The 57671-nt window shown below is 62.2% G+C and carries 52 protein-coding genes (1 of these 52 running past the window's edge); 51 read left to right on the forward strand and 1 reads right to left on the reverse strand.

Annotation, left to right across the window (positions count from 1 at the left end; translation table 11 throughout):
• Positions 1-94 precede the first annotated feature (94 nt).
• The 9 genes from ACQKPZ_RS17295 (at position 95) to ACQKPZ_RS17335 (ending at position 10011) form a co-directional block, all read left to right on the forward strand.
• Complete coding sequence (locus ACQKPZ_RS17295; RefSeq protein ID WP_427540346.1) at positions 95-277, forward strand: hypothetical protein; 183 nt, start codon at positions 95-97, stop codon at positions 275-277.
• Positions 278-437: 160 nt separating this feature from the next.
• Entirely contained in the window at positions 438-1178 is a 741-nt protein-coding gene (locus ACQKPZ_RS17300; protein WP_403198539.1) for a flagellar basal body rod protein FlgF, read from the forward strand.
• A 47-nt stretch (positions 1179-1225) separates the two neighbouring features.
• Entirely contained in the window at positions 1226-2011 is a 786-nt protein-coding gene (flgG, locus tag ACQKPZ_RS17305) for a flagellar basal-body rod protein FlgG (protein WP_264360280.1), read from the forward strand.
• 36 nt (positions 2012-2047) lie between these two features.
• Complete coding sequence (gene flgH / locus ACQKPZ_RS17310; RefSeq protein ID WP_427540349.1) at positions 2048-2743, forward strand: flagellar basal body L-ring protein FlgH; 696 nt, start codon at positions 2048-2050, stop codon at positions 2741-2743.
• A gap of 12 nt (positions 2744-2755) precedes the next feature.
• Entirely contained in the window at positions 2756-3865 is a 1110-nt protein-coding gene (locus tag ACQKPZ_RS17315) for a flagellar basal body P-ring protein FlgI (RefSeq protein WP_403198830.1), read from the forward strand.
• Positions 3866-3876: 11 nt separating this feature from the next.
• Positions 3877-5031, forward strand: a complete 1155-nt coding sequence (gene flgJ / locus ACQKPZ_RS17320) for a flagellar assembly peptidoglycan hydrolase FlgJ (protein ID WP_427540352.1) — start codon at positions 3877-3879, stop codon at positions 5029-5031.
• A gap of 12 nt (positions 5032-5043) precedes the next feature.
• Positions 5044-7086: a flagellar hook-associated protein FlgK gene (gene flgK / locus ACQKPZ_RS17325; RefSeq protein ID WP_427540355.1), complete on the forward strand. Its 2043-nt coding sequence runs from the start codon at positions 5044-5046 to the stop codon at positions 7084-7086.
• 13 nt (positions 7087-7099) lie between these two features.
• Positions 7100-8662: a flagellar hook-associated protein 3 gene (locus ACQKPZ_RS17330; RefSeq protein WP_427540358.1), complete on the forward strand. Its 1563-nt coding sequence runs from the start codon at positions 7100-7102 to the stop codon at positions 8660-8662.
• Between the two features lie 419 nt (positions 8663-9081).
• Positions 9082-10011 carry a ketoacyl-ACP synthase III gene (locus ACQKPZ_RS17335; protein WP_427540361.1) on the forward strand — a complete coding sequence of 310 codons (930 nt, stop codon included), beginning with the start codon at positions 9082-9084 and terminating at the stop codon, positions 10009-10011.
• Here the strand turns inward: ACQKPZ_RS17335 and ACQKPZ_RS17340 are convergent.
• Positions 9999-10385, reverse strand: a complete 387-nt coding sequence (locus ACQKPZ_RS17340; RefSeq protein ID WP_427540364.1) for a hypothetical protein — start codon at positions 10383-10385, stop codon at positions 9999-10001. The genes ACQKPZ_RS17335 and ACQKPZ_RS17340 overlap by 13 nt on opposite strands.
• 17 nt (positions 10386-10402) lie before the next feature.
• Here ACQKPZ_RS17340 and ACQKPZ_RS17345 point away from each other — a divergent pair, with 17 nt between their 5' ends.
• The 42 genes from ACQKPZ_RS17345 to flhA all read left to right on the forward strand — a co-directional run.
• Positions 10403-11845: a flagellin gene (locus ACQKPZ_RS17345; RefSeq protein WP_427540367.1), complete on the forward strand. Its 1443-nt coding sequence runs from the start codon at positions 10403-10405 to the stop codon at positions 11843-11845.
• A gap of 76 nt (positions 11846-11921) precedes the next feature.
• Complete coding sequence (locus tag ACQKPZ_RS17350; protein ID WP_427540370.1) at positions 11922-12278, forward strand: flagellar protein FlaG; 357 nt, start codon at positions 11922-11924, stop codon at positions 12276-12278.
• 82 nt (positions 12279-12360) lie between these two features.
• On the forward strand, positions 12361-13749 hold the full coding sequence (fliD, locus tag ACQKPZ_RS17355; protein WP_427540373.1) for a flagellar filament capping protein FliD: 1389 nt from the start codon (positions 12361-12363) through the stop codon (positions 13747-13749).
• Positions 13750-13876: 127 nt separating this feature from the next.
• On the forward strand, positions 13877-14278 hold the full coding sequence (gene fliS, locus ACQKPZ_RS17360; protein ID WP_427540376.1) for a flagellar export chaperone FliS: 402 nt from the start codon (positions 13877-13879) through the stop codon (positions 14276-14278).
• A gap of 10 nt (positions 14279-14288) precedes the next feature.
• On the forward strand, positions 14289-14588 hold the full coding sequence (locus ACQKPZ_RS17365; RefSeq protein WP_403198522.1) for a flagellar protein FliT: 300 nt from the start codon (positions 14289-14291) through the stop codon (positions 14586-14588).
• A gap of 168 nt (positions 14589-14756) precedes the next feature.
• Positions 14757-16232: a transcriptional regulator FleQ gene (gene fleQ / locus ACQKPZ_RS17370; RefSeq protein WP_427540379.1), complete on the forward strand. Its 1476-nt coding sequence runs from the start codon at positions 14757-14759 to the stop codon at positions 16230-16232.
• A gap of 395 nt (positions 16233-16627) precedes the next feature.
• Positions 16628-17398, forward strand: coding sequence for a glucose-1-phosphate cytidylyltransferase (gene rfbF, locus ACQKPZ_RS17375; protein ID WP_427540382.1), 771 nt, complete (start codon positions 16628-16630; stop codon positions 17396-17398).
• Positions 17389-18456, forward strand: coding sequence for a CDP-glucose 4,6-dehydratase (rfbG, locus tag ACQKPZ_RS17380; protein WP_427540498.1), 1068 nt, complete (start codon positions 17389-17391; stop codon positions 18454-18456). Before rfbF ends, rfbG begins: the two co-directional genes overlap by 10 nt.
• A complete protein-coding gene (gene rfbH / locus ACQKPZ_RS17385; protein WP_427540385.1) occupies positions 18449-19771 on the forward strand; it encodes a lipopolysaccharide biosynthesis protein RfbH in 1323 nt (440 codons plus the stop codon). Before rfbG ends, rfbH begins: the two co-directional genes overlap by 8 nt.
• On the forward strand, positions 19771-20463 hold the full coding sequence (locus ACQKPZ_RS17390) for a sugar phosphate nucleotidyltransferase (protein WP_427540388.1): 693 nt from the start codon (positions 19771-19773) through the stop codon (positions 20461-20463). The genes rfbH and ACQKPZ_RS17390 overlap by 1 nt, the downstream gene beginning before the upstream one ends.
• Complete coding sequence (locus ACQKPZ_RS17395) at positions 20460-21824, forward strand: CBS domain-containing protein (protein ID WP_427540391.1); 1365 nt, start codon at positions 20460-20462, stop codon at positions 21822-21824. Before ACQKPZ_RS17390 ends, ACQKPZ_RS17395 begins: the two co-directional genes overlap by 4 nt.
• The gene (locus tag ACQKPZ_RS17400; protein WP_427540394.1) at positions 21821-23716 is read left to right on the forward strand and encodes an N-acetylneuraminate synthase family protein; all 1896 of its coding nucleotides are present in this window, start codon (positions 21821-21823) and stop codon (positions 23714-23716) included. Before ACQKPZ_RS17395 ends, ACQKPZ_RS17400 begins: the two co-directional genes overlap by 4 nt.
• Positions 23717-23727: 11 nt before the next feature.
• Positions 23728-24930, forward strand: coding sequence for an FkbM family methyltransferase (locus ACQKPZ_RS17405; RefSeq protein WP_427540397.1), 1203 nt, complete (start codon positions 23728-23730; stop codon positions 24928-24930).
• Between the two features lie 7 nt (positions 24931-24937).
• The gene (locus tag ACQKPZ_RS17410) at positions 24938-26728 is read left to right on the forward strand and encodes a thiamine pyrophosphate-binding protein (protein WP_427540399.1); all 1791 of its coding nucleotides are present in this window, start codon (positions 24938-24940) and stop codon (positions 26726-26728) included.
• Position 26729: 1 nt separating this feature from the next.
• Entirely contained in the window at positions 26730-27611 is an 882-nt protein-coding gene (locus ACQKPZ_RS17415; protein ID WP_427540401.1) for a sugar phosphate isomerase/epimerase family protein, read from the forward strand.
• Positions 27608-28663, forward strand: coding sequence for a Gfo/Idh/MocA family protein (locus ACQKPZ_RS17420; protein ID WP_427540404.1), 1056 nt, complete (start codon positions 27608-27610; stop codon positions 28661-28663). Before ACQKPZ_RS17415 ends, ACQKPZ_RS17420 begins: the two co-directional genes overlap by 4 nt.
• Complete coding sequence (locus ACQKPZ_RS17425; RefSeq protein WP_427540407.1) at positions 28656-29486, forward strand: SDR family oxidoreductase; 831 nt, start codon at positions 28656-28658, stop codon at positions 29484-29486. The genes ACQKPZ_RS17420 and ACQKPZ_RS17425 overlap by 8 nt, the downstream gene beginning before the upstream one ends.
• Before the next feature lie 72 nt (positions 29487-29558).
• On the forward strand, positions 29559-30215 hold the full coding sequence (locus tag ACQKPZ_RS17430; protein WP_427540410.1) for a class I SAM-dependent methyltransferase: 657 nt from the start codon (positions 29559-29561) through the stop codon (positions 30213-30215).
• Positions 30216-30250: 35 nt separating this feature from the next.
• On the forward strand, positions 30251-31168 hold the full coding sequence (locus tag ACQKPZ_RS17435) for a LicD family protein (RefSeq protein WP_427540413.1): 918 nt from the start codon (positions 30251-30253) through the stop codon (positions 31166-31168).
• Positions 31169-31174: 6 nt separating this feature from the next.
• Positions 31175-32224 (forward strand): NAD-dependent epimerase/dehydratase family protein, encoded by a 1050-nt coding sequence (locus tag ACQKPZ_RS17440; RefSeq protein ID WP_427540417.1) that lies wholly within the window; start codon positions 31175-31177, stop codon positions 32222-32224.
• Between the two features lie 49 nt (positions 32225-32273).
• The gene (locus ACQKPZ_RS17445; protein WP_427540420.1) at positions 32274-37430 is read left to right on the forward strand and encodes a glycosyltransferase; all 5157 of its coding nucleotides are present in this window, start codon (positions 32274-32276) and stop codon (positions 37428-37430) included.
• A gap of 212 nt (positions 37431-37642) precedes the next feature.
• Positions 37643-38860, forward strand: a complete 1218-nt coding sequence (locus ACQKPZ_RS17450; RefSeq protein WP_427540423.1) for a sensor histidine kinase — start codon at positions 37643-37645, stop codon at positions 38858-38860.
• The gene (locus ACQKPZ_RS17455; RefSeq protein WP_427540426.1) at positions 38860-40212 is read left to right on the forward strand and encodes a sigma-54-dependent transcriptional regulator; all 1353 of its coding nucleotides are present in this window, start codon (positions 38860-38862) and stop codon (positions 40210-40212) included. The genes ACQKPZ_RS17450 and ACQKPZ_RS17455 overlap by 1 nt, the downstream gene beginning before the upstream one ends.
• Before the next feature lie 257 nt (positions 40213-40469).
• On the forward strand, positions 40470-40802 hold the full coding sequence (gene fliE / locus ACQKPZ_RS17460) for a flagellar hook-basal body complex protein FliE (protein ID WP_003254438.1): 333 nt from the start codon (positions 40470-40472) through the stop codon (positions 40800-40802).
• Positions 40803-40817: 15 nt separating this feature from the next.
• Complete coding sequence (gene fliF, locus ACQKPZ_RS17465) at positions 40818-42596, forward strand: flagellar basal-body MS-ring/collar protein FliF (protein WP_427540429.1); 1779 nt, start codon at positions 40818-40820, stop codon at positions 42594-42596.
• Positions 42589-43608, forward strand: a complete 1020-nt coding sequence (gene fliG, locus ACQKPZ_RS17470) for a flagellar motor switch protein FliG (RefSeq protein ID WP_391132690.1) — start codon at positions 42589-42591, stop codon at positions 43606-43608. The genes fliF and fliG overlap by 8 nt, the downstream gene beginning before the upstream one ends.
• A gap of 181 nt (positions 43609-43789) precedes the next feature.
• Entirely contained in the window at positions 43790-44569 is a 780-nt protein-coding gene (fliH, locus tag ACQKPZ_RS17475) for a flagellar assembly protein FliH (RefSeq protein WP_427540432.1), read from the forward strand.
• Positions 44559-45914 carry a flagellar protein export ATPase FliI gene (fliI, locus tag ACQKPZ_RS17480; RefSeq protein ID WP_391132686.1) on the forward strand — a complete coding sequence of 452 codons (1356 nt, stop codon included), beginning with the start codon at positions 44559-44561 and terminating at the stop codon, positions 45912-45914. The genes fliH and fliI overlap by 11 nt, the downstream gene beginning before the upstream one ends.
• Positions 45915-45920: 6 nt before the next feature.
• Entirely contained in the window at positions 45921-46373 is a 453-nt protein-coding gene (fliJ, locus tag ACQKPZ_RS17485) for a flagellar export protein FliJ (protein WP_427540435.1), read from the forward strand.
• Between the two features lie 216 nt (positions 46374-46589).
• Positions 46590-46895, forward strand: coding sequence for an STAS domain-containing protein (locus tag ACQKPZ_RS17490; RefSeq protein WP_086975532.1), 306 nt, complete (start codon positions 46590-46592; stop codon positions 46893-46895).
• A gap of 8 nt (positions 46896-46903) precedes the next feature.
• Complete coding sequence (locus ACQKPZ_RS17495; RefSeq protein WP_427540438.1) at positions 46904-48595, forward strand: SpoIIE family protein phosphatase; 1692 nt, start codon at positions 46904-46906, stop codon at positions 48593-48595.
• A gap of 48 nt (positions 48596-48643) precedes the next feature.
• Positions 48644-48991, forward strand: a complete 348-nt coding sequence (locus ACQKPZ_RS17500; RefSeq protein ID WP_427540441.1) for an Hpt domain-containing protein — start codon at positions 48644-48646, stop codon at positions 48989-48991.
• Between the two features lie 72 nt (positions 48992-49063).
• The gene (locus ACQKPZ_RS17505; RefSeq protein ID WP_427540444.1) at positions 49064-50326 is read left to right on the forward strand and encodes a flagellar hook-length control protein FliK; all 1263 of its coding nucleotides are present in this window, start codon (positions 49064-49066) and stop codon (positions 50324-50326) included.
• Between the two features lie 219 nt (positions 50327-50545).
• Positions 50546-51043 carry a flagellar basal body-associated protein FliL gene (gene fliL / locus ACQKPZ_RS17510; RefSeq protein WP_427540447.1) on the forward strand — a complete coding sequence of 166 codons (498 nt, stop codon included), beginning with the start codon at positions 50546-50548 and terminating at the stop codon, positions 51041-51043.
• A 9-nt stretch (positions 51044-51052) separates the two neighbouring features.
• Positions 51053-52021 (forward strand): flagellar motor switch protein FliM, encoded by a 969-nt coding sequence (gene fliM / locus ACQKPZ_RS17515; RefSeq protein ID WP_012273501.1) that lies wholly within the window; start codon positions 51053-51055, stop codon positions 52019-52021.
• A 47-nt stretch (positions 52022-52068) separates the two neighbouring features.
• Positions 52069-52536: a flagellar motor switch protein FliN gene (gene fliN / locus ACQKPZ_RS17520; protein WP_391132671.1), complete on the forward strand. Its 468-nt coding sequence runs from the start codon at positions 52069-52071 to the stop codon at positions 52534-52536.
• 12 nt (positions 52537-52548) lie between these two features.
• Positions 52549-52983, forward strand: coding sequence for a flagellar biosynthetic protein FliO (gene fliO / locus ACQKPZ_RS17525; protein WP_427540501.1), 435 nt, complete (start codon positions 52549-52551; stop codon positions 52981-52983).
• On the forward strand, positions 52983-53738 hold the full coding sequence (gene fliP / locus ACQKPZ_RS17530) for a flagellar type III secretion system pore protein FliP (protein ID WP_391132667.1): 756 nt from the start codon (positions 52983-52985) through the stop codon (positions 53736-53738). The genes fliO and fliP overlap by 1 nt, the downstream gene beginning before the upstream one ends.
• 21 nt (positions 53739-53759) lie before the next feature.
• Positions 53760-54029, forward strand: a complete 270-nt coding sequence (gene fliQ, locus ACQKPZ_RS17535) for a flagellar biosynthesis protein FliQ (protein ID WP_012273497.1) — start codon at positions 53760-53762, stop codon at positions 54027-54029.
• 7 nt (positions 54030-54036) lie between these two features.
• Positions 54037-54813, forward strand: a complete 777-nt coding sequence (fliR, locus tag ACQKPZ_RS17540) for a flagellar biosynthetic protein FliR (protein WP_427540450.1) — start codon at positions 54037-54039, stop codon at positions 54811-54813.
• Positions 54814-54815: 2 nt separating this feature from the next.
• Complete coding sequence (flhB, locus tag ACQKPZ_RS17545) at positions 54816-55958, forward strand: flagellar biosynthesis protein FlhB (RefSeq protein ID WP_427540453.1); 1143 nt, start codon at positions 54816-54818, stop codon at positions 55956-55958.
• A gap of 218 nt (positions 55959-56176) precedes the next feature.
• A protein-coding gene (gene flhA / locus ACQKPZ_RS17550; RefSeq protein ID WP_403203435.1) for a flagellar biosynthesis protein FlhA crosses the window boundary here: on the forward strand, positions 56177-57671 show its 5' portion. Its footprint extends 635 nt past the window's final position; only the first 1495 of its 2130 coding nucleotides appear in the window; it begins with the start codon at positions 56177-56179; its stop codon lies off the right edge, out of view.

The raw sequence follows: 57671 nt of genomic DNA on the forward strand, positions 1-57671 counted from the left end.
GGCCGCTCCTACAGGAGATCGCGTTCCCCTGTAGGAGCGGCCTTGCGTCGCGATGGGCCGCAAAGCGGCCCCAAATTCTGAAAGGTACACGCTCATGAACAGGCTGATACTCGTAGCCCTCCTGGCCATGGCCCTGCCGCTCTCGGCCGCCCCCGCACCGTTCTACCAATGGCAAAGCCTGGCCACCGGTCGTTACATGTGCTCGGCCAGCAATCCCGGCGAAGGCTGGGTACGCCATTCCGGCCCCTACAACAACGCCGCGTGCCGCGCCTTCTGAACCCACCATTGCCGCAGGCGGCAAACATCCGCCGACAAACTGACGTTTGTTGCCCATCGCTGCCCTGAAGCCCCCGTAAACAGGCGCTTTCAGACTTGGTTCGATTATTGCTTCGAACCTGCCTAGTGACAGCGCGGCAGCGACGCGCAGAGGAGATACTGTGGACAAGTTGCTTTATGTGGCCATGACCGGCGCCAGCCAGAACGCGCTGGCGCAAAAGGCCCACGCCAACAACCTGGCGAACATTTCCACCAATGGTTTTCAGCGTGATCTGGAGCAGGCCCGCTCGATGCCGGTGTTCGGCGACAGCTTTCCGGCGCGTGCCTTTGCCATGACCGAGCGCCCGGCCACCGACTTCAGTGAAGGCCCGTTGGTCGAGACCGGTCGTGACCTGGATGTTGCCGTGACCGGCAAAGGGTTCATTGCCGTACAGGCACCGGACGGCAGCGAAGCCTATGTACGCACTGGCAGCCTGAACATCGACGCCCTTGGCGTGCTGCGTGCCGGCAACGGCATGCCGGTGATCGGCAACGGTGGCCCGATCGCCATCCCGCCGGAGCAGAAGGTGGAAGTGGGCGCTGACGGCACCCTGAGCATCCGCTCCATGGGTGAAGGCCCGCGGGTAATGGCCGAGGTCGACCGTATCAAGCTGGTCAACCCGGATACCAAAGGCCTGACCAAGGGCCTGGACGGCCTGATCCATACCACCACTGGCCAGCCGGCCGATGCCGACGTCAACGTGCGCGTGGTGTCGGGCTTCCTGGAGGGCAGCAACGTCAACGCTGTCGAGGAAATGACCTCGGTGCTGGCGTTGTCCCGCCAGTTCGAACTGCACGTCAAGATGATGAACACGGCCAAGGAAGGCGACGAAGCCATGGCTCGGGTTTTGCAAATCGGCTAATCACTTTTGAACGGGTGCCGTAAAACAGGCGCACGAGGAGAACTTACATGCTTCCGGCTCTTTGGGTCGCTAAAACCGGCCTGTCCGCCCAGGACACCAACCTGACGGTCATTTCCAACAACCTGGCCAACGTCTCCACCACCGGCTTCAAGCGTGATCGCGCCGAGTTTGCGGACCTGCTCTACCAGATCAAGCGTCAGCCTGGCGCCCAGTCGACCCAGGACAGCGAGCTGCCTTCGGGCCTGCAGGTCGGTACCGGTGTGCGCATTATCGGTACCCAGAAAAGCTTCGTTGCCGGCAGCCTGCAAACCACCGAAAACCCGCTGGACATGGCGGTCAACGGCCGTGGCTTCTTCCAGATCCTGCAGCCGGACGGCACTGTGTCGTACACCCGTGACGGTACCTTCCACCTGAACTCCGACGGCCAGATCGTTACCGCCAACGGCTATGCACTGGAGCCTGCCGTGGTCGTGCCGAACGACGCGCAAACCTTCACCGTTGGCCAGGACGGCACGGTGTCGATCACTACCGCCGGCAACCCGGCTGCGCAGGTGATCGGCAACATCCAGACCGCCGACTTCATCAACCCGGCCGGCCTGCAGGCCATCGGTGACAACCTGTTCCTGGAAACTGCCGCCAGTGGCGCGCCGCAAGTCGGCACCCCGGGCCTGAACGGTTTCGGCACCACCCAGCAGCAGACCCTGGAAAACTCCAACGTCAGCACGGTGGAGGAGTTGGTGAACATGATCACCACCCAGCGCGCCTACGAGATGAACTCCAAGGTCATCTCCACCGCCGACCAGATGCTGTCGTTCGTGACCCAGCAGCTCTAAGCCCTGTCGCTTCGTTACACCCGTGAGGTATGCACCATGAATCGTCTGTTGTCCGTATTCGCCCTGGGGGGGGCGGTGTTGCTGGCAGGTTGCGTCGGCCCGACGCCCAAGCCCAACGACCCGTACTACGCGCCGGTACTGCCGCGCACCCCGTTGCCGGCAGCGGCCAACAACGGTTCTATCTACCAGGCCGGTTTCGAGCAGAACCTGTACAGCGACCGCAAGGCGTTCCGGGTGGGTGACATCATCACCATCACCCTCAACGAGAAAACCTCGGCCAGCAAGAACGCCGGGTCGCAAATCCAGAAAAACAGCAACGCCAACATTGGCCTGACCTCGCTGTTCGGCAGCACGCCCAACACCAACAACCCGTTTGGCGGTGGTGACCTGTCGCTGGAAGCCGGCTACAACGGCGAGCGCGCCACCAAGGGCGACAGCAAGGCCACCCAGGGCAACACCCTGACGGGCTCCATTACCGTGACCGTGGCCGAAGTGCTGCCCAACGGCATCATTGCCGTGCGCGGTGAAAAGTGGCTGACCCTGAACACTGGCGAAGAGCTGGTGCGCATTGCCGGCATGATTCGCGCCGACGACATCGCCACCGACAACACCGTGCCGTCCACTCGTGTGGCCGATGCGCGCATCACTTATTCCGGTACCGGCTCGTTTGCCGATGCCAGCCAGCCCGGTTGGCTGGACCGCTTCTTCATCAGCCCGCTTTGGCCTTTCTGAGTACGGATGACCATGTTCAACGTGAGGCAGCTGATTGCCGCAACCCTGCTCCTGTCCTGTGCCTTCGGTGCGCAGGCCGAGCGCCTGAAGGACATTGCCAGCATTTCTGGCGTGCGTTCCAACCAGTTGATCGGTTACGGCCTGGTGGTGGGGCTGAACGGCACGGGTGACCAGACCACCCAGACGCCGTTTACCCTGCAAACCTTCAACAACATGCTGTCGCAGTTCGGCATCAAGGTGCCCGCCGGGTCCGGCAACGTGCAGCTCAAGAACGTTGCGGCGGTATCGGTGCATGCCGACCTGCCGGCGTTCGCCAAGCCCGGCCAGGTGGTGGACATTACCGTGTCGTCGATCGGTAACTCCAAGAGCCTGCGCGGCGGCAGCCTGTTGATGACCCCGCTCAAGGGTATCGACGGCAACGTCTACGCCATTGCCCAGGGTAACCTGGTGGTGGGGGGCTTTGATGCGGAGGGGCGTGACGGCTCGAAGATCACCGTCAACGTTCCGTCGGCCGGTCGCATCCCCGGTGGTGCCAGCGTAGAACGGGCCGTGCCGAGCGGCTTCAACCAGGGCAATACCCTGACCCTGAACCTGAACCGCCCCGACTTCACCACTGCCAAGCGCGTTGTCGACAAGGTCAACGAACTGCTTGGCCCGGGCGTGGCCCAGGCGGTAGATGGTGGTTCGGTGCGGGTCAGTGCACCGATGGACCCGAGCCAGCGCGTGGACTACCTGTCGATCCTCGAAAACCTCGAGATCGACCCGGGCCAGGCAGTAGCCAAGGTGATCATCAACTCGCGTACCGGCACCATCGTCATCGGCCAGAACGTCAAGGTGTCGCCGGCCGCGGTGACCCACGGCAGCCTGACCGTGACCATTACCGAAGACCCGATTGTCAGCCAGCCGGGCGCCTTCTCCAATGGCCAGACGGCCGTGGTGCCGCGCTCGCGGGTGAACGCCGAGCAGGAAGCCAAGCCGATGTTCAAGTTCGGCCCGGGCACCACCCTGGATGAGATCGTCCGGGCGGTGAACCAGGTGGGCGCAGCGCCCGGCGACCTGATGGCCATCCTCGAAGCCCTGAAACAGGCCGGCGCCTTGCAGGCCGACCTGATCGTGATCTGAGGACGGCGCGGATGAATATCAAAAGCCAGGTCTCCGGCAGTGCCGACAGCGGTGCCTATACCGACCTCAACCGCCTGAGCGCCCTCAAGCACGGTGACCGCGACAGCGAGGCCAATGTGCGCAAGGTGGCCCAGGAGTTCGAATCGCTGTTCATCAGCGAAATGCTCAAGGCTTCGCGCAAGGCCAGCGACGTGCTGGCCGATGACAACCCGATGAACACCGAAACGGTCAAGCAGTACCGCGACATGTACGACCAGCAGCTGGCCGTGAGCATGTCCCGCGAGGGTGGCGGTATTGGCCTGCAGGACGTGCTGGTGCGCCAGTTGACCAAGGGCCGCAGTGCGTCGATAAACACCAGCCCGTTCCCGCGTGCCGATGGCAGTGGCCCGGCGCTATGGGGCAACAAGGTAGCGGACCCGGTGCATGCCACGCAGTCGTCCGCCACTCGCAACGACGTCGCTGCGCTCAACTCGCGGCGCCTGGCTTTGCCGAGCAAGCTCACCGACCGCCTGCTGGCCGGCATCGTGCCGTCGGCGGACACCGCCAATACAGCAGCCGTGCCTGCCCGTGACGGGCAGCAGGTGGCCAAGGCCTTCGCCGTACCGGACAACGGCCTGCGCATTGTCGGCCGTGCCGTGGCCCAGCCGCCGCTGGCACCAAACAAGGCATTTGCCGACAGTGACGAGTTCGTTGCGACCATGCTGCCGATGGCCGAGCAGGCCGCCAAGCGCATTGGTATCGATCCACGTTACCTGGTGGCCCAGGCCGCACTGGAAACCGGCTGGGGCAAGTCGGTAATGCGTAATACCGATGGCAGCAGCAGCCACAACCTGTTTGGCATCAAGGCCAGCAGTAACTGGCAGGGCGAGCAGGCGCGGGCGATTACCAGCGAATTCCGCGATGGCCAGTTCGTCAAGGAAACGGCTGCATTCCGCAGTTACGACTCGTACCAGGACAGCTTCCACGACCTGGTCAGCCTGCTACAGAGCAATTCCCGCTATCAAGATGCGCTGGACTCGGCCGATAACCCGGAACAGTTTGCAAGAGAGCTGCAAAAGGCAGGTTATGCGACCGACCCGGGCTATGCGAAGAAGATCATCAGCATCGCCCAGCAAATGCAGTCAACCCCGCAATACGCCATGGCTGGCAGAACCACGAATCTATAAAAGGACTAAATCATGTCGAGCCTGATTTCGATCGGCCTGAGTGGCCTGAGTGCCAGCCAGGCGGCATTGTCGGTAACCAGTAACAACATCGCCAACGCCGCGACCAGTGGCTATTCGCGCCAGCAGACGATTCAGGCTGCGGGGCCTTCGCACAATATCGGCGCGGGGTTCCTGGGTACCGGTACCACGCTGGCGGACGTGCGCCGCATCTACAGCTCGTACCTGGACAACCAGCTGCAGACTGCCACCTCGTTGCAGGCAGACTCGGCCACCTTCCAGGACCAGATCACCAGCATCGACAAGCTGCTGGCCGATCGCGACACCGGTATCAGCTCGGTGCTTACCGCGTTCTTCTCGGCCCTGCAGACCGCAGCGGCCAAGCCGGGCGATGTCGCCTCGCGGCAACTGCTGCTGACCCAGGCGCAAACCTTGAGCAACCGTTTCAACGCGGTAAGCACGCAGCTGTCGCAGCAGAACGACACGATCAACTCGCAGCTCGACACCATGGCGGGGCAGGTCAACAAGCTCACCGCCAACATTGCCGAGTACAACAAGCAGATCGCCGCGGCTTCGGGCACTGGCAATACCCCCAACAGCCTGCTGGATGCGCGCAGCGAAGCGGTGCGCCAGCTCAACGAGCTGGTTGGCGTGACCGTGCAGGAGCGCGACGGCAACTACGACGTGTACCTGGGCAGTGGCCAGTCGCTGGTCACCGGCAACAAGGCCAACACCCTGTCGGTGCAGCCGGGTACGGCCGACAAGAGCCAGGCCAGCTTGCGTATCAACTACGAGTCGTTCAGCTCCGATGTGACCTCGGTGGTGACCGGTGGCTCGATCGGCGGCCTGCTGCGCTACCGCCAGGATGTGCTGACGCCGTCCATGAACGAGCTGGGCCGTGTGGCCCTGGTGGTGGCCGACAGCATCAACAGCCAGCTGGGGCAGGGCCTGGATGCCAATGGCCAGTTCGGCAGCTCGCTGTTCTCCAGCATCAACAGCGCCACCGCCGTTGCCCAGCGCAGCCTGGCCTCATCGAACAACAGCTCAGGCTCCGGCAACCTGGATGTAACCATCGCCAACAGTGGCGCGCTGACCACCTACGACTACGAGGTGAAGTTCACCAGCGCCAACCAGTACAGCGTGCGCCGTTCCGACGGTACCGACATGGGCAGCTTCGACCTCAGCGCCGACCCGGCTCCGGTGATCGACGGCTTCAGCCTGTCGCTGAACGGTGGCGGCCTGTCGGCAGGCGACAGCTTCAAGGTGATCCCCACCCGTGCAGCAGCTGGCAGCATCACCACCACCCTGACCGATGCCAACAAACTGGCCTTTGCCGGGCCGATCAGCGCGACCTCGGGCAGTGGCAACAGCGGCACTGGCACCATCACCCAGCCTACCTTGAGCGAATCGCTGGATATCTACGGCGGTGCCGACACCGCGCTGATCCAGCAGTCGATTCGCGACTCGATGCCGGTGCGCGTGGTGTTCGATGCGGCCAGTGGTGGCTCGCAGGGTTACAAGCTGTATGACTCCAAAGGCACGCAGATTGGTACCGGCAGCGTGGTGCCCGGCCAGGACAACAAACTGTCCATTTCCGTGCCGATGCGCGACAGCAGTGGCAACCCGATCCTCGATGGCAGCGGCAACCCGCGTACCTTTGCGGTCGAGACCACCATTGCCGGCAGCCCGGCCACCAACGACAGCTTCACCCTGGCGTTCAATGCCGACGGCAAGGCCGACAACCGCAACGCCACGGCGCTGCTGGGCCTGCAGACCAAGTCGACGGTGAACACCGGCTCCGGTGGTGGTACCAGCTTCACTTCGGCCTATGCCTCGCTGGTCGAGCGCGTGGGTGCCAAGGCCAACCAGGCGTCCATCGACACCACGGCAACCGAGGCGGTGCTCAAGTCCGCCAGCGAAAGCCGTAGCGCGGTGTCGGGCGTCAACCTCGATGACGAGGCGGCCAGCCTGGTGAAGTTCCAGCACTACTACACGGCGTCGTCGCAGATCATCAAGGCGGCGCAAGAAACCTTCAGCACCCTGATCAATGCCTTGTAAGGAGTAGACGATCGTGCGTATTTCCACTGCCCAGTTCTATGAGGCCAGCGCCAGTAGCTACTCCAAGAACTTCTCCAGCATGAACAAGACCAACGATCAGGTCACGTCGGGCATTCGCATCCAGACTGCCGCCGACGACCCGGTCGGCGCGGCGCGCCTGTTGCTGCTGCAACAGCAGCAGTCGCTGCTGGACCAGTACAGCGGCAACATCAACACCGTCAGCAACGCCCTGCTGCAGCAGGAGAGTGTGCTCTCCACCATCAACGATGCCATGCAGCGCGCCAGCGAACTGGCGATCCGTGCCGGTGGCGCCGGGGTTACCGACTCTGACCGCGTGGCCATCAGTACCGAGTTGAAGGAGATCGAGGCGAACATCTTCGGCCTGCTCAACTCGCGTGATGCCAACGGCGACTACATGTTCGGCGGCTCCAAGAGCACGACGCAGCCCTATGTGCGCAACTCCGATGGTACCTACAGCTATCAGGGCGACCAGACCCAGTTGAGCCTGCAGGTCTCTGATACCCTGAACCTGGCCACCAACGACAGCGGCTTCAGTATTTTCGACTCGGCCAGCAACAAGAGCCGTACCCAGTCGACCCTGCTGGTGCCGGCCACTGACGATGGCGTGGTAGGTGTGTCGCCAGGGCTGATGACCTCCAGCACCAGCTACAACAACAGCTTCACTGCAGGCCAGCCCTACAAGCTGACCTTCACCAGCGCGACCCAGTACACCATCACCGACGCCAACGGCAACGACGTCACCTCTGAAACGGCCACCAACGGTACCTTCGACAGCAAGACCGAGGGTGCCAACCGCATTGCCCTGCGTGGGGTGGAGTTCGAGATCACCGTCACCCTGGAAGAGGGCGCCGATGCCGACGCCGCAGTGGCCGGTCGCGCATTTTCCCTGGAGGCGCGCCCGGACTCGTTCAATACCACCCGCAACGGCGCCAACACGTCCACTGCCCAGGTCACCAGCAGCACCGTGACCGACGAAGCGGCCTATCGCAGCACCTTCCCCAGCAATGGCGGGGTGATCAAGTTCACCGGCCCGGGCGCGTATGAGTTCTACGCCCAGCCGCTGACGGCAGACAGCAAGCCGGTGGCCAGTGGTACCTTTACTGCGCCGTCGTTGACGGTGGCTGGCGTGACCTACCAGGTATCCGGTTCGCCAGAGGCGGGTGACCAGTTTGCGGTTACCGCCAACACCCACCAGAACCAGAATGTGCTGGAAACCATCAGCCAGCTGCGCGCAGCACTGGATACGCCAGTGACCGGTGCCGGCGCGGCCAATGCGATGAAGGATGCGGCGGCTTCGGCAATTGCCAACCTGGCCAGTGCCCGTGAGCAGGTCGACATTACCCGTGGCTCGATCGGTGCCCGTGGCAACTCGCTGGAGATCCAGCGCCAGGAGAACACTAGCCTGGGCCTGGCCAACAAGACCACCCAGAACGCCATCGGCAACACCGACATGTCGCAGGCGGCCATCACCCTGACCTTGCAGCAGGCGATGCTTGAGGCCTCGCAGTTGGCCTTCTCGCGCATTTCGCAGCTGAGCCTGTTCAACAAGCTCTGATCCAGCCGTTACATCCTGGGGCTGCTGCGCAGCCCGATCGCGACACAAGGCCGCTCCTACAGATACTGCGCTTTCCTGAGCATTGCGCAGTCCTGTAGGAGCGGCCTTGTGTCGCGATCGGGCCGCAAAGCGGCCCCGGCAATATCGGTTACGAAGTTGACAATCCGGGCGTCGTGTCCGCCTGGTCATTTCCCGAATTCCCCGCTCCCCACACCCTCTGCAAGGCTTTCGCAGCATTTCAATGTGACCAATGAGTCAAAACGGTCATCTTCCCTGTATTCTATGCAGCAGCTGTTGCAGCATTTTGTTACCGGTGCGCAGGTGAGCGCTGCCTTCAACCCCTGGCAGTCATGCCCCGGTATTTGGCGCCCTCAATTCATCGAGTGGTGGTCTTTGGCTGTTTTCATTGGGAAGCCAGAATGATTGGCATCAAAAGCATCGCGAGTTACGTGCCCACCGCTGGCCTGGACAACTACGTCCAGGGTGCGAAGTTTGGCAAGGACGAAGAGTTCATGTTCGGCAAGATCGGCGCGTCGTTCCTGCCGCGCAAGGCCGAAGAACAGGAAACCTCCGACCTGTGCGTAGAAGCCGCCCAGGCCCTGTTCGCCAGCAACCCGGACCTCGACCCGCAGTCGATCGATGCGTTGATCGTGGTCACCCAGAACGGTGACGAGGAAGGGCTGCCACACACTGCCGCCATCGTCCAGAGCAAGCTCGGCCTGTCTACCCGCGTGGCGGCGTTCGACGTGTCGCTGGGTTGCTCCGGCTACGTGTATGGCCTGTACGCGATCAAGGGCTTCATGGAGGCGGCAGGGCTGAAGAACGGCCTGCTGATCACTGCCGACCCGTATTCGAAGATCGTCGACCCGGAAGACCGCAACACCACCATGCTGTTCGGCGACGCCGCCACGGCGACCTGGATGGGTGAAAACGCGGTATGGAACCTGGGTCAGGCGCGTTTCGGTACTGACGGTTCCGGTGCCGAGCACCTGAAGGTCACGGACGGCAAGTTCTTCATGAACGGCCGCCAGGTGTTCAACTTTGCCTTGGTCAAGGTGCCGGCGCACCTGCACGAGTTGCTGGATGCCAGCGGCCTGAAATCTTCAGACATCGACGCCTTCTGCATCCACCAGGGCAGCGCGGCGATTGTTGACGCCGTGGCCCGTCGCTTTGAAGAAGAGCACCCCGAGAAGTTCGTGAAGGACATGCTGGAAACCGGTAATACCGTGTCTTCCAGCGTGCCGCTGCTGTTGCAGAAGCACATGCTTGACGGTAGCTGGAAGCGCGTGGCTATCAGCGGCTTTGGCGTGGGCCTGTCGTGGGGCTCGGCCATCCTCTATCGCGACTGATCTTCAGCAGCTTCATAAAAAAGCGCCCGGCGGCCACCGCCCGGCGCTTTTTTAATGCCTGTAAAAATATTCGCAGATCCGTGTGCGATCCCTGTGGGAGCGGGCTTGCCCGCGAACACCGGCAAAGCCGGTGCCATCCACTGAGTCGCCTTCTTCGCGGGCATGCCCGCTCCCACAAGGGTGACGGCGGAGTCTGGAGTTGGTTTTTGACGCCAATAAACCGCCCTTAACCCCTTGATTTCTCGAGGCTGGCCCGCTGCCAGCATTTTTTTTTCGAAAAAGCCCTCAAGCAACCCGCGCACCCGACGATAACTATTACGAAGGTTCTCTAGGCCAGTCCGGCGGTTGCCAAGGCCGGAAGCCGCAGTACCCATCCAACGAGGATTTCGTCATGGCTTTAACTGTAAACACCAACATTGCGTCGATCACCACTCAGGGCAACCTGACCAAGGCTAGCAACGCTCAGACCACTTCGATGCAGCGTCTGTCCTCGGGTCTGCGTATCAACAGCGCTAAAGACGACGCTGCAGGCCTGCAGATCGCCAACCGTCTGACCAGCCAGATCAACGGCCTGGGCCAGGCAGTGAAGAACGCCAACGACGGTATCTCCATTGCCCAGACCGCTGAAGGTGCAATGCAGGCTTCGACCGACATCCTGCAGAAAATGCGTACCCTGGCCCTGTCCTCGGCTACTGGCTCCCTGAGCGCCGACGACCGTAAGTCGAACAACGACGAATACCAGGCTCTGACCGCTGAACTGAACCGTATTTCGGAAACCACCACCTTCGGTGGCCAGAAGCTGCTGGACGGCTCGTACGGCACCAAGGCCATCCAGGTCGGCGCCAACGCCAACGAAACCATCAACCTGGCACTGGACAACGTTTCGGCCAAGAGCATTGGTTCGCAGCAGGTCAAGTCGCAGACTATCGCACCTAGCGCTAGCGGCCTGGCGGCAGCCAACCTGACTGTAACCGGCAACGGCCAGACCAAGACCGTCGCATACGGCGCTGGTGCTTCGGCCAAAGACATCGCTGCCCAGCTCAATGGCGCAATTGGTGGCTTGACTGCTGCAGCCAGCACTGAAGTCAAGCTGGCCGTTGCCAGCGGTGCTGCAGCCACCCCAGCCAACTTCGACCTGACCGTAGGTAGCAGCACTGTTAGCTTCATCGGTGTTACCGACACTGCAAGCCTGGCTGATCAGTTGAAATCCAACGCTGCCAAGCTGGGTATCAGCGTCAACTACGACGAGTCGACCCAGAGCCTGGAGGTCAAGTCCGACACCGGCGAAAACCTTAAATTTACCTCGCAGGCCGGCGCAGCTGCCATTTCTGTCGGTGCCAAGAACGGTGACGGTGACTACCCAGGTACCCTGACCGCTCTGTCTGGTACTGCTGCCGCTACCTCGGTGGTAACGGGTCAGATTTCCTTGGACTCCGCCAAAGGTTACTCGGTTGCCAACGGCGGTACCGGTACTGGTGCTACCACTCTGTTCGGTGCTGCTTCGGTCTCTTCTACCAAGACCACCATCGCCGACACCGACGTTACCGATGCCGTCAACGCCCAGAACGCCCTGGCCGTTATCGACAAGGCCATCGGTTCGATCGACAGCGTTCGTTCGGGCCTGGGTGCTACCCAGAACCGTCTGCAAACCACCGTCGACAACCTGCAGAACATCCAGAAGAACTCCACCGCTGCCCGCTCCACCGTGCAGGACGTGGACTTTGCTTCGGAAACTGCCGAGCTGACCAAGCAGCAGACTCTGCAACAGGCTTCCACCGCGATCCTGTCGCAGGCTAACCAGCTGCCTTCCTCGGTCCTGAAACTGCTCCAGTAATTCAGGCGCCTGAGTAAAGGGTGAAAGGGCGCGTTTACGTGCCCTTTCGCCCTTTTTGACATGAGGAGTTCGAAGCATGGACATGAGTGTCAAGCTGAGCCAGGTGTATCCGTCTGCGTTACCCCAGGCGCCAGTCGCTGACCGGGATCGCGACCCGGCAGTGCCTGCCAAGGTGCAGGAGGCTGCGGCTCCCGCCAACCAGCCGCACACGCGTGAAGACCTGGAAAAGGCAGTTGGCGAGATTCGTGATTTCGTCCAGTCGAGCCAGCGTCAGCTGGACTTTTCCATTGATGATTCCACTGGTCGGGTTGTGGTCAAGGTGATTGCCACCCAATCAGGCGAGGTGATCCGCCAGCTCCCGTCGGAAACGGCGCTGAAGCTCGCGCAAAGCCTCAGTGAAGCCAGCAGCCTGCTGTTCGATGATCAGGCATAGGCTGGCATGATTTTTGTTGCTGTCGCCCCTTGATGGATTTATCCGCCAAGGATCCGGCAGCTACTGAACAAGGAGAGCAATGATGGCAGGTACAACAGTCAGCGGTATTGGCTCGGGCATCGATACCCAGGCGATCGTCGAATCCCTGGTGGCCGCGCAGAAGGCGCCGAAGCAGGCGCAGATCAATACCCAAACGCTGAAGGCAACCACCACGTTGTCCTCTATCGGCAAGATCCAGTCGGCCCTGGACGCCTTCCGCGGCGCCTTGACCAACATGACCGACACCAACAGTTTTGGTGGCCTGAGCCTGAAGTCTTCGGATGAAAAGGTCGCGACCGTGACCATGGGCACCGGCGCTGCCAACGGTTCGTTCAAGTTGATTGTCGACAAGCTGGCCACGGCATCCAAGGTTTCGACCAAGGTATACGCCAATGGCGCGGGCACGGTAGTCAATAGCGGCACCAGCCCGACCACCTTGACCATGAGCCAGAATGGCAAGAGTTACGATCTGAGCGTTCCTGCCGGTGCAACCTTGCAGCAGGTGCGCGATAGCATCAACAGCCAGTTCGGTGTGGCCGGCCTCAGTGCCAACGTGCTGACCGACGCCAATGGCTCGCGCTTGATCATTACCTCGACCACCATGGGCGAAGGCTCCGACATCACCCTGTCGGGCAATTCGGGCATCGACACGGGGTATACCGTTGTGGATGAGCCGACGGATGCCGAGTACACGCTGGACGGCATTGCCATGAAGTCCAAGACCAACGACATCACCGATGCCGTCAGCGGTCTGAACATCAAGTTGGTGGGTACTTCGCCGAAAAACGCTACCAGTGGCGAGGTTACGGCGACGGTGCTGTCGCTGACGACCAGTTCCGCTACATTGAAGTCGGGTTTGAAGGGTTTCATCGATACCTACAACGCCTTGCTCACTGTAATGAACGCTGAAACCAAGGTCACCAAGAATGCCGACGGCACCATGACCGCTGCGGCGCTGACCGGTGATGCCACGATGCGGACGTTGATGTCCTCGATTCGGGAGGAACTCAATGCGGTCGCGGGCAACGGTACCCTGAAGTCGCTGGCTGCCTTTGGTGTAACTTCCGCGCAAGATGGCGGTGCGTTGAGCCTGGACGACAAGAAGTGGGACAAGGCTGCCTCCACCAACGCGGCGGACCTTACCAGCATCTTCAATGGCAAGGACGGCCTGCTGGCGCGCCTGCAAAAGGTGACCGAGCCGTTCGCCAAGGCCAGTACCGGTACTCTCGCCGAGCGCTCCAAGGTCCTGAGCGAAAGCCTGACCAAGCTCAAGACCGAGCAGGACACCCTGGACGCCCGCATGGAAGCCCTGCAGAAAAGCCTGCAGGACAAGTACAACAACATGGATACCCTGGTCACCCAGCTGCGTCAGCAGCAGAGCTCCGTGCTCAGTACGCTCAATGCGCTGAACAAATCGAGCAGTGACGATTAATCCGTGAACATTGCATGAAGTCCGGGCATGATGCCGGGCTTCATGTCATCGGCCGGTAAAGTTTTTCGCCGCCTGCCCGATACAAGGAATATCTCCCCTTTAAGCCTGCCCGTCACGAGGTCGCAAGATGAATCCCATGAGAGCCCTTCGTCAGTACCAGAAGGTCAATTCCCATGCCCAGATTTCCGAAGCCACGCCCCATCGCCTGGTGCAGATGCTGATGGAAGGCGGCCTCGATCGCATGGCTCAGGCCAAAGGCGCCATGGCACGCGGGGACATCGCGGAAAAGGGCCTGATGCTCGGCAAGGCGATCGACATCATCATCGGTCTGCGCGACGGCCTGCAGCCGGAAAAAAGCGAAAACCCTGAGTCTGTCGAGAAACTCGACTCTCTTTACGTCTACATGACCAACCGCTTGATGCAGGCCAATATCGACAACGATGCCGGCATTATCGACGAAGTTGCCCAGCTGCTGATTACCGTGAAAAGCGGTTGGGACGGCATTGCCGACGCCCAGCCCGCCAGCTGATGGCAAGGAGATGACCGTGACCGCACTGCAACGCCTCGATGACACCTGTGATGCCCTGATCGGGGCGCTGGGTGAGCGTGACTGGGATGCCATTGCCAAGCTGGATGTGGCGTGCCGCGTGTGCATCGACGAGGTGCTGGAAACCCACGCGATGGACCAGGCGTTGCTGCGCGAGAAGCTGGAAGGGGTGCTGCGGGTCTACCGCAACCTGATCGACGTGACAACCGGCGAACGCCAGGCAATTGCTGAAGAAATGATGCAGATCAACCAAGCGAAAAATGCTTCGAAGGTTTACCATTTGTTCAGTTAAGATGCGCACAACTTAACAAAAGGCGCCATAAATTTGACTGTGTGGGCCTTTTTGACTTTACTAGTGGCTGTTTTCGAATTTCAGACGTCCGAACACTGACCATTCAGTCGGAATGATGTCGAGCTTGCCCTTGCAGGGCGCCGATATGACTAGGGAAGTTGCTATTGCATGTGGCGTGAAACCAAGATTCTGCTGATCGATGACGACAGCGCACGCCGCCGCGACCTTGCGGTGGTGCTGAACTTCCTGGGCGAAGAAAACCTCGCTTGCTCAAGCCATGACTGGCAGCAGGCGGTCGAGCCGTTGGCGTCGAGCCGCGAAATATTGTGCGTGCTTATCGGCAGCGTGAATGCTCCGGGCAATCTCCTTGGGCTCGTTAAGACAGTGGCCGGGTGGGATGAGTTCCTTCCGGTCATGCTTTTAGGTGAAATTTCTTCTGCGGACTTCCCGGAAGACCTTCGCCGCCGAGTGCTTTCCAACCTGGAAATGCCGCCAAGCTACAGCCAGCTGCTGGATTCGCTGCACCGTGCCCAGGTCTACCGCGAGATGTACGACCAGGCGCGCGAGCGTGGCCGCCAGCGCGAACCCAACCTGTTCCGCAGCCTGGTCGGCACCAGTCGTGCCATTCAGCATGTGCGGCAGATGATGCAGCAAGTGGCCGATACCGACGCCAGCGTGCTGATCCTGGGTGAGTCGGGCACCGGCAAGGAAGTGGTGGCGCGTAACCTGCACTACCACTCCAAGCGCCGCGAAGCGCCGTTTGTGCCGGTCAACTGTGGTGCCATCCCGGCCGAGTTGCTGGAAAGCGAGCTGTTCGGCCATGAGAAGGGCGCCTTCACGGGGGCAATCACCAGCCGTGCCGGGCGTTTCGAGCTGGCCAATGGCGGTACCCTGTTCCTCGACGAAATCGGCGACATGCCGTTGCCAATGCAGGTCAAGCTGTTGCGTGTGTTGCAGGAGCGCACCTTCGAACGCGTGGGTAGCAACAAGACCCAAAGCATCGACGTGCGCATCATTGCCGCGACGCACAAGAACCTCGAAACCATGATCGAGGACGGCAGCTTCCGCGAAGATTTGTACTACCGGCTGAACGTGTTCCCTATCGAGATGGCGCCGCTGCGTGAGCGGGTGGAAGACATCCCGTTGCTGATGAACGAGCTGATCTCGCGCATGGAGCACGAGAAGCGCGGTTCCATCCGCTTCAACTCCGCCTCGATCATGTCGCTGTGCCGCCATGGCTGGCCGGGCAACGTGCGCGAGTTGGCCAACCTGGTCGAGCGCATGGCGATCATGCATCCGTACGGGGTCATTGGCGTATCGGAGCTGCCGAAGAAATTCCGCTATGTCGATGACGAAGACGAGCAGCTGGTCGACAACCTGCGCAGCGATCTGGAAGAGCGCGTGGCCATCAACGGCCATGCGCCAAGCTTCAGCAATCACGCCATGCTGCCGCCCGAAGGCCTGGACCTCAAGGACTACCTCGGTAGCCTGGAGCAGGGCTTGATCCAGCAGGCGCTGGACGATGCCAACGGCATCGTGGCGCGCGCGGCTGAACGTTTGCGTATTCGTCGTACCACCCTGGTCGAGAAGATGCGCAAGTACGGCATGAGCCGCCAGGCTGGCGAGGATCAGGCGGAGGATTGACGCCTGGCCGGGGTGTTCACCTCGGCTTCTCCGCTCTTCTTCAGATCGAGCGCCGCCCGCGCGGCGCATCGCGAGCAAGCTCGCTCCTACATTTGTTTCGGGCCAGTTCTTCCTGATGCGCACGCGCGCGCTCCTTCGTCCTCCACTTCAATATCGTGCGGGACAAACAAGGCGGTCGCGCGCGTCGGTGCAGGGGTATTGGCCTGAAACAGATGTAGGAGCGAGCTTGCTCGCGATGCGCCGCGCGGGCGGCGCTCGATTACCGCCCTTCTGAAAATCTCAAGTCATGCATTGCGAAAGCCTCAGAAAGCAGGCATGCGTTTTGCTTTGCCTAGCGCATAGGGCCTGGGGTCAGTTTTCTGTCGCCCCTCCGACCAATGCGGACGAAGAGCACAATGAAAGCAGTCATTCTGGCCGGTGGGCTGGGCACACGCATCAGCGAAGAATCCCACCTGCGCCCCAAGCCGATGATCGAAATAGGCGGCAAGCCGATCATCTGGCACATCATGAAGATCTACTCCCACTACGGAATCAACGACTTCGTCATTTGCCTGGGCTACAAGGGCTACGTGATCAAGGAGTACTTCGCCAACTACTTCCTGCACATGTCCGATGTTACCTTCGACATGGCGGAAAACCGCATGGACATCCACAACCGCCACGCCGAACCTTGGCGGGTGACGCTGGTGGACACCGGGGAAAATACCGCCACGGGTGGCCGCCTGAAGCGTGTCCGCGAGTACGTTGGCAATGAAACCTTCTGCCTGACTTACGGCGACGGTGTGTCCGACGTCGATATTCCGCGCCTGGTCGACTTCCATCGCCAGCACGGCAAGATGGCCACGGTTACTGCTGTACAGCCTCCGGGGCGCTATGGCGCTCTGGACGTGCACGGCCAACAGGTACGCGGCTTTCAGGAAAAGCCGGCGGGCGACGGTGGCTGGATCAATGGTGGCTTCTTCGTGCTCGAACCGGCCGTGCTGGAATACATCGACGGCGATACCACCACCTGGGAAGACGAGCCCATGCGTCGCCTGGCCGAGGACGGCCAGCTCATGAGCCACCTGCACCGCGGCTTCTGGCAACCGATGGACACCCTGCGTGATCGCACGCTGCTTGAAACCCATTGGAAAAACGGCGACGCAGCATGGCAGCTATGGCGCTGAACCCTGCATTCTGGGCCGGGCGCCGCGTGCTGCTGACCGGGCATACCGGCTTCAAGGGCGGCTGGCTGGCCATATGGCTGCGCCAGCTTGGCGCCGAGCTGCGCGGCTTCGCCTTGCCTGCTGCCAGCACGCCTTCGTTGTGGCAGGTGGCGCAACTGCAACAGCAGGTTGCCGGCGACCTCGCCGATATCCGGGATGCCTCGGGGCTTGCCCGTGCCTTGAAGGATTACCAGCCCGAGCTGGTGCTGCACCTGGCGGCGCAACCGCTGGTGCGCGAATCGTACCGGGCGCCAGCCGACACCTACGCAACCAACGTCATGGGCACGCTCAACCTGCTGGAGGCCGTGCGCGCCACACCTTCGGTGCGTGCGGTGCTGGTGGTGACCACCGACAAGTGCTACGACAACCGCGAGTGGCCATGGCCTTATCGTGAGCAGGATGCCCTGGGCGGCTTCGACCCCTACAGCAGCAGCAAAGCCTGTGTCGAACTGCTGTGCGCGAGCTACCGCGATTCGTTCCTGCGTTCCGCCGGCGTGGCGCTGGCAACGGCGCGCGCAGGCAACGTGCTGGGTGGCGGCGACTGGTCTGCCGAGCGCTTGTTGCCGGACATTTTCCGCGCCTGGCAGGGCGGTGAAGAAGTGGTCCTGCGTTATCCACATGCCACACGCCCCTGGCAGCACGTGCTCGACCCGCTGATGGGCTACCTGCAACTGGCGCAGGGCTTGCTCACGGATGCCGAGGCACACGCAACCGCTTGGAACTTCGGCCCTGACAGCGCAGGGCTGGCCACTGTCGGCGACATCGTCCAGCGGCTTGCCGAGCGCTGGCCCGGCGAGGCGCGCTGGTCGATTGCCGGCGATGCCCAGCCGCACGAAGCCGGCCTGCTGGCGCTCGATTCCAGCAAAGCACGCCAACAGCTTGGCTGGGTGCCGCGCTGGTCGCTGGATGACACCCTGAAACATACCCTGGACTGGCATCTGGCCTGGCGCGCAGGGCGTGACATGAACATCGTTACCCGCGAGCAGATCGCGGCTCACCAAGGCGGAACCCATGAGTGACAGTACGGCGCAGCAGTTGCGCCAACAGATTGCCGAACTGGTCGGGCGTTATGCCGAGCTGCAGATGGCGCCGAAGCCTTTCGTGGCAGGGCAGAGCACTGTTCCGCCTTCCGGCAAGGTGATCGGTGCCGGCGAGCTGCAGATGATGACCGAGGCGGTGCTGGATGGCTGGCTGACGACCGGGCGCTTCAACGAGGCGTTCGAGAAGCGCCTGGCCAAGTACCTGGGGCGTCGCTGCGTACTCACCACCAACTCCGGTTCTTCGGCCAACCTGCTGGCATTCTCCGCGTTGACCTCGCCACGCCTTGGCGACCGGGCGATCAAGCCGGGTGACGAGGTGATCGGCGTTGCCGCCGGTTTCCCGACCACCGTCAACCCTATCCTGCAATTCGGCGCGGTACCGGTGTTCGTCGATATCGAGATGGGCACCTACAATATCGACCCGGCGCTGATCGAGGCGGCCATCGGCCCGAAGACCAAGGCGATCATGCTGGCCCATACCTTGGGCAACCCCTTCGACCTGGGCGCCATCCGCGCCCTGTGCGACAAGTACAACCTGTGGTTGATCGAGGACTGCTGCGATGCCCTGGGGTCCACCTACCAGGGGCGTATGGTCGGCACCTTCGGCGACATCGGTACCCTCAGCTTCTACCCTGCGCACCACATCACCATGGGCGAGGGCGGGGCGGTGTTTACCGATTCGCCCTTGCTCAAGCGCATCATCGAATCGTTCCGCGACTGGGGCCGTGATTGCTACTGCGCGCCAGGCGAGGACAACACGTGCAGCAAGCGCTTCTGCTGGCAAATGGGTGACCTGCCGCAAGGCTATGACCACAAGTACACCTACTCGCACCTGGGCTACAACCTGAAGATCACCGACATGCAGGCCGCCTGTGCATTGGCGCAGATGGACCGGGTGGATGATTTCGTGGCTGCGCGCAAACGCAACTTTGTCTGGCTCAGCGAGCGCCTGGCCGGCTGTGCGGACAAACTGATCCTGCCGCGGGCCACCGCCGACAGTGACCCTTCCTGGTTCGGCTACCCGATTACCCTGCGCGATGGTTGCGGAATCAACCGTGTCGAGCTGGTGCGCTACCTCGACGAGCAGGGTGTGGGTACGCGCCTGCTGTTTGCCGGCAACCTGACCCGCCAGCCCTACATGCAGGGGTTGAACTACCGGGTTTCCGGCGAGTTGCCAGTCACTGACAAGATCATGAACGACACGTTCTGGATCGGCCTGTGGCCGGGCTTGAGCGACGACCATCTGGAACATGCGGCGCGCTGCCTGGAAACTTACCTGCAGAGGCTCTGCTGATGCGCGCCTATGTCCTGTGTGGCGGTTTCGGTACGCGGCTGCGCAGCGTTACCGACGCGCAGAAGGCCTTGGTGCCCGTTCACGGCGAACCCTTCCTGGCGCACGTATTGAGCCAATTGGCCCGTGCCGGTATCCATGAAGCCGTACTGTGCGCGCATTATCGCGCCGAACAGGTAGCCGAGCAGCTTGCCGAGCTGTCGTGCCAGGCCGGCCTGCCACTGTCGATGGTGGTGGAAGACAGCCCATTGGGAACCGGCGGCGCACTGCTCAATGCGTTGCGCGAGCAGCCTGCGCAAGGGCGTTATCTGGTACTCAATGCCGATACGTTTGTAGACGCGCAGGGTTACCGGCAGATGCTGGCCAGCGAAGGTAACGCCGTGCTGGCGGCGCGGGTCGATGACCGCAGCCGTTACGGCAGCCTGGCAGTGAATGCTACCGGGCACCTGGCCTCGCTACAGGAAAAAGGCGTGCAGGGGCCCGGCCTGATCAACGCAGGGGTTTATGCCTTTACCGCGTCGACCTTCGCCACCAGCCCCGTTCGCGCATGTTCGATGGAGCACGACTTGCTGCCCGAGTTGCTTCAGCGACAGGCCGTAACCGTTGTCGACTACAGCGGGCGCTTCATCGATATCGGCACGCCAGAATCGCTTGCGCGCTACACCCACGAATTTCTACCGGATACTTCGCTATGAGCCTGCTTGTGCAGACCCTCAGCATCGGCGAGCACCAGAGCATTCTCGATGCGGTCAAGTGCATCGAGGCGGGCGCCTTGCAGATCGCCTTCGTGGTTGCCGATGACCGCCGCCTGCTGGGGGTGGTAACCAACGGCGATGTACGTCGCCACCTGTTGCAGGGTGGGCAGACCGACCTGCCGGTGACCACCTGCATGAACAGCCATTACCGCTCCGTTCAGGCCGGGGCATCGCGAGAGGAATTGCTCAAGGCGTTCGACCTTGGTTTCAACGCCATCCCGGCTGTGGACGAGCAGGGGCGCCTGGTCGAGGTCTATACCCGGCTGATGGCGGCCAGCCCGGAAGTGCCGGTGCTGGCGCGGGCCCGTGCGCCGGTGCGCATGAGCTTCTGTGGCGGTGGTGCGGACCTGACCTATTTCTTCATCGACCACCCGGCAGCGGTGCTCAGCTGTACCGTCGGGCTTTATGCCCACGCCACCCTGGTGCCGCGCAGTGACCGTGGTATCCGCATTTTCTCTGAAGACCTGGGCCGCGAGGAGGACTACGACTCCCTGGCGGACCTGCTGGCCGCCAGCGAGAAGAGCCTGTTGGCGACCATCGTTTCGGTGATCAAGCCGCAATATGGCTTCGATCTCTACCTGCGTTCGGATTTCCCGGTGGGCTCTGGGCTGGGCGGCTCCTCCGCGGCTACCACGGCCACCATCGCGGCATTCAATGAACTGCGCCAGGACCGCTGGAGCACCTATGAGATCGCTGAACTGGCGTTCCAGGCCGAGCGCCTGTGCTTCGGCATCGCCGGCGGCTGGCAGGATCAGTACGCCTCGGCTTTCGGTGGCTTCAACCTGATCGAGTTCGAGAACCAGCGCAACCTGGTACACCCGATTCGCCTTGAAGAGGCGACCCGCAACGAGCTGGAGTCTTGCCTGGTGTTGTGCGACACCGGTATTTCTCACGACTCTGGCCGCCTGCATGAACTGCAGCGCGAAGAGATGCAGGCCGAGTCCTCGCAAACGGACCTGCTGCACGCCAGCGTGGCGCTGTGCCGGCGTATGCACCGGTACCTGATTCGCGGCGAGTTGCGCGAGTTCGGCTTGTGCATGGACGAAGCGTGGCGCCTGAAAAAACGCTTTTCCTCGGCAATCAGCCATGACCACCTTGATCAGATCTACGCGGCGGCGTTGGCGGCCGGCGCGCTCGGCGGCAAGCTGCTGGGCGCCGGTGGCGGTGGCTTCTTCCTGTTCTACGTACAACCCCAGCATCGCCAGCGCGTGGTGCAAGCGGTGCGTGCACTGGGCTGCCAGACTCAAGGCTTCCGCTTTGAGACTTGCGGTGTAACTTCCTGGCGGACAAAAATCCAATGACCCCGATTCTTCTCGACGGCATCGCCCTGGGTGGCGAGCGCGTCTATGTCATTGCCGAAGTCGGCAACAACCACAACGGCTCGCTGGCGTTGGCCAGGCAACTGGTGGATGCCGCCATTGCGGCGGGCGCTGACTGCGTCAAGTTCCAGCTGCGCAACCGCGAGGCGCTGTACCGGCGCAAGGCTGATGGTTCGCGTGCCGAAGACCTTGGCGTGGAGTACATCCAGGACCTGCTCGACAAGGTTGAGCTGAGCCTCGACGAACACCGCCAGGTACGCGCCTACTGCGCGCAGAAGGGCATCACCTACCTGTGCACCCCGTGGGATGAACCCAGCGTCGATGCCCTGGCGCAATTCGACGTAGCGGCCCTGAAAATCGCTTCGGCGGATTTGTCCAACCCCTACCTGATCGCCAAGGCCGCCAGCCTGGGCAAGCCGTTGATCCTGTCTACCGGCATGTCCTTCGAGCACGAAATCATCCGCGCCATCGAACAGCTCAACGCGCTGGGTACGCCCTTCGCGCTGCTGCACTGCAACAGCGCCTACCCGGCGCCGGAGGCAGATATCCAGCTCGGCTACCTGCGCCGTTTGCAAGCGCTGCATGGCCTGATCGGCTATTCCGGCCATGAGCGCGGTATCGCTATTACCCTCGGCGCAGTGGCCCTGGGCGCCAAGCTGGTGGAGCGCCACATCACCCTGGACCGTAACATGGAAGGCCCGGACCACCTGGCCAGCCTGGAACCCACCGAATTCCGCCAGCTGGTGGACGGCATCCGCCAGCTGGAACTGGCGCTGCCCTGGCAAGGGCCAGGTCGCCATGCCAGCCAGGGTGAGTTGCTGAACCGCGAGAACCTTGGCAAGAGCGTGATCGCTGCCCGCGACATCCCCCAAGGCGCGGTACTGGAGCAGGGCATGCTGCGCATCGCCAGCCCTGGCCAGGGCCTGCCGCCGTACCGGTTGCCGGAGCTGCTGGGCAAGCCGGCCCAGCGCGATATCGCCCAAGGCGACTTCCTGTTCGAGAGCGATCTGCAAGAGCAGCAAGCCGAGCAGAAACTGGCGTTCGACATGCCGATTCGCTGGGGTGTGCCGGTGCGCTACCACGACTTCCGCGACTACCAGCGGCGTATCGAACCGGATCTGTTCGAGTTCCATCTCTCGTACCGCGACCTCAGCCTGAAACCACAGCCTTTCCTGGCTGAAGTGGCATGTTCGCGACTGGTGGTTCACGCGCCGGAGCTGTTCGAGAATAGCGAGCTGCTGGACCTGGTTGCGGACGACCCGGCCTACCGTCGCCGCTCCATCGACAATTTGCAGCGCGTGGTCGATGCCACCCTGCAGATCGGTGAGTTCTTCCCCGCGGCCGATGCCCGGCTGATCGTTGCCAACATCGGCGGTTTCTCCGCCGACGCGCCACGCCCGTTGGCCATGCGCCCCGAACTTTACGAGCGTTTCCACGAAGCCTGCCGGCAGGTGGACTTCGCCGGTACCGAGCTGATCCCGCAGAATATGGCGCCGTTCCCGTGGCACTTCGGCGGCCAGCGCCACCAGAACATCTTCATGATGCCCGACGAACTGGCGGCCCAGGCCCGCGAGCACGGCCTGCGCCTGTGCCTGGACCTGTCGCACTTGCAGATGACCTGCTTCCACTTCGGCCTCGATTTCCAGGCCGCGCTGGCGCTGCTGCTGCCGCACTCGGCGCATCTGCACGTGGCCGATGCCAAGGGCATCAATGGTGAGGGCGTGCTGATGGGCACCGGCGACATCGACTGGCCGGCCACCTGGGCGCAGATTCGCCAACACCCCGAAGTCAGCTTCATTCCTGAAGTCTGGCAAGGGCATAAGGATCATGGTGCTGGCTTCTGGTCGGCATTGGCATACCTGCAGTCACTATGAGAAGTCCGGCCATGACCAATCCGAGCCTGAGCGATCGTCTGGAAGCCTTGTTGAGCGAACCGCTGGAATGCATTCAAGAGCGCCAGAACCATACCCTGGAAAGGTTGATCGGTGGACTGCAGCAGCCCTTCGCATTGTTTGGTGCCAGCCATCTGGGGCGCAAGACTCAAGCTGTGTTGAAGCAGATGGGTTTTTCGCCCTGCGCCTTCATCGACAACAACCCGGCATCTTGGGGAACCCACATTGATGCGGTGCCAGTCATGAGTCCCGCTCAACTGGCCGAGCAGTACGGCGGCACGCTGCCTTCGATCATTTGCACCATCTGGAGCGGGCAAATCAGTGAACGCATGACCGACCGGCTTGCGCCGCTGCGTAAACTGGGCTTTGAGCGAATTGCGCTATTCGGTCATCTCGCCTGGCGCTATCCCGATCATTTCCTGCCGCACTACTTCCTGGATCTGCCGGAGAAAGTCGTAGCGCAGGCCAAGGATGTTCGCCGGGCATTCGCCTTGCTCGACGATGAAGCCTCGCGTCAGCTGTTTGTTGATCATGTCGAATGGCGGCTTGCGCTGAACCATGATCTGTTGCCTCCCGCCTCGCCGCTGGCCATCTACTTCGACGTCCGTTTCAGCACCGACTGTGCGGACGAAGTACTTTATGACATTGGCGCGTTCGACGGCGATTCGGTGGTGGAGTACCTCGAAAGCGGCCGCAGCTACCACGAGATCCATTCCTTCGAGCCCTCCCCAGCCAACTTCGCTGAACTGAATGCCAGCCTCAGCAAGCTGAAGACAGACAAGGGCCTGAGCGTGTTCGCTCATCCCTTGGCGGTAGGCGACAGCAGCGGCGAGATTCTTATCGAGGATGGTAGTGGTGCCGCAAGCCGTGTGGGGCGCGGTAGCCAGCAAGTAACGATCACCACGATTGATGATCTGGCCACCCGGATCGCCCCGGCGAGCTTCATCAAGATTGATATCGAAGGCTTCGAGCCAGAGTGCCTGGCGGGTGGGCGCAAGCTGATCAGCGAGTGTCATCCGGTGATCGCGGTTTGTGTCTATCACGAACAAAACCACCTTTGGAGTGTTCTGCTGCAATTGCACGAGTACTACCCGCACTACCACTTCAAGCTTTGTCCGCATCTGGCCGAGGGCTGGGATCTGGTGCTCTATGCCGTCCCCGCCGATCGCCTTCCCCAGCACTCCACCGCCGAGTAACAATGTTATGCGTGTCGCCGACTATATCTTCGAGTTCATTGCTAACCAGGGCGTCGGGCATGTGTTCTTCCTGCCTGGTGGCGGAGCCATGCACCTGAACAACGCGCTTTTTCGCCAACCGCGTCTGAGCGCAGTGAGTATGCTCCACGAGCAGGGCGCAGCCATTGCGGCGGAGGGCTACGCACGTACTTCTGGCAAGTTCGGCGCCTGCCTGGTGACCTCGGGACCTGGCGCTACCAATGCCATCACCGGCCTGGCCGGTGCCTGGTTCGAGTCCACGCCGGCACTGTTCGTCTCCGGCCAGGTCAAACGCGCCGATCTCAAGGGCGACAGTGGCCTGCGTCAGCTGGGTACTCAGGAGCTGGATATCGTCAGTGTGGTCACTCCGTTGGCCAAGTACGCTGTTTGCCTGCTGGACCCGAAACGTGTGCGCTATGAGCTGGAGAAGGCTCTCCATCTGATGCTTACTGGCCGCAAGGGGCCGGTGTGGATCGATGTACCGCTGGATGTTCAGGCGACTGAAATCGATCCCGCTGAACTTGAAGGCTTTGTGCCGCAAGGCACTGGCTTGCCGGTCGCTCCAGATGCCGAGGCCCTCGATACCCTTGTAAGGCGATTGCGTGAGGCTGAGCGTCCGGTGCTGTTGGTGGGGAATGGCGTGCACGCCTCGGGTGGCGAGGCGGCGATGCGTGATCTGATCGAGACCCTGGGTATTCCTACCCTGACCACGTGGATCGGCGCCGATTTGCTCGAGTATGAACACCCGCTCTATGTCGGCCGCTGCGGCACGGTGGCCCAGCGTGGTGCGAACTTCAGTGTGCAGAACGCCGATCTGGTACTGGCCATCGGTTGCCGAATGGACTTCTCCATCACCGGGTTCAACCGCACTCACTTTGCCCGTGCGGCCGATATTGTCGTAGTGGATATCGACCCGGCGGAGGTCGCCAAGCTCGGCGACATGCCGGATCAGCGATTCATTTGCGATGCACGGGTATTCATGGAGCAACTGCTGCTCGCCAGCGGCGATCAGCCTCTGGTCTGCCAGGCCTGGCGAGAGCGTTGCGGTGCCTGGAAGGCGGCCTACCCGGTAGTGCTACCGGAATATCGACAGCCGGGTGACTACGTAAATACCTATGTATTCAGCGAAACCCTGTCCGAGGCGCTGGCCGAAGGCGACCAGATCATACCGGGCAGCTCCGGGGCGGCACTCGATACATTCTGGCTCTCCGTTCGCCTGAAGCGCGGTCAACGCGCCGTAGCCACCGGTGGTCTGGGCTCCATGGGCTACGGTTTGCCAGCCTCAATCGGCGGCTGCCTTGGTAGCGGTGGCCGTCGTACCGTGTCGGTGGATGGTGACGGTGGCTTTGTGATGAACATCCAGGAACTGGAAGTGGTCCGCCGTTTGCGCCTGCCGATCAAGTACTTCGTCCTGAACAATAACGGCTATGCCTCGATACGGGCATCTCAGGGCGGTTACTTCAAGCAGACCATCGGCTGCGACCCAGACTCTGGCCTGACCCTGCCGGATATTTCTGCCTTAGGAGCGGCTTTTGGCCTACCAGTGCGGCGCATCGACGGGAAAAATGACTTGCGTCAGGCCATCGACGAGGCGCTGGCACTTGATGGGCCGGTGCTGTGCGAGGTGATGGTGGAATCTGACCAAGCCATCGGCCCGCGCATTACCTCGAAAATTGGCCAGAACGGCGCAATGGTCTCCAGCCCACTAGAGGACCTGTTCCCCTTCCTTGAACGCGATGAGCTGCGTACGAACATGCTGATTCCGCTGTTGGATGATTGAAATGAATGACTACTTGAGCCAATACGCCGATGCTGGCTTGTACACCATGCAGGGCCGCCTGTGTGCGCCGGAGGAGGGCCGCTTCCAGTCCTTCCCACGCCAGGGCTGGCGCCTGGAAATCGAGCGTGCAGCAGCGATCGGCCTGCGCGGCATCGAGTGGATCTACGACCTGTTCGGCGAAGGCGCCAATCCTCTGGAGACCCCAGCCGGTCGTGAGGAACTGCGTGGCTTGCTGGCGCATCACGGCGTATCGGTGGTGTCCATCTGCGCCGACTATTTCATGGATCGGCCGCTGTTGCGTTGTAGTGCAGCTGAGAACGCTCAGCTGATCCAGCGCCTGGAGTGGCTGCTGGAACTGTGCCCGGAGATGGGCGTAGGCCGGGTTGTTCTGCCGTTCGTCGATGCTTCGCGCATGCATGATCGTGTCGAGGTGGATCAGGTAGTGGCGAATCTTCGCCAGGTTTTACCCATCGCCGAGCGTCTGGGTGTCGAGCTCCACCTGGAGACTGATCTGGCGCCACAGGCCTTCCGAGAACTGCTTGATCGCCTTGTGCATCCCTTGGTGAAGGTCAACTACGACGCCGGCAATAGCGCCTCCCTGGGTTACCGACCGGAAGATGAGTTTGCCGCCTACGGCGAGCGCATCGGCAGTTTCCACATCAAGGATCGCCGTCTGGGCGCTGGTACTGTGCCTCTGGGTCAGGGCGATACCGACTTCCGCAGTTTACGTGAGCAACTACTGCGCTTTGGCTACCGGGGCGACTTCGTGTTGCAGGTTGCCCGTGGCGACGCTGGCGATGAGCCGTGCTGGCTCGCCGGCATGGCTGCGCTGGCAGCCGACTGGCTACGTGGTAGTGCCCTCAACGAGAGAAAGACATCGTGAAAATCCTTTTCTGCGGACTGGGCGGTATCGGCCAGCGACATTTGCGTAACCTGCGCCAACTGCTCGGCGATGAGCTGGAGGTGCATGCCTATCGGGTACGCGGCCAACGTATCAAGCTGCTCGACAATCTCTCCGTTGATGAAGGCGCCGACCTTGAGCAGGCGTATCAGATACGGGTCCACCACGACCTGGCCGAGGCATTGGCGCAGAAGCCGGCAGCGGCTTTCGTCTGCAACCCCAACTCCCTGCATGTACCGGTTGCGTTGCAATGCGTGCGTGCCGGGGTGCCGGTGTTCATGGAAAAACCGCTGGCCAGCGATCTGGCAGGTATTGACCAACTGTTGAGTGAAGTTGAAGCACGTAGTCTGCCTTTTCACGTCGGCTACAACTTCCGCTTTCACCCCGGCCTTCAACGCCTCAAGGCATTACTGGAGGAGGGGTTCTTTGGCCGTCTGCTAAGCGTTCGTTCGGAGATCGGCGAGTACTTGCCCAATTGGCACCGGTATGAGGATTACCGGCAGATGTATGCCGCCCGTGCCGATCAGGGCGGGGGCGTGATTCTGTCGCAGATCCACGAGATGGACCTGATCTACTGGTTCTTCGGTCTGCCACGCAGCATCGTCACCCACGGTGGTCAGCTCAGCAGGCTGGAGATCGACGTCGAGGATACCGCGTCCTCCTTGATGCGTTGTGATGGCCCCCATGGAAGCTTCCCTGTTCTGCTGCACCAGGACTATCTGCAGCGCCCAGCGGTGCGGCGTTTCAAAATTGTCGGTGACGCTGGCTATGCCGAGATCGATCTGCTCGCCAACCATTTGAGTGTTTATGGTGCCGAGGGTGAGTTGCGCGAGCAAAACGATTTTCGCGACTTTACGCGCAATGACATGTTCCTGGCGCAGGCGCGGCACTTCCTCGAATGCCTGAATGGCAGCGCCGAACCGGCGGTAAGCCTGCACGATGGGCTGCAGAGCCTGCGCCTGGCCTTGGCCGCCTTGCGTTCTCTGAAAGAGGGGCGGGAAGTTGCGCTAGGCGAGGTGAATCTGAATGTCTAGTGTCGAGTCCCTGTTTCGTCTGGATGGCCGCGTGGCGCTCATCACGGGTGGCGGTGGCCTGTTGGGCTACCAGCACGCGGCCACCATCGCTGGGCTCGGTGGCCTGCCGGTGCTGCTGGATATCAGTGCCGAAGCCTTGGCCGCCAACGCAGCGAAGCTGCTTGCCCAAACCGGATGCGAGGCGTTGACCCTTAAGGCCGACATCACCGACCTGGCTGCCTTGACGATCGCTTTCGATCAGCTGATGGCACGACATGGCCGGGTGGATGTCCTGATCAACAATGCTGCGCGCAATCCCAAGGTGGAAAGCGGAGCTGACAAGGACTTTTCTCGCCTCGAACATTTCCCTTGGGAGCAATGGCGCCTGGATCTGGATGTGGGACTGGGCGGCGCATTCAATTGTGCCAAGGTGTTCGGCGCGCAAATGGCCAGGCAAGGACGCGGTGTGATCGTCAATATCGCCTCCGACCTTGGCGTGATAGCTCCGGATCAGCGCTTGTACCGGGTAGAGGGGCGGGAGGCCGAGCAGCAGCCGGTGAAGCCGGTGACCTATTCGGTGGTCAAGCATGGCCTGATCGGGTTGACCAAATACCTTGCTACCTACTGGTGCGAGCAGGGGGTGCGATGCAATGCGTTGTCGCCTGGCGGCGTCTACGCGGGGCAGAACGACGTTTTCGTCAGCAAGCTTGCGCAACTGATCCCGCTCGGGCGCATGGCCGAAGCCGATGAGTACCGTGGTGCTATCGCCTTTCTTTGTTCGGATGCTTCGTCCTACATGAACGGTGCCAACCTGGTGGTGGACGGCGGGCGTAGCACATGGTGAGCCTGTTTGCCGTCGCTGTTTTCAACGAGGCCCGGAGAGTGGCCTCTCTCGACATTTTAAAGAGCGTGTTCAATGGCAACTGATGAGCGTTTGGTCTATTGGGATTCATTTTATGGGCACTCAAACCAGCCTCTGCCACTTTTGCCATCGCAGTTTGCCGCGTTCGCGTTGGGGGAGATGGCTACCCTGGACGCTTCTGAGGCTGTGGAGGGGGTAATCGAATTCGGCTGTGGCAATGGACGTGATAGCCACTTCTTCGCCGCCCACGGCTTCGATCTGCTGGCGCTGGATGCGTCCGCTGAAGCTATTGATCGTTGCCGTGCCGGTACGCGTCATGCACGTGCGAACTTCGTGCAACGCAGCGCAACCGATGCGCGCGAAGAAGTCGAGAGATTCATGAACGGCAAAAAGCGGGTGGCGGTGTACGCCCGCTTTTTCCTTCACGCCATCCGGGAGGAGGAGCAAAACGACTTTCTCATGCTCCTGGGGGATGTGCTGTTGCCGGGTTCTTTGCTGTTCCTTGAGTACCGTACCGTGGCGGATGCCGAGCAGCAGAAGGTGTTCGGTGACGACCATTACCGGCGCTACCTCGACCATCGCACCACCTTGGCGAACATCGAAGCTGCAGGTTTTTCCCGGCTGTACGAAATCGAAGGGCATGGGTTTGCCAAGTTTCGCGCTGAGGACGCCAGGGTCGGGCGTTGCGTGGCCATCAGAAACGCCCCGTGAGTGTCGGGACTACAGGTCAGCTGGTAGGAGGGTGCATGCAGGATCTACAAGGCAAGAAGCTCGTGCTGTTCGGTGCGGGAAAAAGCGGTGGCTGCTTCATTGAGCAGAATCTCGGATTGAACATCGTGGCGGTGGCTGACAATGATCAGGCCAAGCAGGGTGGGGAATTTCACGGCATTGCGGTTATTGCACCAGAGCAGATAGGCGAGACGCAGTGCGACATGGTGGTGATTGCCAGTGTCTGGTCCAAAGGCATCCTGGAGCAACTGGAAGCGTTGGGTCTTTCTGCGATCCCTACGTTGATCCCGGGCAAGCGGGAGATGAAGGGCATGCGCGATACCCACCCGTTCTCTCACCCGTTGACCAAGGACATTGCCAGGGAAATGGCGCTCACGCTGAGGCTTCTGGCAGAAGAGCATGGCATTGATCTCTACCTGGACTTCGGCACTTTGTTGGGGGCCTTCCGCGAACGGGATTTTATCCCTTGGGATGATGACATTGACTTTGCTGTCAATGACGAGCAATTCGATGCAGTCATTGCTTTGGTGCGTGAAAACAAAGCGCAGTTTCCACAGCGTGATGGTATGCAGTGGAGTGTGGAACTCGTGAGTGCTGGAGAACTGGGGGCGACCGTCCGGGTTACCTGCATCAATCTTCCGGGAAGCAGCAGCGTTGTGCCTTTTGAAGTCGATATCAGTCGCAGGGTACGCCGTGATGGCTTGGCGGTTGTGCTGGGGTCGATGCCAGAGTTCTTCTGCCCCGAGCATCACTTTGCTGGCTATGAGCATGTTGAACTGTTTGGTCAAACCTTCAAGGTGCCGGCTGACGCTACGGGCTATCTGGATTTTGTATATGGTCAGTGGCGCACGCCACGGCAGGACTTCACGTTTGCCGAGTACCCCTCTGCGGAAGTGGAGTTCGGGCAGTACAAAATATCCCTCACTTCTCTGTAGAGCCGAATGACCAAACCACAGCACCACTCATTCCTGCGTGATGATCTTCTGCGCTTGCCTGGCTTGGACGCGTTGGCTGAGCAGTGCGCCAATCGCCATGTGCTTCTCACCGGGGCTACCGGCTTTTTCGGCTGCTGGCTCCTCGCGTTGTTTGACGAACTCAATCGACGGGGGGCGGATATTGCTGTCACTGTCGTTTCGCGCAACCCCAAGCGCTTTCTCGATGACCATCCGCACTATCGCAACTGCCCCTGGTTACGCTGGCTGCCCATGGACATTCGGGAGCTGCGAGAGCTACCCGGGCGCCCGGCGGAGCTGATGCTGCACGGGGCGGCGGATACTTCAGCAGCCGCTCATGCACGCCCCCTGGAGCTTTTTGACACCATCGTCGAGGGCGCGCGCCGGGTACTGGATCTCGCGGTACGCAGCGATGGCGCACGGGTTCTGTTCACCGGTTCTGGAGCACAGTACGGCGTTCTCCCTGCTGACAGCCCAGTCGTTGAGGAACATGTCGGTGCCTGCTTGAGCAACCGGGTCAGCGGCACCTATGGTGAGGCCAAGCGGGCGCAGGAAACCCTGGGCGCGATTTACGCTCAGGAGCATGGCCTGGAGGTCGTCATGACCCGCTGTTTTGCGTTCTCCGGCCCAGGATTGCCGCTGAACGCGCATTTCGCCATAGGCAACTTCGTTCGCGATGCCTTGAGTGCCGAGGAGATCGTACTCAATTCCAGCGGTCGGGCCATGCGTAGCTACTTGCACGGCGCAGATTTGGCTGTGTGGTTGCTGACATTGTTGCTGAGGGGCAAGCCTGGTGCGGCCTACAACGTAGGCTCTGATCAGGCCATCAGTATTGCTGAACTGGCGAGGCGGGTAACTGACCGGGTTGCACCTGGCAAGTGCGTGCGCGTGCTGGGGCAGGCCGATGATTCGGGGCGTTCCTACTATGTGCCGGATATCAGCCGGGCCCGCGCATTAGGCCTGGATGTCTGGACCACCCTGGATCGGTCGATCGAAAGCATGGCTGCCTGGGCAAAATCTCTGGGTTATGTAAATTGAATTTCAACGAGCCTGCGTGTGAACGAGGCCGTGACAGAGGGTATACGTGATGGATTGGGGCTCAATTGCAGGCGGTTATTGCCAGGGTCAGCCTTGGCGAGTGGGTATTGCCGGGGTTCAGCCTGGGCAGGAGAAGCTGGCTTTCCCGATAAGCGATGAGCAATGGCGGAAACTGCAGTCCCTGATACCTCTTGGGCCGTTGCAGCAATATGGTGATGCCAATGGCCTTTGCTTCGAGCGGATAGGCCCATCAGGCGCGGCTCCCCATTATGACAGTATCCTTCTCATTGAACTGGCCAATGCAAGCACACAGGTGCTGACGTTACCCCTCGGTACTCGACGCTATCTGATTCGGCTAGAGCGCTCGATGGATGACGCACCTGTGTTCGAGCAATTTGACAGGGTGTTTCTGCCAGGCAAAGAGGCTTTCACGGGCCAGCACCTGGTGCGACTCAATCAGCCGCTGGAGCTGCCTCTTGCGGAATTGAAACCACGCCCTGAGTTTCGAGGAAGGGCAAGTGTGTTTGGGCGGGACGATGTCGATCTGGCGCACGCGCACTTCGCTTTGTGTGACCTTGAGCCCGAATTACCTGATTGGTTGTCCCCTCAGTGGCAATCTTGTCTGTTGTCTGGTGCCGTGCCCGTGCAAACCGCAACCGCTTCGGTACCGGAGTGGTTTCCAAAAGATTGCTACATCGATGGTCGTGTGTTCGCTGATGGCGGTAACTTGTCCGCTTTCCTGAATGGTATGGCCTGGGAGGAATACGAGGCTCTGGCGAGTCGACTGCGGACGTTTCTCATGCAGGGCAGCGCGCGGCCGGATGAGCGAATTTATCCTTACAGCGTCGACTTCTGGATCAATGCGTTAACGTCTGTGATTGCACTGGATGCTGCTGAGGTGCGTGGTGTTGCACCGACGTTGAGCGTAGTGATTCCGGCCTATAACTATGGCCGATATCTAGGGCAGGCAGTCAGGTCCATTCTGAATCAGGGTATCAAGGATATCGAGATCCTCGTTGTGGACAATGCTTCGACGGATAACACCCAAACGGTCATGGCGGGTTTCTCGTCTGATACGCGAGTGCGCTATATGCGTAATCGGCGAAATTTTGGGGTAGGCAGCAGTTCTCACAATGGCATGTGGGCGGCCAAAGGCAAATACTTGGTCTTGTTCATGGCCGACGATTTCATGAACCCGGGTCATGTACAGCGCCTTCTCCCTGCGATGGAAAGCAATGCGCAGATTGCGGTTGGTTACAGCCCTATCTGTTGGGTGGGTGAGCAAGGTGATTCGGTTGCAGGGCCAAGCCATCCGGGCCATCGCAGTGCCGACTATATTGGTGGGCGCAACGAGGTCGCGGACCTTCTAATCTATGACAGCTACATCACCCCCTCTGCGGCCATCATTCGCAGAGACGCCTTTTTCGAGGCATGGCGACGTGATGTCAGAATTCGCGGGTCCGGTGACTGGCTGCTCATGGTCCAGCTTGCGGAGCTTTACCCAGACTTTGTGTTCACCACTGTTCCTGGTGTGAGCTATCGCGTCCATGCTGCGCAACACTCCCATGAGTTCTATGTTTCGTCGGCACCGCTGCAAGGGCATACCTGCATCCTCGAAGGCGTATTCGAACGCGGTAACGAGGGGCGTCTGAAGGGCTGTGAGCGTGAAGTTGCTGCGCACCTGAAGCGTCGGCTGAGCCTGTATCCGCAGGAGCAGGATACGGAGCTGGGCAAGCGGGTGCGGCATTTGTGCGGGCGCTTGGAAGCCCTGGCTCAAGAAGCAGAGAGGGCGCTGTTCTCCATCATATTGACCACCTACAACCGCCCCGAGCTGCTCCGCGATGCGCTGGATAGCATTGCCCAGCAGTCCTTCAAGGACTTCGATGTCATCCTGGTCAATGACAATGGCGACCCGGTCGAGTCGCTGCTGGCCGAGTACGATTTCCCGGTCACGTATATCCGCCAAGGCCGTAATGGCGGCCCAGCCGCAGCGCGTAATGCAGCGTTGCGCCTGGCCCGCGGTCGGTATGTCGTTTTCCTGGATGATGACGACCTGTATCTGCCTGACCATCTGGAAACACTGGCCAAGGCGCTGGATACTCACCCTGACAGCGTGGTGTACACGGACGCAGTGTTCATCCAGGAAACGATCGCGGCGGGCAAGCGCACCGAAGTCGCACGCGAGCAACGCTACCCCCACGAGGCCTACTCAAGGGAGCGCTTGCTGGTTAACAACTACATCCCGATCAACACCTTTGCCTGCCCGCGTGCGCTGGCATTGGCCGTGGGCGACTTCGACGAAGCGTTGGCGGGTCTTGAGGATTGGGACGTGCTCATGCGCTTGAGTGCGCGCAGTGCCTTCCACCATATCCAGTGTGAAACGGTGCAGGTCCGCATGCGTCGCGACGACAGTGCACCTGCACGACGCTCCGAGCAGGCACTCAAGGATTACCCGGCGCTCTATCGTGAACTGTATGCGCGGCACTCCGACCTTGGCAGCGAAGAAGTCAGGCGCGGGCGCCAGCAAATGCTGGAGCATCTGGGTGGGAAACCCAAGGCGTTGACCGTGCAGAACTGGCTGGCCGAACGCGTTCCGGGCGCCACGCAGGCTCGCCTGATCGAGCAGCGCCTGCAAGCGCACCAGGGTGGGCCTGTGATCGGGATCATTGTGGTGGATGCGCAAGGGCGCACGGATGCACTGAATGCATCGCTGCGAAGCCTGGCCAGTGATCACTGCCTGTATCGCACATTGAAAATCGTGGTGCTGACGCCAGGGGATGCGCCAGCGACGTTGGCACAGGACAAACTGCATGTCCTGCGCTTGACCGATGCCAACCTGGGCAGCCAGCTCAACCAGGTGGTGCAGGACGGTGAGTTCGACTGGTTCATGCTGGTAGAGGCGGGGGCTGAGTTCACGGCGAGCGGCCTGCTGATTACCGCGCTGGATCTGTTGGCTGCGCCTGGCTGTCGGGCTGTATATGGTGATGAGGGCCTGCGCGCTGAAGGCGCAGAAATGGGGGCTGCGCTGCGCCCCGACCTGAATCTGGACCTACTGCTCAGCTTGCCGGCGAGCCTGTCTCGCCACTGGTTGTTCAACCGCCAGGTGTGGCTGGAGATGGACGGCTTCCGCCCAGAAGCGGGCCAGGCTTTCGAGCTGGATTACATCCTGCGCCTGATCGAGTCTGGCGGTTTCGAGGGGCTGGGGCATATCAGCGAGCCTTTGCTGATTTGCGAGGCCCCTTCACTGCGTGACTGCCCTGACGAACGCGGGGTCATTCAGCGCCATTTGCACGCACGTGGCTTTGCCCAAGCCAGCGTCGAGTCGCGTATGCCCGGGCGTTATGACCTTGATTACGGCACCCGCGGCGATGCGTCGGTCAGTATCCTCATCCTGCTGCAGGGTAACAGCACCGAGCGGGTGCTGCGTTGCATGGAAACCCTTCTGCAGAAGACCACCCATCGAAACCATGAGGTGCTACTGCTGGCGCGGGACGATGCTGGGCCGGCAGTAAAGAACTGGCTCGACGGCGTAGCCCAAATTGGCACCGATACCCTTCGTTGCTTGCGTTTCCCGGCGGGCATGACGCCTGTGCAAATGCGCAATCAGGCTGTCGGGCAGGCCCGTGGTGACTTCCTGCTGTGGCTGGACGAAGGCGCTGCCGTACTCGAGGGCGACTGGTTGCAGCAGCTGTTGAACCACGGGATGCGTCAGGAAGTCGGCGTGGTGGGGGCCAAACTGGTATCGGGGGACGCTACCATCAGCCATGCCGGTTTCGTACTTGGCCTGAATGGCCCTGTGGGTGAAGCCTTTGCCGGTCAGCCGATGGATGCCTCTGGCTACTTGCAGCGTCTGCAGGTTGACCAGAACTATGTCGCAGTAAGCGGCAAGTGCATGCTGGTGAACAAAGCCCTGTTCCTGGAAGCAGGTGGCTTCGACGAGACGCCCGAGTTGCAGCGTTGGGCGGATGTCGACCTGTGCCTGCGTCTACACCGTGGCGGTTACCTGAACGTGTGGACGCCGCGTGTGCAGTTGTTGCTCAGCGAGGATGCCGCCACACCGGCCGGTACCGAGGAAGAGGATGCCTTGTATGACCGCTGGCTGCCTGTACTGGCACGCGACCCGCTGCACAACCCTAACTTCTCGCTGTCCTCCAGCAATGGCCTGGGGCTGGCGCCTTCCGGCCTGAGCTGGCGGCCGTTGTCGTCGTGGAAGCCGCTGCCGACTGTCCTCGCCCACGTGGCAGACAGTGGTGGGTGTGGCAACTACAGGGTCATTCAGCCGCTGGATGCGCTCAACCGCGAGGGCTTGGCCGAGGGGGCGCTGGCGTGGAATTACCTGGCGCCTGCGGAGCTTGAGCGTTACCAGCCAGACAGCATCATCCTGCAGCGCCAGGTTGGCGACGAGCAGCTTGAACACATGCGCCGCATGCACGCGTTTTCGCGGGCCTTCAAGGTCTACGAGCTGGACGACTACCTGCCCAATCTGCCGCTCAAGAGCGTGCACCGTGCGCACATGCCCAAGGACATTCTGCGTTCCATCCGCCGTGGCCTGACGTATGTGGATCGCTTCGTCGTCTCCACGCAACCGTTGGCCGAGGCCTTCGCTGGCCTGCATGGCGATATCCGGGTGGTACCCAACACGCTCGACACCCGCTACTGGAAAGACCTCAAGGCGCTGCGCCAGCAGTCGCGCAAGCCGCGTGTCGGCTGGGCGGGTGGCGCAAGCCATACCGGCGACCTGGAGGTGATCGCCGACGTAGTCAAGGAATTGGCCAACGAGGTGGAGTGGGTATTCTTCGGTATGTGCCCGGACAAGCTGCGCCCTTATGTGCATGAGTTCCACGAGGGTGTTTCGTTCGAGCAGTATCCGGCGATGCTGGCCCGGATGAACCTGGACCTGGCCCTGGCGCCCGTCGAGCAGAACCTGTTCAACGAGTGCAAGAGCAACCTGCGCCTGCTGGAGTACGGCGCCTGTGGTTTCCCTGTGATCGCCAGCGACGTACGGTGCTACCAGGGCTACAACGACTTGCCGGTTACGCTGGTGAAGAACCGTTTCCGTAGCTGGGTCGAGGCCATTCGCATGCACCTGTCCGACCTGGATGCCACGGCGAAGTCGGGCGATGCGCTGCGCAATGCGGTGCTCGGTGGCTGGATGCTGGAAGGCGACAACCTGGCTAACTGGCGCAAGGCCTGGCTGGCGAACTGATACATGGGCGTAGGCCTGTGCCGGCCTCTTCGCGGGCACGCCCGCTCCCACAGGTACAGCGCAGGCCCTGAGCGCTGCGCAGTCCCTGTGGGAGCGGGCGTGCCCGCGAAGAGGCCCTCACTGCCAACCCAAACCCTCATCTCCGGCACGGCTATTGCTTTACCGCTGGCAACACACCGTTTTTATGACGGTCAGCCACGCGAGAGAGCACGATGCCCCAGGCCGCCCATGTATCCCGAGCCCCCGATCAACAGGGGCAAACCCCGGTCGAGCAGGACAGCCACCAGGGTATCGAGCACGCCTTCGCCCTGTTCAATCAGGTGTCCAGCCAGCTGAGCCAGTCCTACAGCCTGCTTGAGGCCCGGGTCAGTGAGCTCAAGGGTGAGCTGGCCGTGGTCAGTGCCCAGCGCATCGACGAACTCAGTGAAAAGGAACGCCTGGCCAACCGCCTGCAAAACCTGCTGGACCTGCTGCCTGGCGGGGTGATCGTGATCGATGGCCAGGGGCTGGTGCGCGAAGCCAACCCGGCTGCCTGCGAATTGCTGGGTGAGCCGCTGATCGGCCAGCTCTGGCGGCAGGTAATCGCCCGCAGTTTCGCCCCGCGCAAGGACGATGGCCATGAAGTCTCGCTGCGCGACGGCCGCCGCCTGTCCATTGCGACCCGCTCGCTGGACGCCGAGCCCGGCCAATTGGTGCTGCTCAACGACCTGACTGAAACCCGTCGTCTGCAAGACCAGCTGGCCCGCCACGAGCGGCTGTCGTCGCTGGGGCGCATGGTCGCCTCGCTGGCGCATCAGATCCGCACGCCGCTGTCGGCCGCCATGCTCTACGCCAGCCACCTGGCCGACAGCGAACAAGACCTGAGCGTGGAAACCCGCCAGCGTTTTGCCGGTACCTTGAAGGAGCGCCTGCACGAGCTGGAGCATCAGGTGCGCGACATGCTGGTGTTTGCCCGTGGCGAGTTGCCGCTCAATGACCGGGTGACCCCAAAGGCGTTGTTCCAGGCCTTGCAACAGGCGGCCCAGTCGCATGTACAGGGGCACGCCGTACGCTGGCAGTGCGACAGCCACCTGGGTGAGCTGCTGTGCAACCGCGACACGTTGGTAGGTGCAATGCTCAACCTGATCGAAAATGCCCTGCAGGCCAGCGACGGCCCGGCGCGGCTCAAGGTGCATCTGTTCCGCCGCGAGCGCACCCTGCACCTGTGCGTAAGCGACGCTGGCAGTGGCATCGACGCAGAGTTGCTCGCTCGCCTGGGCGAGCCATTCCTCACCACCAAGGCGACCGGTACCGGCCTGGGGCTGGCCGTAGTCCAGGCTGTGGTACGGGCGCACCAGGGCGCGATCAGCCTGCGCTCGAAGCTGGGCCGCGGTACCTGTGTGCGGGTGGAGTTACCGTTGATTGACGGACTATTGGCGGAGGGCGCGTAATGGTCAAGGTGCTGCTGGTCGAGGACGACCGCGTATTGCGCCAGGCGCTGGGCGACACCCTGGAAATCGGCGGCTTCGCCTACCAGGCGGTGGGCAGCGCCGAGGAGGCACTGGAAGCAGTGCTGGACGAGGCGTTCAGCCTGGTGGTGAGTGACGTGAACATGCCTGGCATGGACGGCCACCAACTGTTGGCGCAGCTGCGTCGCCAGCAACCTCAGCTGCCGGTGTTGCTGATGACCGCGCACGCCGCCGTCGAGCGCGCCGTCGAGGCCATGCGTCAAGGCGCTGCCGACTACCTGGTCAAGCCGTTCGAGCCCAAGGCGTTGCTCAGCCTGGTCGAGCGGCATGCTGCCGGGCGAGTGGCTGACGATGAAGGCCCGGTGGCCTGCGAGCCGGCCAGCCGCCAGTTGCTGGAGCTGGCTGCGCGGGTGGCGCGCAGTGAGTCGACGGTGTTGATTTCCGGTGAATCCGGTACTGGTAAGGAAGTGCTGGCGCGCTACATCCACCAGCAATCGCCGCGGGCAGCGCAGCCCTTTGTGGCCATCAATTGCGCGGCCATTCCCGACAACATGCTTGAGGCCACCCTGTTCGGCCATGAAAAGGGCGCCTTTACCGGCGCCATCGCCGCCCAGGCCGGCAAATTCGAACAGGCGCAAGGCGGCACCTTGCTGCTCGACGAAATCTCGGAAATGCCGCTGGCCTTGCAGGCCAAGCTGCTGCGTGTGTTGCAGGAGCGCGAGGTGGAGCGGGTAGGTGGGCGCAAGCCGATCAGCCTTGATATTCGCGTGCTGGCAACCACCAACCGTGACCTGGCGGGCGAAGTGGCGGCCGGGCGCTTCCGCGAAGACCTCTACTACCGACTTTCGGTATTCCCCCTGGCCTGGCGGCCGCTGCGCGAGCGCCCGGGTGACATCCTGCAACTGGCCGAGCGCCTGCTGGCGCGCCATGTGGCCAAGATGAAGCACGCCCCGGTGCAGCTATCGCCCCAGGCGCGCGCTTGCCTGCAGGGCTATGCCTGGCCTGGCAACGTGCGTGAGCTGGACAACGCGTTGCAGCGGGCGCTGATCCTGCAGCAGGGTGGGGTGATCGAGGCGGCGGATTTCTGTCTGGCCGGCGTCATTCCATTGTCGGCTGGCACTGAGCCATTACTTGTGGTGCCAGCCGAGGCCAGCGGGCTGGGCGATGACATGCGCCGGCATGAGTACCAGATGATCATCGACACGCTGCGCAACGAGCGTGGCCGCCGCAAAGAGGCCGCCGAACGCCTCGGCATCAGCCCGCGCACCTTGCGATACAAACTGGCGCAGATGCGCGATGCCGGCTTCGACGTCGAGGCCAGCCTGTTCGGCTGATACAAATCCAAGGCCTGCGCGATCCCTGTAGGAGCGGCCTTGTGTCGCGATGGGCCGCATAGCGGCCCCTGGCATTCTCGGCGGCGAAGCTGAAATCTGGGGCCGCTGTGCGGCCCATCGCGACACAAGGCCGCTCCTACAGGGGTGGGCGCAAACGCAGAAGGCTATGCCATCAAAGGCTGGCACCTTTGTTGCTTTACGTAGGCTATCCGCCGCATGAGTGTCAAAAAAATGTGGCCGCAGGAGAGAGAAAGGTCATGAGCCAAGGTGTTGAATTCAATCGTCTGATGCTGGATATGCGGGCCATGCAGGCCGATGCCATGTCGCTGCCGAAGGTCACGGCTGCCCCCGAGCTGGCACCAGGCCAGAGTACCTTTGCCGACATGCTCGGCCAGGCCATCGGCAAGGTGCATGAGACGCAGCAGGCCTCGACCCAGCTGGCCAACGCCTTCGAGATCGGCAAGAGCGGCGTCGACCTTACCGACGTGATGATCGCTTCGCAAAAGGCCAGCGTTTCGATGCAGGCCATGACCCAGGTGCGCAACAAGCTGGTCCAGGCGTACCAGGACATCATGCAGATGCCGGTTTGAGGACGGACGTAAACCATGGCTGAAGCAGTCGTCGAAAACGCCCCTGCCAAAAGCGGCAAGCCTGCGTCCAAATCGCCGGTGCCGGGCATGGCGTTTCTGGAAAACATCGCGCAGATGCCCATGCTGCGTCAGGTTGGCCTCATGGTTGGCCTGGCGGCCAGCGTGGCGATCGGCTTTGCCGTGGTGCTGTGGTCGCAGCAACCCGATTACCGTCCGCTGTACGGTAGCCTGTCGGGCATGGACACCAAGCAGGTCATGGACACCCTGGCCGCTGCCGATATCCCCTATAACGTGGAGCCCAACTCGGGCGCTCTGCTGGTCAAGGCCGACGACCTCTCCCGTGCGCGCCTGAAACTCGCAGCCGCCGGCGTGGCGCCCAGCGACGGCAATGTCGGTTTTGAACTGCTCGACAAGGAGCAGGGCCTGGGCACCAGCCAGTTCATGGAAGCCACCCGCTACCGCCGCAGCCTGGAAGGCGAGCTGGCGCGTACCGTGTCCAGCCTGAACAACGTCAAGGCTGCCCGCGTGCACCTGGCTATTCCGAAAAGCTCGGTGTTCGTGCGCGACGAACGCAAGCCCAGTGCCTCGGTGCTGGTCGAGTTGTACCCGGGCCGTGCCCTGGAAGCCGGGCAAGTGATGGCCATCGTCAACCTGGTCGCCACCAGCGTGCCGGAGCTGGACAAGTCGCAGGTCACCGTGGTCGACCAGAAGGGCAACTTGCTGTCCGAGCAGCTACAGGACTCTGCCCTGACCGAAGCCGGCAAGCAGTACGACTACAGCCGCCGCGTGGAAAGCATGCTTACCCAGCGCGTGCGCAACATTCTGCAGCCGGTACTGGGCAATGACCGTTACAAGGCTGAAGTGTCTGCCGACCTGGACTTCAGCGCCGTCGAATCGACCGCCGAGCAGTTCAACCCCGACCAGCCTGCGCTGCGCAGCGAGCAGTCGGTCGACGAGCAGCGTGCCAGCAGCCAAGGCCCGCAAGGCGTGCCCGGCGCGCTGAGCAACCAGCCGCCTGGTGCTGCCTCGGCACCGCAAACCACCGGTGGCGCAGCCACTCCGGCTGCCGCTATCCAGCCTGGTCAGCCACTGGTGGACGCCAACGGCCAGCAGATCATGGACCCGGCCACCGGTCAGCCGATGCTCGCGCCGTACCCGTCGGACAAGCGCCAGCAAAGCACCAAGAACTTCGAGCTGGACCGCTCCATCAGCCATACCCGTCAGCAGCAGGGGCGCATGACCCGTCTGTCGGTGGCGGTGGTAGTGGACGACCAGGTCAAGGTCGACCCGGCTACCGGCGAAACTACCCGTGCGCCATGGGGCGCCGAGGACCTGGCACGCTTTACCCGCCTGGTGCAGGACGCGGTCGGCTTCGATGCCAGCCGTGGCGACAGCGTAACGGTAATGAACGTGCCGTTCGCCGCTGACCGTGGCGAGGAAGTTGCCGAAATCGCGTTCTACCAGCAGCCGTGGTTCTGGGACATCGTCAAGCAGGTGCTGGGCGTGGTGTTCATCCTGGTGCTGGTGTTCGGCGTGCTGCGGCCGGTGCTCAACAACATCACAGGGGGCGGCAAGCAGGCTGCCTCGGATAGCGACATGGAGCTGGGCGGCATGGTGGGGTTGGATGGCGAACTGGCCAACGACCGCGTCAGCCTGGGTGGCCCGACAAGCATTCTGCTGCCTAGCCCGAGCGAGGGTTACGAGGCACAGCTCAACGCAATCAAAGGCCTGGTGGCCGAAGACCCGGGCCGTGTAGCCCAGGTCGTCAAAGACTGGATCAACGCCGATGAGTGATAACCGAGCCGTTACCGCCAAGCTGAGCCGCGTGGACAAGGCGGCGATCCTTCTGCTCTCGCTGGGCGAGACCGATGCGGCCCAGGTGCTGCGGCACATGGGCCCCAAGGAAGTGCAGCGGGTGGGCGTGGCCATGGCGCAGATGGGCAATGTGCACCGTGACCAGGTCGTGCAGGTGATGAGCGAGTTCGTCGACATCGTGGGCGACCAGACCAGCCTGGGCGTGGGCTCCGATGCCTACATCCGCAAGATGCTCAACCAGGCGCTGGGCGAGGACAAGGCCAACGGCCTGGTCGACCGCATCCTGCTGGGTGGCAACACCAGCGGCCTGGACAGCCTGAAGTGGATGGAGCCGCGTGCGGTCGCCGACGTGATCCGCTACGAGCACCCCCAGATCCAGGCCATCGTGGTGGCCTACCTCGACCCGGATCAGGCCGGCGAAGTGCTGAGCAACTTCGACCACAAGGTGCGCCTGGACATCGTCCTGCGCGTATCCTCGCTGAACACCGTACAGCCGGCAGCGTTGAAGGAGCTGAACCAGATCCTCGAAAAGCAGTTCTCGGGCAACTCCAACGCGGCGCGCACCACCCTGGGCGGCATCAAGCGTGCTGCCGACATCATGAACTTCCTCGACAGCTCCGTGGAAGGTGCGCTGATGGATGCGATCCGCGAAGTCGACAGCGACCTGTCGGAGCAGATCGAAGACCTGATGTTCGTCTTCAACAACCTGGCCGACGTCGACGACCGCGGCATCCAGGCGCTGCTGCGCGAAGTATCGTCCGACGTGCTGGTGGTGTCGCTCAAGGGCGCCGACGAGCGGGTCAAGGACAAGATTTTCAAGAACATGTCCAAGCGTGCCTCGGAGCTGCTGCGCGACGACCTGGAGGCCAAGGGGCCGGTACGGGTCAGCGACGTGGAAACGGCGCAGAAGGAAATCCTCACCATCGCCCGCCGCATGGCCGAAGCCGGCGAGATCGTGCTCGGTGGCAAGGGTGCCGAGGAAATGATCTGATCGATCAGGGCGCGTGGCCCCTTGTAGGAGCGGCCTTGTGTCGCGAAAGGGTCGCAAAGCGGCCCCGGATTCTGGCTTCGCTGCAACTATCGCCGGGGCTGCTCCGCAGCCCCTTCGCGACACAAGGCCGCTCCTACAGGGGGTCGCGTTGGTTGCTGATGGCTTTTGAGTATTTGAAAACATGCCCACCAAAGAACACCACCCCAGCGACCTGATCCGCGCCCGCGACCTCGAGGGCGTGGATGTGTGGACGCTGCCCAGCTTCGATCCGGAGCCGGAGCCCGAACCCGAGCCTGAACCTGAGCCAGAGGTCATTGAAGAAGTCGAGGAAGTGCCGCTGGAAGAAGTCCAGCCGCTGACCCTGGAGGAACTCGAAGCCATCCGTCAGGAAGCCTACAACGAAGGCTTTGCCACCGGTGAGCGCGAGGGTTTTCACAGCACCCAGCTCAAGGTTCGCCAGGAGGCTGAAGAGGCCCTGAACGCCAAGCTTGGCAGCCTCGAACAGTTGATGGGCCACCTCATGGAGCCGATCGCCGAGCAAGACACGCAGATCGAGAAAACCCTCGTACACCTGGTGGCGCACATGACCCGCCAGGTCATCGGTCGCGAATTGCGTAATGATTCCAGCCAGATAACCCAGGTGCTGCGCGAAGCCCTCAAGCTGCTGCCCATGGGCGCGGACAATATCCGTATTCACCTTAATCCGCAGGATTTCGAGCTGGCCAAGGCGCTGCGCGAACGCCATGAGGAAAGCTGGCGGCTGCTTGAAGACAGCGCGCTGCTGCCCGGTGGCTGCCGTATCGAGACGCTTCACAGTCGCATCGATGCCACCATGGAAACGCGCATTGAAAAAACCGTCGCGCAACTGTTCGATCAACTGCATGACCACGCGCTGCACCCGGCAGCGCCGGATATGTCGGTAGACCTCGACAGCCCGGTGGAAGCCACTGATGCACCTTGAACGCACAAGCTTCGGCAAGCGCCTGGGCAGTTACGCCGAGGCCATCGAGCTGCCGGCCCAGCCCGTCGTCGAAGGCCGCCTGCTGCGCATGGTCGGCCTCACCCTGGAGGCCGAAGGCCTGCGCGCAGCAGTGGGCAGCCGCTGCCTGGTCATCAACGACGACAGCTACCACCCGGTACAGGTCGAGGCCGAAGTCATGGGCTTTGCCGGGCCAAAGGTGTTCCTGATGCCTGTCGGCAGCATCGTCGGCATCGCCCCGGGCGCCCGCGTGGTGCCGCTGGATGACGGCGGCCGCCTGCCCATGGGCATGAGCATGCTCGGCCGGGTGCTGGACGGTGCCGGCCGTGCGCTGGATGGCAAGGGCGGTATGAAAGCCGAGGACTGGGTGCCGATGGACGGCCCGGTCATCAACCCGCTAAACCGCGACCCCATCAGCAAACCGCTGGATGTGGGTATCCGCAGTATCAACGGGCTGCTCACGGTCGGTCGCGGTCAGCGCCTGGGCCTGTTCGCCGGTACCGGCGTGGGTAAGTCGGTGTTGCTGGGCATGATGACCCGCTTCACCGAAGCGGAAATCATCGTGGTTGGCCTGATCGGCGAACGGGGCCGGGAGGTGAAGGAGTTCATCGAGCATATCCTTGGTGAGGAGGGCCTGAAACGCTCGGTGGTGGTGGCTTCGCCTGCCGACGACGCGCCGCTCATGCGCCTGCGCGCCGCCATGTATTGCACGCGCATTGCCGAGTATTTTCGCGACAAAGGCAAGAACGTGCTGCTGCTGATGGATTCGCTAACCCGTTTCGCCCAAGCGCAGCGGGAAATTGCTTTGGCCATCGGCGAACCGCCTGCTACCCGGGGTTACCCGCCGTCGGTGTTCGCCAAGCTGCCCAAGCTGGTGGAGCGGGCGGGCAATGGCGAGCCGGGCGGTGGTTCGATTACTGCGTTTTACACGGTGCTGTCCGAAGGCGATGACCAGCAGGACCCGATTGCCGACTCGGCGCGGGGTGTGCTCGACGGCCACTTCGTGCTGTCGCGCCGGCTGGCCGAGGAAGGCCATTACCCGGCTATCGACATCGAAGCTTCGATCAGTCGGGTGATGCCCCAGGTGGTCGATGCTGACCATTTGCGCCAGGCGCAAAAGTTCAAGCAGTTGTGGTCGCGCCTGTCGCAAAGCCGTGACCTGATCAGCGTGGGCGCCTACGTGGCCGGCGGCGACCCGGAAACAGACCTGGCCATTGCCTTGCAGGCGAAGCTGGTAGCGTTTTTGCGCCAGGGCTTGCAGGACAACGAGGGCATGGCCCAGAGCCGCGAACAGCTAGGGGCGATCTTCACGCCCCCGGCGGGCTGATAGACCATGGCGCAACCTGGCCGCGCCGCACGCCTGGCGCCAGTGGTGGACATGGCCGAAGAGGCCGAGCGCAAGGCAGCGCAGCGCCTTGGGCACTTCCAGCAGCAAGTGGCCATGTCCCAGGCCAAGCTGGCCGAGCTTGAGCGCTTTCGCGAGGATTACCAGCTGCAATGGATCAACCGTGGCGGGCAGGGCGTGAATGGCAGCTGGCTGGTCAACTACCAACGCTTTCTCGGGCAGCTGGAAACGGCCATGACCCAGCAGCGCCAGAGCCTGGTCTGGCACCAGAACAACCTGAACAATGCCCGTGGCGTATGGCAGCAGGCCTATGCCCGGGTGGAAGGGTTGCGCAAGCTGGTACAGCGCTACATGGACGAAGCCCGGCGCGCCGAAGACAAGCGTGAGCAGCGGTTGCTGGATGAATTGTCCCAGCGCTTGCCCCGGCAAAACCATTTCTGAATCTGTATTGGCCCCTTGTGGGAGCGGGCGAGCCCGCGAACACCGGCAAAGCCGGTGCCATCCACTGCGTTGCCTGTTTCGCGGCGGTTCGACGCCTCGACGCGCCCGCTCCCACATCCGGCCGTGCTGCATGCGGGGCCGTGTGCTTGCCACCCCCGCCATCGCCTGCTAAACCTTACTGGAGTTGCATTCGCCATCATCGAAGGAATCGCTAGCATGGCAGTCGAGACTGATTTTTCGCAGGACGGGAAAAAGCTGACGATCAAGATCAAGGGGCGCTTCGATTTCGGCAAGCATCAGGAATTTCGTGACGCCTACGAACGCCAGGCCAAAAAGCCCGATTCGGTGGTCGTCGACTTGAGGGACACCACCTACCTCGATAGCTCCGCGCTCGGCATGCTGCTGTTGCTGCGTGACCATGCGGGCGGCGATGAGTCGGACGTGCGTGTGGTGCACGCCAGCTCCGATGTGCGCAAGATTCTCGCCATCTCCAATTTCGAAAAACTCTTCGACATCAGCTGAGCGCCGACATGCCGGCCGAACAGGCGTTGACCGTGCTGGTCGCTGAAGACGGTGCCGCCGACCGCCTGCTGCTTGCGCAGATCGTGCGCCGCCAGGGGCATCAGGTATTCACCGCAGAAAACGGCGAGCAGGCGGTGGCGCTGTTTGTCGAGCAGCGCCCGCAGCTGGTACTGCTGGACGCGCTGATGCCGGTCATGGACGGTTTCGAGGCGGCGCGGCAGATCAAGGCCCTGGCCGGCGAAGCGCTGGTGCCCATCATCTTCCTCACCTCGCTGAACGAGGAAGAAGGCCTGGTGCGCTGCCTGGAGGCCGGGGGGGATGACTTCATGGCCAAGCCCTACAGTGCGGTGATCCTCGGCGCCAAGATTCGCGCCATGGACCGCCTGCGCCGGCTGCAGGCCACCGTGCTGGCGCAGCGCGACCAGATTACCCGGCACCACCACCACCTGCTCAACGAGCAGCGCGTGGCCAAGGCCGTGTTCGACAAGGTCGCCCATTCTGGCTGCCTGTCTGCGCCCAACATTCGCTACCTGCAATCGCCCTATGCGCTGTTCAACGGTGACCTGATGCTGGCCGCGTTCACACCGGCCGGCGACATGCGCGTGCTGCTCGGCGATTTTACCGGCCACGGCCTGCCGGCGGCGGTGGGGGCCATGCCGCTGGCCGAGGTGTTCTATGGCATGACCGCCAAGGGATACGGCATGGCGCCGATCCTGCGCGAGATGAACGCCAAGCTCAAACGCATCCTGCCCGTGGACATGTTCTGCTGTGCGCTGCTGCTCGACCTCAACCTGCAGCGCAGTTGTGTAGAGGTGTGGAATGGCGGCATGCCCGATGGCTACCGCTTGTCGGTGGATGGCGAGGTGCTGTCATCGCTGGGTTCGCAGCACCTGCCGCTGGGTATTCTGGCTGCCGAGCGGTTTGATGACAGTACCGAGGTGCTGCCATTGGCGCCGGGTGAGCGCCTGCTGCTGCTGTCGGACGGCGTGCTCGACACCGCCGATGACCAGGAGCGCCTGTTCGGGGTGCAGCGCCTGCGTGCGGTGCTGGCCGAGAATCGCGACCCGGTGCACTTGTTCGACGAAGTGATGCAGGCGCTGGAGCGTTTTGGCGGGCAGCCGCGTGATGACATCAGCCTGTGCGACATCCGTATGTTCAGCGCCGAGGAGCGGGTGCCAGCGCCAATGATCTACTCTGATAGCGGCCGCTCCAGCCCGCTGGACTGGTCGCTGGGCTTCGAGGTGCGTGGCGAGAGCCTGAAACGCTTCAATCCCATACCCTACCTGGTGCAGTTGTTGCAGGAGATTCATGGCCTGCGCGCACGTACCGGCAACTTGCACAGTGTCCTCAGCGAGCTGTACTCCAATGCGCTGGAGCATGGCGTGCTGGGCCTGGACTCGAAGCTCAAGCGCGATGTGCATGGGTTTGCCGAGTACTATCAGGAACGCGCCCGGCGCCTGGGCGCGCTGGCTGACGGTTTTGTACGTATTGATTTCAAGGTTGAACCGCATGGCGATGGCGGGCGTCTGAGTATCCAGGTGCGCGACAGCGGTGCCGGTTTCGATGTGTTGCGCGTGCTTTCGCGGCCATCGCTGGGCCAGGGGCTGAGCGGGCGTGGCCTGACACTGGTGCAGCGGCTGGCAAGCGACGCGCGCTGGAGCGAGGGCGGGCGCTGCGCGCATGTGGAGTTCGTATGGTGAGCCCCTGGGTGGCTCGGGCATAATCTGGCTTGATCAAGGAGTGAACAAGTGACTGACATGCATATCGACCACAAGGTACTCCATGACCTGCGTGAGGTCATGGAGGATGGCTACCTGCAGTTGGTGCAGACTTATCTCGACGACTCCGAACGGCGCCTGGGCCAGCTGCACGCGGCCAAAAGCGCCGAAGAGCTCGGTGCGGCGGCGCACAGTTTCAAGGGTAGCAGCAGCAACATGGGTGCCGTGGCCCTGGCTGGCCTGTGCCAGCAGCTGGAAGACCGCGCACGGCGGCCCCCGCTGTATGGCATCGAAGACCTGATCAACCGCATCGACGAGGAATTCGTCGAGGTGCAGCGCTTTTATCGCGGCGAGCAGCAGCGTATTTCAGCGGGCTGATGCGCGAGTTGGCGCGAGTCTTGCTTTTCTCTGGCTGGAAGATTTTTTTGTTTCTGGCGCGGAGACCGCTCGATGCCTGTCGCACCCAACCCTTTGCTACAAGCCAATACCATTGCCAGTACCTCGCGTGCGGCTACCGCGCAGGCGGACAAACCGCTGCAGACGGCGGACGACAAGGGCGATGGCTTTGGTCAGGTGATGGCCAGGCAGGGGCGTGACAAGGTTGCCGGGCAGGATGACAAGCCCACCCAGGCCAAGCCCAAGGACAAACCAGAAGCGGCAGCGGGTGGCAAGAAAGACGCTGCCGACAAAGGCGCCGTTGCCGATGACGGCAACAAATTGCCAGCAAACGATTCGGCGCAGGCCGATACAGGGTTGCGCGATGCCAGCCTGGTGGCTGGCCAGGTTACCGACGCCCAGCCCGGCGCTCAATTGATCCAGGCCCAGGCCGAGGCCGTGGCGCCAGTGCTGCAAGCTGCCACGGCGCAGGCGTCGCTTCCGGCGCTGCCAGAAGAACCCTCTGGCGAAGAAACCTTCGACCCTGATGCCGACCCCCTGGCAAACCTGCCAACCCTGCGCCTGGCGCTGGAGCACAGTGCCCAGGCCAAGGGTGCCACTTCGGCACATGCCCTTGACCCTTCCCAGGCACAAGGCGAGGACGGGCAGGCAGCCGTCAATACCTTGGCGAATCTGGTCGAGAATGCCGAGAGCGAAGGGGGTGAACCGGGTGACAAGGCGTTCGGTGCCTTGCTCGAAGATGGCTTGAAAGACACCAAGAGCGCCAGCAGCGACACCCGCATCGATGATTTCGCCAACCGCCTGGCCAGCCTGACCCAGGCTGCCACGGCCAAGACCGCCAACGCCGTGCCAGTTAATGCTGGCCCGTTGCACCAGCCACTGCCGATGAACCAGGGTGCCTGGGCGGAGGGCCTGGTGAACCGGGTCATGTACCTGTCCAGCCAGAACCTCAAGTCGGCCGATATCCAGCTGGAGCCCGCGGAGCTGGGCCGCCTGGACATTCGCGTCAATGTTGCGACGGACCAGTCGACCCAGGTCACCTTCATCAGCGGCCACGCCGGTGTGCGTGATGCCCTCGACAGCCAGGTACACCGCCTGCGTGAGCTGTTCGCCCAGCAGGGGCTGGCCCAGCCGGATGTGAACGTGGCCGACCAGTCGCGTGGGCAGCAGCAGCAGCAGGGGCAGGCGCAGGGCAGCAACCTGTCCGGGGTAGCTGCGCGGCAGGCGGAGCAGGGCGCAGGTGAGGTGGTGGACAGCGCCCGGCCTGTGGAACAGCAGGTGGTTGTCGGCGACAGTGCGGTCGATTATTACGCCTGATCCTGTTTTTTGCTGTGCTGGCCTCTTCGCGGGCTCGCCCGCTCCCACAGGAATTTCAGCGATTTCGACACCTGTGCAGTACCTGTGGGAGCGGGCGAGCCCGCGAAGAGGGCAACACCGCAAACCCTGCTGAAACCCATCTTCTGCAAAATCTGGCATAACACTTGCTCAAGCCAAGCCATCCTCCCTTGAACCCCCGATGGACGACGGATTATTGGCATGGCGAAAAGCGAAGCAGTGAAAGACCCCGCCGCTAAAGGCAAACTCAAGCTGATCCTGCTGGCCGTTGTCGGCCTGTTGCTGGCGATCGGCCTTTCGGTGGGCGCTACCTGGTTCATCATGCACAAGAGCGAGCCGGCCCCGGCCGCCGAGCCTGCGGCCAGCAATGTCAAGCCTGCGGCCATCTACGAGGCGCTCACCCCGGCCTTCGTGGTCAACTTCAACCAGAATGGCCGCCAGCGCTACATGCAGCTGAGCATCACCATGCAGGCGCGCAACCAGGCCGATCTGGACGCCCTCAAGGTGCACATGCCGGTGATCCGCAACAACCTGGTGATGATGTTCTCCGGGCAAGGCTTCGACACTCTGGCCAGCAGCCCGGTGGGGCAGGAGATGCTGCGCCAGAAGGCCACTGCCGTGGTGCAGGAAGTGGCGCAGAAGGAAGTCGGCAAGCCGGTCATCGACCAGTTGCTGTTCACCAATTTCGTATTGCAGTAGGAGTCCGCAATGGCCGTACAGGACCTGCTGTCCCAGGATGAAATCGATGCCCTGTTGCACGGCGTCGACGACGGGCTGGTGCAGACCGAAAGTGCATCCGAGCCTGGCAGTATCAAAAGCTACGACCTGACCAGCCAGGACCGTATCGTGCGGGGTCGCATGCCGACCCTGGAAATGATCAACGAGCGCTTCGCCCGTTACACCCGCATCAGCATGTTCAACCTGCTGCGCCGCTCCGCCGACGTGGCCGTGGGTGGCGTGCAGGTGATGAAGTTTGGCGAATACGTGCACTCCTTGTACGTGCCCACCAGCCTCAACCTGGTCAAGATCAAGCCGCTGCGCGGCACGTCGCTGTTCATCCTCGACGCCAAGCTGGTGTTCAAGCTGGTGGACAACTTCTTCGGTGGCGATGGCCGGCACGCCAAGATCGAAGGCCGAGAATTCACCCCCACCGAGCTGCGTGTGGTGCGCATGGTGCTGGACCAGTGCTTCGTCGACCTCAAGGAAGCCTGGCAGGCGATCATGCCGGTGACCTTCGAGTACATGAACTCCGAGGTCAACCCGGCCATGGCCAACATCGTCGGCCCCAGCGAGGCGGTGGTGGTGTCCACCTTCCACATCGAACTGGACGGTGGTGGCGGCGACCTGCACGTGACCATGCCGTACTCGATGATCGAGCCGGTGCGCGAAATGCTCGATGCCGGCTTCCAGTCCGACCTGGACGACCAGGACGAGCGTTGGGTCAAGGCCCTGCGCGAAGACGTGCTGGACGTGGCCGTGCCGATGACCGCCACCGTTGCCCGGCGCCAGCTGAAGCTGCGCGACATCCTGCACATGCAGCCTGGCGACGTGATCCCGGTGGAGCTGCCCGAGCACCTGGTGCTGCGCGCCAACGGCGTGCCGGCGTTCAAGGCGCGGCTGGGCTCGCACAAGGGCAACCTGGCCCTGCAAATCATCGACCCGATCGAACGCCGCTGACGGCGTGCCGGTCGCTTACAACGAATTGAATGCCTGTCGAGGAAACCATGGCTAACGAAAACGAGATCACCTCCGCAGAAGACCAGGCGCTGGCCGATGAGTGGGCTGCGGCCCTTGAAGAAACCGGCTCGGCCGGGCAGGCCGATATCGATGCACTGCTGGGCGGTGATGTCGGCAGCAGCGGTGGCCCTGGCCGCCTGCCGATGGAGGAGTTCGCCAGTTCGCCGAAGCCGAACGAAAACGTCAGCCTCGAAGGCCCGAACCTGGACGTGATCCTGGATATCCCGGTGAGCATTTCCATGGAAGTGGGCAGCACCGAGATCAACATCCGTAACCTGCTGCAACTGAACCAGGGCTCGGTGATCGAGCTTGACCGCCTGGCCGGCGAGCCGCTGGACGTGCTGGTAAACGGCACGCTGATCGCCCACGGCGAAGTGGTAGTGGTCAACGAAAAGTTCGGCATCCGCCTGACCGACGTGATCAGCCCCAGCGAACGTATCAAGAAGCTGCGCTGAGTGAAGGGCACGATGCGCGCCTTGGCGGCGTTAGCGGCGCTGCTGGCCAGCCACGCCTGCCTGGCCGCCGCCACGCCGGCGGCGACCCCGGCCTCGCCACCTGGCAGCCTGGGCGGGCAGTTGGCACAGATGGTATTCGGCTTGCTGCTGGTGGTGGGTCTGATCTTCCTCCTGGCCTGGCTGCTGCGGCGCCTGCAAAGCACTGCCGTGAAGGGCGGGCAGGTGATCGAGATTGTCGGCAGTCGCGCCATCGGCCCGCGTGACCGGCTGCTGCTGGTGCAGGTGGGCAAGGAGCAGATCCTGATTGGCCATACACCCGGCAGTATCGAAGCCTTGCATGTGCTGGCCGAGCCTGTGGCTGTGCCGCAAAGCGCCCGCCAGGCGACGCCGGAGTTTGCCCAGCGATTGATGGAGCTGATGGGCAAAAACCCTAAGGACAACACGTGATGAGCGGCGCGCTGCGTACGTTATTGACCCTGGCGCTGCTGCTGGCCGCGCCACTGGCCCTGGCTGCCGACCCATTGTCGATCCCGGCCATCACCCTGTCCAATGGTGCGGACGGGCAGCAGGAGTATTCGGTCAGCCTGCAGATCCTGCTGATCATGACGGCGCTGAGTTTCATCCCGGCGTTCGTCATCCTGATGACCAGCTTCACCCGCATCATCATCGTGTTCTCGATCCTGCGTCAGGCCCTGGGCCTGCAGCAAACGCCGTCGAACCAGATCTTGACCGGCATGGCACTGTTCCTGACCATGTTCATCATGGCTCCGGTGTTCGACCGGGTGAACCAGGATGCATTGCAGCCGTACCTGAAGGAGCAGATGACTGCCCAGCAGGCCATCGACAAGGCTCAGGTGCCACTCAAGGACTTCATGCTGGCGCAAACCCGGCAAAGCGACCTCGACCTGTTCATGCGCCTATCCAAGCGTACCGACATCGCCGGCCCCGACCAGGTGCCGCTGACGATTCTGGTACCCGCGTTCGTTACCTCCGAGCTGAAAACCGCGTTCCAGATCGGCTTCATGATCTTCATCCCGTTCCTGATCATCGACATGGTGGTGGCGAGTGTGCTGATGGCCATGGGTATGATGATGCTGTCGCCGCTGATCATTTCGCTGCCGTTCAAGATCATGCTGTTCGTGCTGGTGGATGGCTGGGCGCTGATCATGGGTACCCTGGCCAGCAGTTTCGGCGGCGTCTGACGCCGTCAAGGAGAGCCGCCGATGACACCTGAAGTTGCTGTCGACCTGTTCCGCGATGCCTTGTGGCTGACCACCCTGATGGTTGCCGTGCTGGTGGTGCCGAGCCTGCTGGTGGGCCTGGTGGTGGCGATGTTCCAGGCCGCCACGCAGATCAACGAACAGACCCTGAGCTTTCTGCCGCGTCTGCTGGTGATGCTGATCACGCTGATCGTTGCCGGGCCTTGGCTGGTGCAGAAGTTCATGGAATACATCACCACGCTCTACACCAACATTCCGCAACTGATAGGTTGATCTGGCGATGCTGGAGCTGACCGACACGCAGATCGGCACCTGGGTTGCCACGTTCATCCTGCCGTTGTTCCGGGTGACGGCGGTGCTGATGACCATGCCGATCTTCGGTACCCGCATGCTGCCGGCGCGGGTTCGCCTGTACGTAGCGGTGGCGATCACCGTGGTCATCGTGCCGGCGCTGCCACCGTTGCCCGAATTCGACCCGTTGAGCCTGCGCGGCTTGCTGTTGTGTGCCGAGCAGATCATTGTCGGTGCGCTGTTCGGCCTGGCCTTGCAGTTGCTGTTCCAGGCCTTCGTGATCGCCGGTCAGATCGTCGCGGTGCAGATGGGCATGGCCTTCGCCTCGATGGTAGACCCCGCCAACGGCGTGAACGTCACGGTGATCAGCCAGTTCCTGACCATGCTGGTGAGCGTGCTGTTCCTGCTGATGAACGGCCACCTGGTGGTGTTCGAGGTGCTGACCGAGAGCTTCACCACCTTGCCGGTGGGCAATGCGCTGGTGGTCAACCAGTACTGGGAGCTGGCGGGGCGCCTGGGTTGGGTGTTCGCGGCCGGTTTGCTGTTGATTTTGCCGGTGATTGCCGCCTTGCTGGTGGTAAACATCGCCTTTGGCGTGATGACCCGTGCCGCGCCGCAGCTGAACATCTTCTCCATCGGTTTTCCGCTGACCCTGGTCATGGGTATGTTCATTTTCTGGGTTGGTCTGGCCGATGTGCTGTCGCACTACCAGACATTGGCCAGCGAAGCACTGCAATGGCTGCGTGAACTGGCGAGGGCGCGCTGAGCATGTCTGAAAGCGAGAGTGGCCAGGACAAGACAGAAGACCCCACCGACAAGCGCAAGCGCGACGCCCGCGAGAAAGGCGAGATTGCGCGCTCCAAGGAGCTGAACACGGTGGCGGTGACCCTGGCTGGCGCCGGCGGCTTGTTGGCGTTCGGCGGCCACCTGGCCGAGACGCTGCTGGCGTTGATGCACATGAACTTCAGCCTGACCCGCGAGGTGATCGTCGATGAGCGGGCCATGGGGGCTTTTCTGCTGGCCTCGGGCAAGATGGCGATCTGGGCGGTGCAGCCGATACTCATCCTGCTGTTCGTGATCTCATTCGTGGCACCCATCGCCTTGGGCGGTTTCCTGTTTTCCGGCAGCCTGCTGGAGCCCAAGTTCAGCCGCATGAACCCGTTGTCGGGCATCAAGCGTATGTTCTCGATGAACAGCCTGACCGAGCTGTTGAAGGCATTGGCCAAGTTCTTCGTCATTCTGGTGGTGGCCGTGGTGGTGCTGATCAACGATCGCCAGGCCTTGCTGTCGATCGCCAACGAACCGCTGGAGCAGGCGATCATCCATAGCCTGCAGGTGGTGGGCTGGAGTGCGCTGTGGATGTCGGCCGGGCTGCTGCTGATTGCAGCGGCGGATGTGCCGTTCCAGCTGTACCAGACGCACAAGAAAATGAAGATGACCAAGCAGGAGGTGCGCGACGAATACAAGGACAGCGAGGGTAAGCCCGAGGTCAAGCAGCGTATTCGTCAGTTGCAGCGCGAGGTGTCGCAGCGGCGCATGATGGCGGCGGTGCCGCAGGCCGACGTGATCATCACCAACCCGACTCACTATGCGGTGGCCTTGCAGTATGACCCGGAAAAGGGCGGCACGGCGCCGCTGCTGCTGGCCAAGGGTACCGACTTCATGGCCTTGAAGATTCGCGAGATTGGCGTGGAGCACAAGATCCAGATCCTCGAGTCGCCGGCGTTGGCGCGGGCAATCTACTACTCCACCGAGCCTGAGCAGGAAATTCCTGCCGGCCTGTACCTGGCGGTGGCGCAGGTGCTGGCCTATGTGTTCCAGATCCGTCAGTACCGTGCCGGCAGGGGCAAGCGGCCAGAGCCGCTGAAAGACGACCTGCCGATCCCGCCGGATTTGCGCCGCGACAGTTGACCCTGTGCCGGGGCCACTGGCCCTTTCGCGGGCGCGCCCGCTCCCACAGGGATTTCACTGCTCTCAAGTGCGGCGCTGTACCTGTGGGAGCGGGCATGCCCGCGAAGAGGCCGGTACAGGCAACATAAATTCCCCGCCCGGCAAAGTTGGAAAGCTTCTTGCAGTGCCAGCCGCAGATGCCCCTTGGGCGTCAAAGTTTTGCATCAAGAGGACTCGCGGTGGATCGCACTCAGTTAATCAGCAATGCCCGCAACAACCTGGCCGGGCTCGGCCGGGGCAACCTGGGCGTGCCGCTGTTGCTGCTGGTGATGTTGGCAATGATGATGTTGCCGATACCGCCGTTCCTGCTCGACGTGTTCTTCACCTTCAACATCGCCCTGTCGATCGTGGTGCTGCTGGTGTGCGTCTACGCCCTGCGCCCGCTCGACTTCGCCGCATTCCCCACCATCCTGCTGGTAGCCACGCTGCTGCGCCTGGCCCTGAACGTGGCGTCCACCCGGGTGGTGATGCTGCATGGCCAGGAGGGCCACGGCGCTGCCGGCAAGGTGATCCAGGCCTTCGGTGAAGTGGTGATCGGCGGCAACTACGTGGTCGGCGGCGTGGTGTTCGCCATCCTCATGATCATCAACTTCGTGGTGGTGACCAAGGGTGCCGGGCGTATCTCGGAAGTGAGCGCACGCTTCACCCTGGATGCCATGCCCGGCAAGCAGATGGCCATCGACGCCGACCTCAACGCCGGCCTGATCGACCAGGCGCAGGCCAAGCACCGCCGTGCTGAAGTGGCGCAGGAGGCCGAGTTCTACGGCTCGATGGATGGTGCCAGCAAGTTCGTCCGCGGTGACGCCATCGCCGGCCTGCTGATCCTGTTCATCAACCTGATCGGCGGCATGCTGATCGGCATGCTGCAGCACGGCATGACCTTCAGCGACGCCGGCAAGGTATACGCCCTGCTGACCATTGGTGACGGTTTGGTGGCGCAATTGCCATCACTGTTGCTGTCCACCGCAGCGGCGATCATGGTCACCCGTGCCTCGGGCTCCGAGGACATGGGCAAGCTGATCAACCGGCAGATGTTCGATTCGCCCAAGGCGCTGGCGGTGTCCGGCGCGCTGATGATCGTCATGGGCCTGGTACCGGGCATGCCGCACGTGGCCTTCCTCAGCCTCGGCCTGCTGGCCGGTGGCGGTGCTTATCTGGTGTGGAAAAAGCAGAACAAGGCCAAGCTGGAGGCGCAGCAAGAGGCGCAGCGCCAGCAAGACCTGCTGCCTTCGCCACAGCGCGCGCAGGAAACCAAGGAGCTTGGCTGGGACGATGTGACGCCCATCGACATGATCGGCCTGGAGGTTGGCTACCGCTTGATCCCGCTGGTCGACCGCAACCAGGGCGGCCAGTTGCTGGCGCGGATCAAGGGTGTGCGCAAGAAGCTGTCGCAAGACCTGGGCTTCCTGATGCCCACCGTGCATATACGCGACAACCTCGACCTGCAGCCCAGCGCCTATCGCCTGACCCTGATGGGGGTGATCCTGGCCGAGGCCGAGATCTACCCGGACCGCGAGCTGGCGATCAACCCGGGGCAGGTGTTCGGTACCCTCAACGGCATCGCCGCACGCGACCCGGCGTTTGGCCTGGAGGCCGTGTGGATCGACGTTGGCCAGCGTTCCCAGGCGCAATCGCTGGGCTACACGGTGGTCGACGCCAGTACCGTGGTGGCCA

This window comes from Pseudomonas sp. NPDC089547, from assembly GCF_050280665.1.
GTDB lineage: Bacteria > Pseudomonadota > Gammaproteobacteria > Pseudomonadales > Pseudomonadaceae > Aquipseudomonas.

Bases quoted from the DNA above. Each gene is read 5' to 3' on its own strand.
- ACQKPZ_RS17295 (WP_427540346.1), top strand. From the start codon at position 95: ATGAACAGGCTGATACTCGTAGCCCTCCTGGCCATGGCCCTGCCGCTC.
- flgG (WP_264360280.1), top strand. From the start codon at position 1,226: ATGCTTCCGGCTCTTTGGGTCGCTAAAACCGGCCTGTCCGCCCAGGAC.
- flgH (WP_427540349.1), top strand. From the start codon at position 2,048: ATGAATCGTCTGTTGTCCGTATTCGCCCTGGGGGGGGCGGTGTTGCTG.
- ACQKPZ_RS17315 (WP_403198830.1), top strand. From the start codon at position 2,756: ATGTTCAACGTGAGGCAGCTGATTGCCGCAACCCTGCTCCTGTCCTGT.
- flgJ (WP_427540352.1), top strand. From the start codon at position 3,877: ATGAATATCAAAAGCCAGGTCTCCGGCAGTGCCGACAGCGGTGCCTAT.
- flgK (WP_427540355.1), top strand. From the start codon at position 5,044: ATGTCGAGCCTGATTTCGATCGGCCTGAGTGGCCTGAGTGCCAGCCAG.
- ACQKPZ_RS17335 (WP_427540361.1), top strand. From the start codon at position 9,082: ATGATTGGCATCAAAAGCATCGCGAGTTACGTGCCCACCGCTGGCCTG.
- ACQKPZ_RS17340 (WP_427540364.1), bottom strand. From the start codon at position 10,385: ATGGGTACTGCGGCTTCCGGCCTTGGCAACCGCCGGACTGGCCTAGAG.
- ACQKPZ_RS17345 (WP_427540367.1), top strand. From the start codon at position 10,403: ATGGCTTTAACTGTAAACACCAACATTGCGTCGATCACCACTCAGGGC.
- ACQKPZ_RS17350 (WP_427540370.1), top strand. From the start codon at position 11,922: ATGGACATGAGTGTCAAGCTGAGCCAGGTGTATCCGTCTGCGTTACCC.
- fliD (WP_427540373.1), top strand. From the start codon at position 12,361: ATGGCAGGTACAACAGTCAGCGGTATTGGCTCGGGCATCGATACCCAG.
- fliS (WP_427540376.1), top strand. From the start codon at position 13,877: ATGAATCCCATGAGAGCCCTTCGTCAGTACCAGAAGGTCAATTCCCAT.
- ACQKPZ_RS17365 (WP_403198522.1), top strand. From the start codon at position 14,289: ATGACCGTGACCGCACTGCAACGCCTCGATGACACCTGTGATGCCCTG.
- fleQ (WP_427540379.1), top strand. From the start codon at position 14,757: ATGTGGCGTGAAACCAAGATTCTGCTGATCGATGACGACAGCGCACGC.
- rfbF (WP_427540382.1), top strand. From the start codon at position 16,628: ATGAAAGCAGTCATTCTGGCCGGTGGGCTGGGCACACGCATCAGCGAA.
- rfbG (WP_427540498.1), top strand. From the start codon at position 17,389: ATGGCGCTGAACCCTGCATTCTGGGCCGGGCGCCGCGTGCTGCTGACC.
- rfbH (WP_427540385.1), top strand. From the start codon at position 18,449: ATGAGTGACAGTACGGCGCAGCAGTTGCGCCAACAGATTGCCGAACTG.
- ACQKPZ_RS17390 (WP_427540388.1), top strand. From the start codon at position 19,771: ATGCGCGCCTATGTCCTGTGTGGCGGTTTCGGTACGCGGCTGCGCAGC.
- ACQKPZ_RS17395 (WP_427540391.1), top strand. From the start codon at position 20,460: ATGAGCCTGCTTGTGCAGACCCTCAGCATCGGCGAGCACCAGAGCATT.
- ACQKPZ_RS17400 (WP_427540394.1), top strand. From the start codon at position 21,821: ATGACCCCGATTCTTCTCGACGGCATCGCCCTGGGTGGCGAGCGCGTC.
- ACQKPZ_RS17405 (WP_427540397.1), top strand. From the start codon at position 23,728: ATGACCAATCCGAGCCTGAGCGATCGTCTGGAAGCCTTGTTGAGCGAA.
- ACQKPZ_RS17410 (WP_427540399.1), top strand. From the start codon at position 24,938: ATGCGTGTCGCCGACTATATCTTCGAGTTCATTGCTAACCAGGGCGTC.
- ACQKPZ_RS17415 (WP_427540401.1), top strand. From the start codon at position 26,730: ATGAATGACTACTTGAGCCAATACGCCGATGCTGGCTTGTACACCATG.
- ACQKPZ_RS17425 (WP_427540407.1), top strand. From the start codon at position 28,656: ATGTCTAGTGTCGAGTCCCTGTTTCGTCTGGATGGCCGCGTGGCGCTC.
- ACQKPZ_RS17430 (WP_427540410.1), top strand. From the start codon at position 29,559: ATGGCAACTGATGAGCGTTTGGTCTATTGGGATTCATTTTATGGGCAC.
- ACQKPZ_RS17435 (WP_427540413.1), top strand. From the start codon at position 30,251: ATGCAGGATCTACAAGGCAAGAAGCTCGTGCTGTTCGGTGCGGGAAAA.
- ACQKPZ_RS17440 (WP_427540417.1), top strand. From the start codon at position 31,175: ATGACCAAACCACAGCACCACTCATTCCTGCGTGATGATCTTCTGCGC.
- ACQKPZ_RS17445 (WP_427540420.1), top strand. From the start codon at position 32,274: ATGGATTGGGGCTCAATTGCAGGCGGTTATTGCCAGGGTCAGCCTTGG.
- ACQKPZ_RS17450 (WP_427540423.1), top strand. From the start codon at position 37,643: ATGCCCCAGGCCGCCCATGTATCCCGAGCCCCCGATCAACAGGGGCAA.
- ACQKPZ_RS17455 (WP_427540426.1), top strand. From the start codon at position 38,860: ATGGTCAAGGTGCTGCTGGTCGAGGACGACCGCGTATTGCGCCAGGCG.
- fliE (WP_003254438.1), top strand. From the start codon at position 40,470: ATGAGCCAAGGTGTTGAATTCAATCGTCTGATGCTGGATATGCGGGCC.
- fliF (WP_427540429.1), top strand. From the start codon at position 40,818: ATGGCTGAAGCAGTCGTCGAAAACGCCCCTGCCAAAAGCGGCAAGCCT.
- fliG (WP_391132690.1), top strand. From the start codon at position 42,589: ATGAGTGATAACCGAGCCGTTACCGCCAAGCTGAGCCGCGTGGACAAG.
- fliH (WP_427540432.1), top strand. From the start codon at position 43,790: ATGCCCACCAAAGAACACCACCCCAGCGACCTGATCCGCGCCCGCGAC.
- fliI (WP_391132686.1), top strand. From the start codon at position 44,559: ATGCACCTTGAACGCACAAGCTTCGGCAAGCGCCTGGGCAGTTACGCC.
- fliJ (WP_427540435.1), top strand. From the start codon at position 45,921: ATGGCGCAACCTGGCCGCGCCGCACGCCTGGCGCCAGTGGTGGACATG.
- ACQKPZ_RS17490 (WP_086975532.1), top strand. From the start codon at position 46,590: ATGGCAGTCGAGACTGATTTTTCGCAGGACGGGAAAAAGCTGACGATC.
- ACQKPZ_RS17495 (WP_427540438.1), top strand. From the start codon at position 46,904: ATGCCGGCCGAACAGGCGTTGACCGTGCTGGTCGCTGAAGACGGTGCC.
- ACQKPZ_RS17505 (WP_427540444.1), top strand. From the start codon at position 49,064: ATGCCTGTCGCACCCAACCCTTTGCTACAAGCCAATACCATTGCCAGT.
- fliL (WP_427540447.1), top strand. From the start codon at position 50,546: ATGGCGAAAAGCGAAGCAGTGAAAGACCCCGCCGCTAAAGGCAAACTC.
- fliM (WP_012273501.1), top strand. From the start codon at position 51,053: ATGGCCGTACAGGACCTGCTGTCCCAGGATGAAATCGATGCCCTGTTG.
- fliN (WP_391132671.1), top strand. From the start codon at position 52,069: ATGGCTAACGAAAACGAGATCACCTCCGCAGAAGACCAGGCGCTGGCC.
- fliO (WP_427540501.1), top strand. From the start codon at position 52,549: ATGCGCGCCTTGGCGGCGTTAGCGGCGCTGCTGGCCAGCCACGCCTGC.
- fliP (WP_391132667.1), top strand. From the start codon at position 52,983: ATGAGCGGCGCGCTGCGTACGTTATTGACCCTGGCGCTGCTGCTGGCC.
- fliQ (WP_012273497.1), top strand. From the start codon at position 53,760: ATGACACCTGAAGTTGCTGTCGACCTGTTCCGCGATGCCTTGTGGCTG.
- fliR (WP_427540450.1), top strand. From the start codon at position 54,037: ATGCTGGAGCTGACCGACACGCAGATCGGCACCTGGGTTGCCACGTTC.
- flhB (WP_427540453.1), top strand. From the start codon at position 54,816: ATGTCTGAAAGCGAGAGTGGCCAGGACAAGACAGAAGACCCCACCGAC.